This is a genomic window from Vibrio sp. V33_P6A3T137 (genome assembly GCF_009904835.1).
In the GTDB taxonomy this organism is placed as follows: Bacteria; Pseudomonadota; Gammaproteobacteria; order Enterobacterales; family Vibrionaceae; genus Vibrio; species Vibrio metschnikovii.
In genome coordinates this window covers 1-50,529 of record NZ_WXWK01000093.1, presented here as the reverse complement: position 1 = coordinate 50,529, position 50,529 = coordinate 1, and the positions used below count along the sequence as shown (strand labels likewise).

General features: G+C 44.9%; 46 protein-coding genes and 1 other RNA gene. 38 read left to right on the top strand and 9 right to left on the bottom strand.

The genetic code is table 11. The features are described 5' to 3' along the window. The first annotated feature begins 495 nt into the window (after nucleotides 1-495). From CAG60_RS09175 to luxS, 8 genes are all read left to right on the top strand, one after another. Entirely contained in the window at nucleotides 496-753 is a 258-nt protein-coding gene (locus CAG60_RS09175) for an oxaloacetate decarboxylase subunit gamma (RefSeq protein WP_040904689.1), read from the top strand. Nucleotides 754-775: 22 nt separating this feature from the next. Further along, the gene (gene oadA / locus CAG60_RS09170; protein ID WP_115152691.1) at nucleotides 776-2,554 is read left to right on the top strand and encodes a sodium-extruding oxaloacetate decarboxylase subunit alpha; all 1,779 of its coding nucleotides are present in this window, start codon (nucleotides 776-778) and stop codon (nucleotides 2,552-2,554) included. 10 nt (nucleotides 2,555-2,564) lie between these two features. Next, on the top strand, nucleotides 2,565-3,695 hold the full coding sequence (locus tag CAG60_RS09165; RefSeq protein WP_004395985.1) for a sodium ion-translocating decarboxylase subunit beta: 1,131 nt from the start codon (nucleotides 2,565-2,567) through the stop codon (nucleotides 3,693-3,695). A gap of 166 nt (nucleotides 3,696-3,861) precedes the next feature. Continuing rightward, a complete protein-coding gene (locus CAG60_RS09160) occupies nucleotides 3,862-4,812 on the top strand; it encodes an NADP-dependent oxidoreductase (RefSeq protein ID WP_161438783.1) in 951 nt (316 codons plus the stop codon). Further along, the gene (locus tag CAG60_RS09155; protein WP_154169141.1) at nucleotides 4,806-5,267 is read left to right on the top strand and encodes a YqaA family protein; all 462 of its coding nucleotides are present in this window, start codon (nucleotides 4,806-4,808) and stop codon (nucleotides 5,265-5,267) included. Before CAG60_RS09160 ends, CAG60_RS09155 begins: the two co-directional genes overlap by 7 nt. Nucleotides 5,268-5,276: 9 nt before the next feature. Further along, nucleotides 5,277-8,129, top strand: a complete 2,853-nt coding sequence (locus CAG60_RS09150) for a M16 family metallopeptidase (protein ID WP_161438782.1) — start codon at nucleotides 5,277-5,279, stop codon at nucleotides 8,127-8,129. A 270-nt stretch (nucleotides 8,130-8,399) separates the two neighbouring features. After that, nucleotides 8,400-9,968 carry a glutamate--cysteine ligase gene (gene gshA / locus CAG60_RS09145; RefSeq protein ID WP_161425089.1) on the top strand — a complete coding sequence of 523 codons (1,569 nt, stop codon included), beginning with the start codon at nucleotides 8,400-8,402 and terminating at the stop codon, nucleotides 9,966-9,968. A 116-nt stretch (nucleotides 9,969-10,084) separates the two neighbouring features. Next, nucleotides 10,085-10,603, top strand: coding sequence for an S-ribosylhomocysteine lyase (luxS, locus tag CAG60_RS09140; RefSeq protein WP_154169135.1), 519 nt, complete (start codon nucleotides 10,085-10,087; stop codon nucleotides 10,601-10,603). Nucleotides 10,604-10,695: 92 nt separating this feature from the next. On the opposite strand, the gene CAG60_RS09135 is transcribed toward luxS, so the two are convergent. Further along, a complete protein-coding gene (locus tag CAG60_RS09135; protein WP_154169133.1) occupies nucleotides 10,696-11,970 on the bottom strand; it encodes an HlyC/CorC family transporter in 1,275 nt (424 codons plus the stop codon). A gap of 305 nt (nucleotides 11,971-12,275) precedes the next feature. Beyond that, nucleotides 12,276-13,070 carry a cytochrome C assembly family protein gene (locus CAG60_RS09130; protein WP_154169131.1) on the bottom strand — a complete coding sequence of 265 codons (795 nt, stop codon included), beginning with the start codon at nucleotides 13,068-13,070 and terminating at the stop codon, nucleotides 12,276-12,278. A gap of 212 nt (nucleotides 13,071-13,282) precedes the next feature. On the opposite strand from CAG60_RS09130, the gene ffh reads away from it, so the two are divergent. The 5 genes from ffh to rplS all read left to right on the top strand — a co-directional run bounded on the left by ffh (nucleotide 13,283) and on the right by rplS (nucleotide 16,877). Further along, on the top strand, nucleotides 13,283-14,653 hold the full coding sequence (gene ffh / locus CAG60_RS09125; protein ID WP_004395978.1) for a signal recognition particle protein: 1,371 nt from the start codon (nucleotides 13,283-13,285) through the stop codon (nucleotides 14,651-14,653). Between the two features lie 237 nt (nucleotides 14,654-14,890). After that, on the top strand, nucleotides 14,891-15,139 hold the full coding sequence (rpsP, locus tag CAG60_RS09120) for a 30S ribosomal protein S16 (protein WP_004395977.1): 249 nt from the start codon (nucleotides 14,891-14,893) through the stop codon (nucleotides 15,137-15,139). Nucleotides 15,140-15,159: 20 nt separating this feature from the next. Then, entirely contained in the window at nucleotides 15,160-15,714 is a 555-nt protein-coding gene (gene rimM, locus CAG60_RS09115; protein ID WP_040904685.1) for a ribosome maturation factor RimM, read from the top strand. 26 nt (nucleotides 15,715-15,740) lie between these two features. Next, nucleotides 15,741-16,481: a tRNA (guanosine(37)-N1)-methyltransferase TrmD gene (trmD, locus tag CAG60_RS09110; protein ID WP_161438781.1), complete on the top strand. Its 741-nt coding sequence runs from the start codon at nucleotides 15,741-15,743 to the stop codon at nucleotides 16,479-16,481. Nucleotides 16,482-16,523: 42 nt separating this feature from the next. After that, nucleotides 16,524-16,877: a 50S ribosomal protein L19 gene (gene rplS / locus CAG60_RS09105; RefSeq protein ID WP_004395974.1), complete on the top strand. Its 354-nt coding sequence runs from the start codon at nucleotides 16,524-16,526 to the stop codon at nucleotides 16,875-16,877. 93 nt (nucleotides 16,878-16,970) lie between these two features. Here rplS and degS read toward each other — a convergent pair whose 3' ends face one another. The 3 genes from degS to zapG all read right to left on the bottom strand — a co-directional run bounded on the left by degS (nucleotide 16,971) and on the right by zapG (nucleotide 20,309). Further along, nucleotides 16,971-18,032 (bottom strand): outer membrane-stress sensor serine endopeptidase DegS, encoded by a 1,062-nt coding sequence (gene degS / locus CAG60_RS09100; protein WP_161438786.1) that lies wholly within the window; start codon nucleotides 18,030-18,032, stop codon nucleotides 16,971-16,973. A 285-nt stretch (nucleotides 18,033-18,317) separates the two neighbouring features. Further along, nucleotides 18,318-19,685 carry a DegQ family serine endoprotease gene (locus tag CAG60_RS09095; protein ID WP_004395972.1) on the bottom strand — a complete coding sequence of 456 codons (1,368 nt, stop codon included), beginning with the start codon at nucleotides 19,683-19,685 and terminating at the stop codon, nucleotides 18,318-18,320. Between the two features lie 183 nt (nucleotides 19,686-19,868). Continuing rightward, complete coding sequence (gene zapG / locus CAG60_RS09090; RefSeq protein ID WP_004395971.1) at nucleotides 19,869-20,309, bottom strand: Z-ring associated protein ZapG; 441 nt, start codon at nucleotides 20,307-20,309, stop codon at nucleotides 19,869-19,871. A 151-nt stretch (nucleotides 20,310-20,460) separates the two neighbouring features. On the opposite strand from zapG, the gene zapE reads away from it, so the two are divergent. The 5 genes from zapE (at nucleotide 20,461) to sspB (ending at nucleotide 24,079) form a co-directional block, all read left to right on the top strand. Beyond that, nucleotides 20,461-21,564, top strand: a complete 1,104-nt coding sequence (zapE, locus tag CAG60_RS09085; protein WP_161438780.1) for a cell division protein ZapE — start codon at nucleotides 20,461-20,463, stop codon at nucleotides 21,562-21,564. Nucleotides 21,565-21,896: 332 nt separating this feature from the next. Next, nucleotides 21,897-22,325 (top strand): 50S ribosomal protein L13, encoded by a 429-nt coding sequence (rplM, locus tag CAG60_RS09080; protein WP_004395969.1) that lies wholly within the window; start codon nucleotides 21,897-21,899, stop codon nucleotides 22,323-22,325. Between the two features lie 15 nt (nucleotides 22,326-22,340). Continuing rightward, nucleotides 22,341-22,733, top strand: coding sequence for a 30S ribosomal protein S9 (gene rpsI, locus CAG60_RS09075; protein ID WP_004395968.1), 393 nt, complete (start codon nucleotides 22,341-22,343; stop codon nucleotides 22,731-22,733). Between the two features lie 244 nt (nucleotides 22,734-22,977). Then, entirely contained in the window at nucleotides 22,978-23,613 is a 636-nt protein-coding gene (sspA, locus tag CAG60_RS09070) for a stringent starvation protein SspA (RefSeq protein ID WP_004395965.1), read from the top strand. Between the two features lie 10 nt (nucleotides 23,614-23,623). Next, nucleotides 23,624-24,079 carry a ClpXP protease specificity-enhancing factor gene (gene sspB, locus CAG60_RS09065; protein WP_161438779.1) on the top strand — a complete coding sequence of 152 codons (456 nt, stop codon included), beginning with the start codon at nucleotides 23,624-23,626 and terminating at the stop codon, nucleotides 24,077-24,079. An 82-nt stretch (nucleotides 24,080-24,161) separates the two neighbouring features. Here the strand turns inward: sspB and CAG60_RS09060 are convergent, their stop codons facing one another. The 4 genes from CAG60_RS09060 to CAG60_RS09045 are packed head-to-tail and all read right to left on the bottom strand — an operon-like array spanning nucleotide 24,162 to nucleotide 27,505. Then, nucleotides 24,162-24,743 carry a BON domain-containing protein gene (locus CAG60_RS09060; RefSeq protein WP_161438778.1) on the bottom strand — a complete coding sequence of 194 codons (582 nt, stop codon included), beginning with the start codon at nucleotides 24,741-24,743 and terminating at the stop codon, nucleotides 24,162-24,164. Between the two features lie 3 nt (nucleotides 24,744-24,746). After that, entirely contained in the window at nucleotides 24,747-25,337 is a 591-nt protein-coding gene (locus CAG60_RS09055) for a phosphoheptose isomerase (RefSeq protein WP_004395962.1), read from the bottom strand. Between the two features lie 7 nt (nucleotides 25,338-25,344). Continuing rightward, nucleotides 25,345-25,713 carry a YraN family protein gene (locus CAG60_RS09050; protein ID WP_040904683.1) on the bottom strand — a complete coding sequence of 123 codons (369 nt, stop codon included), beginning with the start codon at nucleotides 25,711-25,713 and terminating at the stop codon, nucleotides 25,345-25,347. Continuing rightward, on the bottom strand, nucleotides 25,700-27,505 hold the full coding sequence (locus CAG60_RS09045; protein ID WP_161438785.1) for a penicillin-binding protein activator: 1,806 nt from the start codon (nucleotides 27,503-27,505) through the stop codon (nucleotides 25,700-25,702). The genes CAG60_RS09050 and CAG60_RS09045 overlap by 14 nt, the downstream gene beginning before the upstream one ends. 69 nt (nucleotides 27,506-27,574) lie before the next feature. On the opposite strand from CAG60_RS09045, the gene rsmI reads away from it, so the two are divergent. The 20 genes from rsmI to CAG60_RS16640 all read left to right on the top strand — a co-directional run. Beyond that, a complete protein-coding gene (gene rsmI, locus CAG60_RS09040) occupies nucleotides 27,575-28,438 on the top strand; it encodes a 16S rRNA (cytidine(1402)-2'-O)-methyltransferase (RefSeq protein ID WP_161438777.1) in 864 nt (287 codons plus the stop codon). A 90-nt stretch (nucleotides 28,439-28,528) separates the two neighbouring features. Then, nucleotides 28,529-28,922, top strand: an RNA gene (gene rnpB / locus CAG60_RS09035) — RNase P RNA component class A. 185 nt (nucleotides 28,923-29,107) lie between these two features. Next, a complete protein-coding gene (gene rsmH, locus CAG60_RS09030; protein ID WP_004395957.1) occupies nucleotides 29,108-30,058 on the top strand; it encodes a 16S rRNA (cytosine(1402)-N(4))-methyltransferase RsmH in 951 nt (316 codons plus the stop codon). A 9-nt stretch (nucleotides 30,059-30,067) separates the two neighbouring features. Then, complete coding sequence (gene ftsL / locus CAG60_RS09025; protein ID WP_154169117.1) at nucleotides 30,068-30,385, top strand: cell division protein FtsL; 318 nt, start codon at nucleotides 30,068-30,070, stop codon at nucleotides 30,383-30,385. Further along, a complete protein-coding gene (locus CAG60_RS09020; protein ID WP_154169115.1) occupies nucleotides 30,382-32,115 on the top strand; it encodes a penicillin-binding transpeptidase domain-containing protein in 1,734 nt (577 codons plus the stop codon). Before ftsL ends, CAG60_RS09020 begins: the two co-directional genes overlap by 4 nt. A gap of 36 nt (nucleotides 32,116-32,151) precedes the next feature. After that, a complete protein-coding gene (gene murE / locus CAG60_RS09015; RefSeq protein WP_161438776.1) occupies nucleotides 32,152-33,639 on the top strand; it encodes a UDP-N-acetylmuramoyl-L-alanyl-D-glutamate--2,6-diaminopimelate ligase in 1,488 nt (495 codons plus the stop codon). Continuing rightward, nucleotides 33,636-34,997, top strand: coding sequence for a UDP-N-acetylmuramoyl-tripeptide--D-alanyl-D-alanine ligase (locus CAG60_RS09010; RefSeq protein ID WP_161438775.1), 1,362 nt, complete (start codon nucleotides 33,636-33,638; stop codon nucleotides 34,995-34,997). The genes murE and CAG60_RS09010 overlap by 4 nt, the downstream gene beginning before the upstream one ends. Next, a complete protein-coding gene (gene mraY / locus CAG60_RS09005) occupies nucleotides 34,994-36,076 on the top strand; it encodes a phospho-N-acetylmuramoyl-pentapeptide-transferase (protein ID WP_004395952.1) in 1,083 nt (360 codons plus the stop codon). Before CAG60_RS09010 ends, mraY begins: the two co-directional genes overlap by 4 nt. 18 nt (nucleotides 36,077-36,094) lie before the next feature. Continuing rightward, a complete protein-coding gene (gene murD / locus CAG60_RS09000; RefSeq protein ID WP_161438774.1) occupies nucleotides 36,095-37,426 on the top strand; it encodes a UDP-N-acetylmuramoyl-L-alanine--D-glutamate ligase in 1,332 nt (443 codons plus the stop codon). Nucleotides 37,427-37,431: 5 nt separating this feature from the next. Further along, nucleotides 37,432-38,619 (top strand): cell division protein FtsW, encoded by a 1,188-nt coding sequence (gene ftsW / locus CAG60_RS08995; RefSeq protein ID WP_115152693.1) that lies wholly within the window; start codon nucleotides 37,432-37,434, stop codon nucleotides 38,617-38,619. Then, nucleotides 38,606-39,682 (top strand): undecaprenyldiphospho-muramoylpentapeptide beta-N-acetylglucosaminyltransferase, encoded by a 1,077-nt coding sequence (gene murG, locus CAG60_RS08990; protein ID WP_161438773.1) that lies wholly within the window; start codon nucleotides 38,606-38,608, stop codon nucleotides 39,680-39,682. The genes ftsW and murG overlap by 14 nt, the downstream gene beginning before the upstream one ends. A 3-nt stretch (nucleotides 39,683-39,685) precedes the next feature. Then, nucleotides 39,686-41,149, top strand: coding sequence for a UDP-N-acetylmuramate--L-alanine ligase (gene murC / locus CAG60_RS08985; protein WP_004395948.1), 1,464 nt, complete (start codon nucleotides 39,686-39,688; stop codon nucleotides 41,147-41,149). A 178-nt stretch (nucleotides 41,150-41,327) separates the two neighbouring features. Continuing rightward, nucleotides 41,328-42,086, top strand: coding sequence for a cell division protein FtsQ/DivIB (locus CAG60_RS08980; protein ID WP_040904680.1), 759 nt, complete (start codon nucleotides 41,328-41,330; stop codon nucleotides 42,084-42,086). Between the two features lie 14 nt (nucleotides 42,087-42,100). Continuing rightward, nucleotides 42,101-43,363 (top strand): cell division protein FtsA, encoded by a 1,263-nt coding sequence (ftsA, locus tag CAG60_RS08975; protein WP_161425113.1) that lies wholly within the window; start codon nucleotides 42,101-42,103, stop codon nucleotides 43,361-43,363. 30 nt (nucleotides 43,364-43,393) lie between these two features. Continuing rightward, entirely contained in the window at nucleotides 43,394-44,608 is a 1,215-nt protein-coding gene (ftsZ, locus tag CAG60_RS08970) for a cell division protein FtsZ (protein ID WP_154169105.1), read from the top strand. Between the two features lie 95 nt (nucleotides 44,609-44,703). After that, nucleotides 44,704-45,621, top strand: coding sequence for a UDP-3-O-acyl-N-acetylglucosamine deacetylase (lpxC, locus tag CAG60_RS08965; RefSeq protein WP_161438772.1), 918 nt, complete (start codon nucleotides 44,704-44,706; stop codon nucleotides 45,619-45,621). Nucleotides 45,622-46,072: 451 nt separating this feature from the next. After that, entirely contained in the window at nucleotides 46,073-48,784 is a 2,712-nt protein-coding gene (gene secA / locus CAG60_RS08960) for a preprotein translocase subunit SecA (protein ID WP_154169103.1), read from the top strand. 71 nt (nucleotides 48,785-48,855) lie between these two features. Next, nucleotides 48,856-49,254, top strand: a complete 399-nt coding sequence (gene mutT, locus CAG60_RS08955) for an 8-oxo-dGTP diphosphatase MutT (protein WP_161438771.1) — start codon at nucleotides 48,856-48,858, stop codon at nucleotides 49,252-49,254. 92 nt (nucleotides 49,255-49,346) lie between these two features. After that, nucleotides 49,347-50,156 carry a 4-hydroxy-tetrahydrodipicolinate reductase gene (dapB, locus tag CAG60_RS08950; RefSeq protein ID WP_161438784.1) on the top strand — a complete coding sequence of 270 codons (810 nt, stop codon included), beginning with the start codon at nucleotides 49,347-49,349 and terminating at the stop codon, nucleotides 50,154-50,156. A gap of 107 nt (nucleotides 50,157-50,263) precedes the next feature. Further along, on the top strand, nucleotides 50,264-50,529 hold a 266-nt coding region (locus CAG60_RS16640; protein ID WP_237667768.1), incomplete at its 3' end, for a hypothetical protein.

Sequence of the window (50,529 nt, the reverse complement as noted above, 5' to 3'; positions counted from 1 at the left end):
GGTCGGAGGTTCGAATCCTCCTGAGCGCGCCATATTATGAAAACCTCGCTTAAGCGGGGTTTTTTATTGCCCCCTTTTTAACTTTTTATTAACAATTTTTATTGTTTTAATTTACAACTCTTTGTTTTCAATAAGTGCTTTATGCAATTGATGTCAATATTGCCTATTGAGCGATGAAAACTCGCCAAGTTCGCAATTTTGATCATAATCCCTGCCGTTTTTAGCGAATATTACACTCGTTTATGTGATTCATGTGACGCTTCTATGACTTGAACGTCTCGATTAGGTCAAAGATGTTTAAAGCAAATTGACAATTTTCCACCAGTCGAGATAATCCTTATTCACCTCACTTGTATCTAAGCTTTGAGTAAGTCATCTCAATCGCTGATAGGCATTTTTATCACCAATGATAATGCTCTAAGTGAGGCCAAGACGCTGTAGCCGTCAATATAATTTCTCAAGCAGATTGTCAGGATGACAGAGAAAGGAAGCAAGATGATTGATATTGGAAGCCTGCTTATCGATGCCGCAACCTTAATGGGTACAGGAATGGCGGTGGTCTTTATTTTTTTAACTATTTTAGTCTATCTGGTTCGACTGATGTCGACATGTCTTCGCGATGAAGCATTGCCAGCAACGACGCCAGTTCCCGTTAATAAAAGTGCCTCTTCAGTCACAACTCCAAGCCCTCAGGTGGTTGCGGCGATTTCTGCTGCGGTGCACCAATACCGACACTCAGCAATCCAACAGTAAGAATTAAAAGGAGTTAATCAGCATGTCTAAACCACTTGCTATTACCGATGTGGTCCTACGTGACGCGCATCAGTCATTATTTGCGACTCGTATGCGCTTGGAAGATATGCTGCCGATTGCGGCAGAGTTAGATAAGATCGGTTACTGGTCACTGGAAACATGGGGTGGTGCGACATTTGATGCGTGCATTCGTTTTCTTGGTGAGGACCCTTGGCATCGTTTACGAGCCTTAAAAAAAGCGATGCCTAATACGCCGATGCAGATGTTACTACGCGGTCAAAATCTGTTGGGGTATCGTCATTATGCCGATGATGTCGTAGCGAAATTTGTTGAGCGTGCCCATGCCAATGGTATGGACGTATTTCGTATTTTTGATGCGATGAACGATGTACGTAATTTTCAACAAGCAGTCAAAGCAACGATTGACGTCGGGGCTCATGCTCAGGGGACACTTTCTTATACTACTAGCCCAGTTCACAATACTCAGACATGGGTCGATCTTGCGAAACGTTTAGAAGATCTCGGCTGTCACTCTTTATGTATTAAAGATATGTCTGGGCTACTGAAACCTTATGAAGCGGAAGAACTGATTTCGCGGATTAAGGCGTCTTGCGCAGTGCCTCTAGCCTTGCATTGCCATGCAACCACTGGGCTGTCGACGGCAACCGCGATTAAAGCGGTTGAAGCTGGGGTAGATATTCTGGATACCGCGATTTCGTCGATGAGTCAAACCTATGGTCATACACCTACGGAAACCGTTGTTGCGATGCTGCAAGGGACAGAACGTGATACACAGCTTAATCTCGAGCAATTAGCGCCAATTGCTGCCTATTTCCGTGAAGTACGTAAAAAGTACGCTCAATTTGAGGGGCAATTAAAAGGGGTTGATTCACGGATCCTGATTGCTCAGGTTCCCGGTGGTATGTTGACCAATATGGAGAGTCAGTTAAAAGAGCAAGGGGCGGCTGATCGTCTTGATGAAGTTCTGCAAGAGATCCCAAGAGTACGCCATGATCTCGGTTATATCCCTTTGGTCACTCCTACCTCACAAATTGTCGGCACTCAAGCGGTGATTAACGTTTTAACTGGAGAGCGTTATAAAAGTATTACCAAAGAAACGGCTGGAGTGTTGAAAGGGGAATATGGCGCGACACCTGCCGAGGTCAATCATCAACTGCAGCAACAAGTACTCGCTGGTGAGCAACCGATCACTTGTCGCCCTGCGGATCTTTTACAAGCCGAGATGGTTAACTTAACGAGCGAGTTATTAGAGAAGGCGAAGGTTGAGGGGATATCTCTCGCTGAGGATACCGTTGATGATGTACTGACTTATGCCCTTTTCCCTCAGGTAGGTTTGAAGTTTTTAAAACATCGTGGCGATGCGTCAGCGTTTGAACCCGCACCAAGCGTTGAGTCTCAGCCTTCTGTATCGACAGACAATCGACCTAGTGAGGTCATGCAAAAAGGTGTCGAGACTTACAGCGTTAAAGTTGATGGTCAGATTTATCAAGTCGAAGTTGGCCCTCAGGGACAACTGACCTCCGTGGCGACTCAAGCTTCTCCTCAAGCGGCTGCTTTGGCATCAACGGCTGAGGCGGTGCCAGCGCCGCTCGCGGGTAATATTTTTAAAGTTCAAGTTCAGCCGGGAAGTGAAGTGGTTGAAGGCGATGTATTAGTCATTTTAGAAGCAATGAAAATGGAGACAGAAGTGCGTGCTGCACGTAACGGGGTTGTTCAAGTGCTGCATGTCAAAGAAGGCGATAGCGTCTCTGTTGGTACGCCAATCTTAAGTCTGGCATAAGGGTTATCACATGGACGGATTATTGACTCTATGGAATGAAACCGGGATTGCCAATTTTGAACTCAGCCAATTAATCATGATTTTGGTTGGCGTGGGATTGCTATTTTTAGCCATTCGTAAGGGGTTTGAACCGTTATTATTGCTCCCGATTGGTTTTGGGGCAATTTTAGCCAACATTCCTAACGCTGGTTTTACCGATCCTGGCGGATTACTCTATTACGTTTATAACATTGGTATTGCATCGGGGATTTTTCCTTTATTGATTTTCCTTGGTGTCGGAGCCATGACCGACTTTGGTGCCTTAATTGCAAACCCGAAAACGTTATGGCTGGGTGCTGCGGCGCAGTTTGGGATTTTTGCTACCTTATTTGGGGCCATTCTACTCAATTATGTGCCGGGGATCAGTTTTACCATGGCAGATGCCGCTTCTATCTCGATCATTGGTGGGGCTGACGGTCCAACCGCGATTTTTTTGACCAGTAAACTCTCTCCGGATTTATTAGGGGCCGTTGCCGTTGCTGCTTATAGCTATATGGCGCTGGTGCCGATCATTCAACCGCCGATCATGAGAGCGTTGACCACGGAAAAAGAGCGTCAAATTAAGATGGCACAACTGAGACACGTCAGTAAACGTGAAAAAATAGTTTTTCCGTTATTAGTGTTGTTGATGGCAATCTTATTTCTTCCTGCTGCCACGCCTTTAGTTGGCATGTTCTGCTTAGGTAACTTAATGCGTGAAGCGGGAGTGGTGGAGCGATTATCAAAAACAGCGCAAAATGAGCTGATTAATATCGTGACTATCTTCTTAGGTTTGGGGGTTGGGTCTCAACTACAAGCGGATAAATTTCTTAATGTTTCGACGCTGGGGATTTTATTGCTTGGTGCCGTTGCTTTCAGTATTGGTACTGCTGGCGGTGTATTGATGGCTAAATTGCTCAATAAATTTTCTAAAGAAGATATCAATCCCCTGATCGGTGCTGCTGGTGTTTCTGCAGTCCCCATGGCTGCTCGAGTGGTCAATAAAGTTGGTTTAGAGGCCAACCCGCAAAACTTTTTGTTGATGCATGCGATGGGGCCGAACGTGGCAGGGGTGCTAGGATCAGCCGTTGCTGCTGGAGTATTGCTTGCCTTGGTTGGATGATCTCATACCATTCACCCTAAGCATGAAGCGCTTAAGCCCTAATGTTGAGGTCATCTCTCACCAAGCCGTTCGGGGAGATATAGTTCACAATCTGTTATAAAATGATATATATTCAAAGGGATGCTTCGGCATCTCTTTTTACTTGCTAGCAATAGGAACCGAGGACATGGACAATAAGCAGATCGTCATTACCCAATTCGGTGGGCCAGAAGTGCTCGCGATTCAATCATCAAGCATTCCAGAGCCACAAGAAGGGGAGGTATTGGTCAAAGTTGTTTTTGCCAGTGTGAATCCTATTGATATCAAAACTCGCGCCGGTTTAGGTTGGGCTGCAGAGCAAAATAAAGATAAGCTACCTTGGGTACCGGGTTACGATATATCAGGACGAATTGTCAACGTTGGCCCAGGAGTTGATGAGTTGCGGCAAGGGATGAATGTAGCCGGCTTTATTGGTTTTCCACTGCGAGGCGGCGGTTATAGTCAATATGTCTGTGTTGCAGAAAAAGATCTTAGTATCGTACCTGACTCGGTGACTTTAGAAGCTGCCGCTGCATTACCATTAGCTGGACAAACCGCGGCTCAAGCCTTAAGTAAAGCCCAGATTAAAGAGAGCGATCGCGTTTTGATCCTTGCCGGTGCAGGAGGCGTTGGGCATATTGCTTTACAGATAGCGTTAGCTACGAAAGCCGAAGTTTATACCACTTGCAGTGAAGCTAATCTAGATTATCTTGCCACATTAGGTGCCCATGCGATTAACTATCAATTTGCTCCTGTTTCTCAGCGTTTGGAAGAGGTTGATGTCTTGATCGATCTTGTTGGTGGCGATGCTGCTCTCGATGCTCTTAAATGTTTGAAAGATGCCGCCAGAGTGGTCACAGTGCCGACACTTAGCGCTGAACTTATCTGTGAAAAAGCCAAATTACTGGGCTTTGACGCTTGCGGTATGTTGGTTGACCCTAATCCTGAACAGTTAGATACCATGCTATATATGGTTGGGGTTGGATTGTTGAAAATAGAAATTCAGCGTATTTATCCTCTGCAAGAAGTACAACAAGCACATGAGCAAATCGCCACTGGACACACGCGAGGTAAAATCTTGCTTAATATGCAATGCTAGAACTGTTTAATACCAGCTTTGCTTATTTGGCGGAGCTGTTTTCTACTTCTGCACTTTGGGTATTGTTTGTTGTTAGTTTTCTGAGTGCTACCTTACTGCCTGGTGGCTCTGAAGCCGTACTCATCGCAACACTTGCTCTTGGTCAATACTCTCCATGGTTGATCATTTTGATCGCAACGCTTGGTAATTCGCTCGGAGGTATGACGAATTATTGGTTAGGTTTATTGCTTCCAAACCGAACTCAACAGGAAAAACAGGGTCATAATGCGTTAAAGTGGCTAAACAAACATGGTTATTGGGCATTATTATTCAGTTGGCTACCGATTATCGGTGATCCACTTTGTTTAGCTGCAGGGTGGTTAAGAATGCGTGGTAGCGTGGTCTTTTGCATGATTCTGGTTGGGAAAATGCTTCGCTACTGCTTGTTAACTGCGATTTTCTACGGTCTTTTTTAAGGTGATGGTATGAAGAAAATTTGGCTGGGCGCACTCGCGCTGCTGGCTCTCTCTGGCTGTTCTACTCCTACTGCGTTATCTTTTTTTTCATCCTTACCTTCAGGCGTCACTTTACTGGAAGAGGTCGAAGCACAGCCTGATAAAGTGATGATTCCCTATAGTAAATATCGTTTAGATAACGGGTTAACCGTGATTTTATCACCGGATCATTCCGATCCTTTGGTGCATGTCGATATGACTTATCACGTGGGGTCTGCTCGCGAGGAGCTTGGTAAGTCAGGGTTCGCTCATTTTTTTGAACACATGATGTTCCAAGGTTCTAAGCATGTCGCTGATCAAGAACATTTTCGGTTGATTACCGAAGCAGGCGGACGTTTAAATGGCACCACCAATCGTGATCGAACCAATTATTTCCAAACCGTTCCGGCCAATCAATTAGAAAAAGTTTTATGGTTAGAAGCCGATCGAATGGGCTTTTTACTTGATGCAGTGTCGCAGCGTAAATTTGAAATACAGCGTGATACGGTGAAAAATGAACGAGCGCAAAACTATGATAATCGTCCTTATGGACTGATTTGGGAAAGAATGGCTGAGGCGCTGTATCCACAAGGCCATCCTTATTCATGGCAGACGATTGGTTATGTCGAAGATTTAGACCGAGTCGATGTAAATGATCTGAAAGCTTTTTTCTTACGCTGGTATGGACCGAATAATGCTGTATTGACCATTGGTGGAGATATTGATGTTAAACAAACTTTAGCTTGGGTTAATCGCTATTTTGGCTCCATTCCTAAAGGTCCAGAAGTTGATAAGGCTGAAAAGCAACCCGTTACATTAGCGGAAGATCGTTATATTACTCTAGAAGATCGCATTCAGCAGCCGATGGTATTAATTGGCTTCCCAACGGCTTATCGAGGTGCTGAACAACAAGCCTCACTAGATGCTCTAGCGCAAGTACTCGGTAGTGGTAGTAATAGTTTGTTGTATCAAAATCTAGTCAGAACCCAGAAAGCGGTCGATGCTGGTGCCTTTCAAGATTGCGCAGAACTGGCGTGTACTTTTTATATCTATGCCATGGCTCCCTCAGGACAACGTGCTCAACTGACACCGCTGTATCAAGAAATCATGCGAACATTGGCGCAGTTTGCGCAGCAAGGTGTTAGTGATGACCGTTTAGCACAAATCACCGGTATGGCTGAAGCGAATGCTATTTTTGCGCTACAAAGTGTCCAAGGTAAGGTAACCCAGTTGGCAAGTAATCAAACTTTCTATGATCAACCCGATCGTATTGAGGCACAGTTAGCACAGTTAAGAGCGGTTACTCCACAATCAGTGACTCAGGTTTTTCAGACTTATCTACAAGGTAAACCCAAAGTCACATTAAGTGTTGTACCACGAGGCCGTACATCACTCGCGGTTCGTCAAGCAACCTTTGTTACTCCTGAGCGTTTATTGCCCGTTTATCAAAAAATAACAGAACAACAGCTTGAGTATCGTCAAGTGGTGGATAATTTTGATCGTTCGGTGATGCCAGCCGTTGCGCAAGCTGTGCAAATTAATATGCCTGAGTTGTATGAAATCCATTTTGATAATGGCGCGGAGTTAATCGGAACGGTGAGCGGTGAGACTCCGACCGTACAAGTGGAGATCCGCTTACCCGCAGGAGAGCGGCATGTTGAAGCGGGCAAAGAAGGTTTAGCGAATTTAACGGCAGCTCTAATCAAGCAAGACTCAGCGATACGCAATGTGGAAGCGATTCAAGCTCAGCTCGATAAGCTGGGTTCGACCATCAGTCTCAATACCGGCGCTTATTCGACCAATGTGGTTATCTCAAGCTTAACCAAACATCTGCCAGAAACGTTGCAGATTGTCCAAGAGATGTTATTAACACCGGGATTTAAGCAAGAAGATTTTGAGCGTCTTCAGCAACAAATGCTACAAAGTGTCGTCTATCAGCATCAACAACCAAGTTGGTTAGCTGGCCAAGCGATGCGCCAAGTATTGTTTGGCGACTCGGTATTTGCTCGCTCGAGTGACGGTACACAAGCCTCGATTGCTGCACTGACATTGGATGAGGTTAAAGCGTTTTATCAGCAGCATTATACGCCACACGGTGCTCAAGTGATTGTCGTCGGTGATATTGAACCTCAACAGGTACGTGAACAACTGGCCTTTTTCACCGATTGGCATGGCCAACCAGCGCCAATACTCCGTCCTCAAGTGATCCCGACGCTCACTGAGCAGCGTCTGTTTTTGGTCGATAAACCCGATTCGCCGCAAAGTGTGGTGCGTTTTGTTCGTCGTGGATTGCCTTTCGATGCAACGGGAGAAATGTATCTCACTCAATTAACGAATTTTAATTTAGCGGGTAACTTTAATAGCCGTATTAATCAAAATCTACGTGAAGATAAAGGCTATACCTACGGTGCAAGTGGTTACTTATCCAGTAATCGTGAAGTCGGGGCGATAGTCTTTAATGCACAAGTGCGAGCTAATGCAACGTTACCGGCCATTCAAGAAATCATCCAAGAACTGACCCATTTTAGTCAGTATGGTTTAACTACGGATGAAATGGCCTTTTTACGTCTTGCCGTTGGTCAGCAAGAGGCGTTGAGTTACGAGACTCCCTCGCAAAAAGCGCAATTGATTGGCCAAATGTTGACTAATAATCTAGACCGAGATTATCTCCAGCAGCGTAATCGCCTGTTGAAAATGGTGAATAAGTCGACACTGAATGAATTGGCAGCTAAATGGTTTGTCCCAGAGGATTATCAAATTATTGTGGTTGGCGATGCTAAAAGCTTAAGGCCACAATTAGAAAAATTATCAATTCCGATTGAAGAACTTGAAATAATCCAGTAGAGCATGCATATATAACGCAACGTAGAAGAAAAATAAGGCTTTCGAGCCGATTCGATGAGCCATTGTGCTTAATGTCGCGTATCAAGCATCGCGTTCTACATCGTTACTTGAGCAACCAAGGCCACAAAAATATTACGTGGCCCTGGTTGCTGTGACAAAGTGATGATCAATGGATTGAGTCTGTTTCTTCTGAACAAACCCTATCGGGATTCAGTGGGCCTGCGGTAGCGATATCTAAAACATCATCTATTTTTATAAGCGAATTTTATTTTGACTAATTTTGCCGAGCGACTAGCACGAGTTGCTAATCAACCAGAAATATTTCAGCAGTTTGGCCGCGGTGTTGAACGTGAAACTTTACGTTATACCGTCGATGGCAACATTGCCCAAACACCGCATCCAGAAGCCTTGGGGTCAGCATTAACTAATGCTTGGATTACCACCGATTTTGCTGAATCATTACTGGAATTTATTACGCCAGTGTCGAACAACGTCGATACCTTAATGGCTCAATTAGCCGACATTCATCATTTTGCGCAAGCTAATATCGGTGATGAAAAGCTCTGGCCGCTTTCTATGCCTTGTTATGTTGGTAGTGAAGCAGACATTCAGCTTGCTCAATACGGTACTTCTAACACCGGACGAATGAAAACTTTATATCGAACGGGATTAAAACAGCGTTATGGCAGCTTAATGCAGATCATCTCTGGTGTGCATTTCAATTTTTCATTTCCAAGCACATTTTGGGATGCTTTATATGGTCAGCAAACGGAACAAGAGCGTCAAGCTAGCCAGTCGCAAGCCTATTTTGGCTTAATCCGTAACTATTACCGCTTTGGTTGGCTGATCCCTTACTTTTTTGGTGCCTCTCCGGCGCTGTGCTCTTCATTTATCCAAGGAAGAGAAACGCAGTTACCCTTCGAATCGATAGGTAAAACGCTCTATTTGCCTTATTCAACCTCGTTGAGATTGAGTGATTTGGGTTATACCAATGATGCGCAAAGTAGCCTCAAGATAGGTTTTAATAGCTTAGAGCAATATTTAACTGGCTTAAATCAAGCGATCAGAACGCCTTCTGAGCTTTTTGCTAATATTGGAGTCAAGGTCGATGGTGAATATCGTCAACTGAATAGCAATATTTTACAAATTGAAAATGAGCTCTATGCGCCGATTCGTCCGAAACGTGTCGCCAAAAATGGTGAAAAGCCGTCAGAAGCACTGGCGCGTGGCGGGGTTGAATACATTGAAGTGCGCTCATTGGATGTCAATCCTTTCAGTCCGATCGGGATTACTGAACAGCAAGTGCGTTTTTTAGATTTGTTCCTCACATGGACTGCTTTATCAGATTCAGAACCGATGGATAATTGTGAGTTACAGTGTTGGCGCGATAACTGGAGTAAAGTGGTCCTTGAAGGACGAAAACCAGGGCTAGAATTACAAATTGGCTGTCATGGTGAAAAATTGACCCTGACGGCGTGGGCGAAACGCGTATTTGCAGACCTAAGTTTGATTGCTGAGCAAATGGACGCCGCGTGTGGCGGTAATGCCTATCAAGAGGTATGTCGAGAGCTTGCTAGCTGGATTGATCATCCTCAGCACACTTTATCGGCTCGTTTACTGGATAAAACTCAGCAACTGGGCGGTTTAGGTAAAGTTGGAAGTTATCTTGGTGAGCGTTACCGTAATGATAACTTACAACATGCTTACCAAGTCTATTCTGAACAGAAAATGAAGCAAGAAGTGATGCGTTCACGTGAAGCTCAGTTACAGATAGAGCAGCAAGATACACAAAGTTTTGATGCGTTTTTGGCCGATTACTTCAGCTATTTACCGTCATAATCACTGGCGTGTGGATACGCAAATGTCATTCTTTTTCCTCGTTGACTGAGGTTGCTGGTTGATTTAGGGCAAGATGTGAATGAGTATTTTAAGGGTTAAACAAGGAGATAAGTTTTATGCCACTATTAGATAGCTTTACGGTTGATCATACTCGCATGCAAGCTCCCGCTGTACGGGTAGCGAAAACCATGCAAACCCCGAAAGGCGATACGATTACTGTATTTGACCTGCGTTTTACTCTGCCTAATCAAGCTATTTTGTCTGAAAAAGGAATTCATACTCTAGAGCACCTTTATGCAGGGTTCATGCGTAATCATCTTAATAGCGAACAGGTGGAAATTATTGATATTTCCCCAATGGGCTGTCGTACTGGATTTTATATGAGTTTGATTGGTGCACCTACCGAGCAGCAAGTGGCTACGGCGTGGTTAGCCGCGATGGAAGATGTCTTGAAAGTGCGGGACCAAAAGGATATTCCAGAACTCAATGAGTACCAGTGCGGTACCGCAGCGATGCACTCTTTATCGGAAGCACAAGCGATTGCTCAGCAAGTGTTAAGTAGCGGTATTGGGGTGAACAAAAATGATCAACTTGCTTTACCTGAATCGATGCTAAAAAACCTACAAGTGAATTAACCACTTAAACGGTTTAGGCAATAAAATGGGCGGTAATCAATACCGCCCATTTTTTATCGGTCTATTATCGAGATGATTAACGTTAACAGAGATTAAGCCTTTTTGATTTTTCGCGGGTAGACTCGTACCAGTTTAATGCGGTTTTCTTCTAACTGGACAATTTCCATCGGATGATTAGCAACTTTAACACTTAAGTGAGTTTCTGGGATCTCTTCCAAATGCTCTAAAATCAGTCCGTTCAGGGTTCTTGGTCCATCGGTTGGTAATTTCCATTTTAAGCTTTTATTAATATCGCGAATATTAGCACTGCCTTCGATTAAGAAGCTGCCATCACCTTGTGGCGTGATCTCTTCAGCTAAGCTTGGCGCCATTGAGGTGGTAAATTCACCGACAATCTCTTCTAGAATATCTTCCAAGGTAATCAGACCAATAATATCGCCGTACTCATCAACGATAAGACCAATTCTTTGTTTATTACGTTGGAATTTTAGTAGCTGGACATTAAGCGGTGTCCCTTCCGGAATAAAATACACTTCATCAGCGGCCCGAAAGAGCGTTTCTTTATTGAATTCGTTTTTTTCTAACATTAACCGTGCCGCTTCGCGTAAGCGCAGCATACCGACGGCTTCATCAATATTGTCTCGATACAGCACCACTCGACCGTGAGGGGAGTGGGTCAGTTGGCGAATGATCGACTTCCAATCATCATTGATATTGATACCCGTAATTTCATTACGTGGAATCATGATGTCATTCACCGTCACATGTTCTAAATCAAGAATAGATAACAGCATATCTTGGTGACGACGAGGAATAAGCCGTCCAGCATCGTTAACAATGGTGCGTAGTTCTTCAGAGCTGAGAGGGTCATCGCGTGTGTGTTTGGCATTAAGACCCAATAAGCGGATAAAACCGTTAGTAATGAAATTGATAAAAACCACTAATGGAGAAAGCACTTTCATTAGAAACGTCAGCACAACACTGCTGGTATAAGATACCCGTTCAGGATAAATCGCAGCTAACGTTTTCGGAGTCACTTCCGCGAAGACGAGAATCACCAGAGTTAATACGCCGGTTGCTATCGCGACACCAATATCACCATACAGTCGCATGCCAATGATCGTGGCAATCGCGGAGGCGAGGATATTGACTAAGTTATTGCCAATCAAGATCAGGCCGATTAAACGGTCTGGACGACTGAGTAACCGTTCAACGCGTTTAGCGCCCTTATGACCAGTACTCGCTAGATGCTTAAGACGATAGCGGTTAAGCGCCATCATGCCCGTTTCTGAGCCGGAGAAGTAGGCAGATATAACGATAAGACACGCGAGTAGCGCAAATAAGATACCCGTTGATATGTCGTCCAAAACGCTTTGTTTCCTTATAGAGGTTCAATAATAAAAAAAGATAGTCTCCGCTTCCTACTGGCAGTTATATCGGTGCTAGCCGTGTTGGCTTAACCCCATTCACATTGTTATCTCTGTTTGTGAGGGCAGCTTACTCACTGGCTGTCTACCTGTTACTCCAAGTGGTTTGAGGATGAACTTTTATCTCGCAATACAATACTCTGAGTTTATATGGGGATTAAGTCCACCGTTTTCACCCATCGTTAGATCTAAATAGGCGTTATTTACCATAATGATAGGTTGAGGAAGTCATGAATAAACAGACCTTAGCGCAGAATAATCTCTCTGACAAATCGACTGCCAAAGTAAGCCAAGGTAAGTAATGTCGCCCCAGCAACGGCAAACCAAGTCACTTTACGTCCTCGCCATCCTTTTTGATAATGACCCCATAATAAAATCGAGTAAACGATCCAAGCGATGAACGATAAAATGCCTTTATGTGCTTTACCTTGAGCAAACATATCTTGCACAAAAAGAGCGCCGGTTAATAATGTCCCTGTCAGCAGAACGTTGCCGATTAAAATAATTTTAAACAGTTGGCGCTCGACCATCATCAATGGCGGTAAATTAGGGTTGATGGATAAGCCTTTCTTTTTTTTCAATTTGTAATCAAGCCAAGCGAGCTGTAAAGCGTATAATGCGCCAATGGATAAGGTTGAATAAGAAAAAAGGGCTAAGGCGATATGGACCATGAGCTCTGGCTCACGCTCTAAATGAGTGATAAAGGTACTCGGCAGAAAAGTCGCCAAGAATAAATTGATCGCTGAGAAGCTGTATACCACCGGCAGTAAAAACCATAAGCGTACCTTGAACATCGCTAAGCTCATCACCAAAGCAATGATAAAGCTGATCAGTGACGCGACATTAAGAATACTGAGGTTTTGTCCACTGCTGTGAAAAATTAAGCCACTGAGTAACCAGGCATGAAAAAAAAGCCCCAATGTGGCGCTAATAAAAACAGTCTTTGCCTTAATACCCGTTTGGTTAAGCAATCCAGGGATAATCGTGGCAATCGATAAAAAATAAAGCGTAGCGGCAACAATAGCGATTAGGTTATCCATGCTGGTCACAAATTTGGTGGCTGAGTTGGCGAATTATACCTTGCCAAACCTTAATGAGCTACGTTGGATCGCAATCGTTTTTGAGAGTTGAGATATCGACAGATAACCCAATCTAATAAAGAAACTCGACAGCTAGCTTGCAATGGGTATGCCTAAGCAGTTGGCTAAGGTATACTCAGGCGCATTGGTCGCCTAATCGCGAAGAGAAAAACATGTTTGAAAATTTAACCGATCGTTTATCTAAAACCCTAAAGAATATTAGTGGTAAAGGTCGTCTCACTGAAGACAATATAAAAGATACCCTGCGCGAAGTACGTATGGCGCTACTCGAGGCTGATGTTGCTTTGCCGGTGGTGCGTGACTTCGTTAGTCGAGTAAAAGAGAGTGCAGTGGGGGTTGAGGTTTCCAAGTCTTTAACGCCTGGGCAAGAGTTTATTAAAATTGTTCGTCATGAGCTTGAGACCGTTATGGGAGCCGCGAATGAAGCGTTGAATCTCGCGGCTCAGCCTCCAGCGATCATTTTAATGGCGGGTTTACAAGGTGCAGGTAAAACGACCAGTGTCGGTAAACTCTCTAAGTTACTTAAAGAGCGTGATAAGAAAAAGGTATTAGTGGTTTCTGCGGACGTTTACCGTCCTGCTGCGATCAAACAGTTAGAAACGTTAGCCAATGACTTAGGCGTCGATTTTTTCCCTTCATCAGCGGATCAAAAGCCGATTGATATTGCTAACGCGGCAGTCGATCACGCTAAGAAGAAATTTTACGATGTTTTGATTGTCGATACGGCGGGGCGATTAGCGGTTGATGAAGTGATGATGGCTGAGATCAAAGCCCTTCATTCCGCCATTAATCCGGTAGAAACGTTGTTCGTCGTTGACGCAATGACAGGACAAGATGCCGCGAATACCGCCAAAGCGTTTGGTGATACTCTACCACTCACCGGGGTGATTTTAACCAAGGTTGATGGTGATGCACGTGGCGGTGCGGCTTTGTCGGTACGTCATGTGACCGGAAAACCGATTAAGTTTTTAGGGGTCGGAGAAAAAACCGATGCTCTTGAAGCTTTCCATCCGGATCGCGTTGCCTCGCGTATTCTTGGGATGGGCGATGTCTTATCATTAATTGAAGATTTGCAGCGTAATGTTGATCAAGACAAAGCTGAGAAGTTGGCCAAAAAATTCAAAGAGAAAAAAGGCTTTGATTTAGAAGATTTCCGCGAACAATTAGGTCAAATGAAAAATATGGGTGGCATGATGGGAATGCTGGATAAGCTTCCCGGAATGTCACAGCTTCCTGCGGGGGTAAAAGATAAAGTCGATGACCGCATGTTCAAACAAATGGAAGCCATCATCAATTCGATGACCATGAAAGAGAGACAAAATCCCGATTTAATCAAAGGCTCTCGTAAAAAGCGCATTGCGGCAGGCTCAGGAACACAAGTACAAGATATTAACCGGTTGCTAAAACAGTTTACCCAAATGCAAAAAATGATGAAAAAAATGCAAAAAGGTGGCATGAAAGGCATGATGCGTAATATGCAAGGCATGATGGGCGGCGGTGGTTTTAACCCGTTTGGTCGCTAAAAAAGCGAGGCTTGAGTTTTCTGTAAGCCGGTTTGTTTTTTTGTCTCTTTTTAAAGCTGTTACCTAAATCACAAAGTTAAAATGCAATTTATGCTGGTGAAAAAGTAGCTAAACCCCTTGCAAAGCCTCGGAATAAGAGTAAAATTCCGAGGCTTTATTTTGGCACGAGACCCCAAACTGTTTTAAGTAAATAGTTTCTGGGGTTAATTTTATTTTTGAGAAAGCAAAGAGGACGACATGGTAACCATTCGTTTGGCACGTCACGGCGCTAAAAAGCGTCCATTTTATCAAATCGTTGTAGCTGATAGCCGCAACTCAGCAACTGGCCGTTTCATTGAGAAAGTTGGCTTCTTCAACCCAACAGCAGCGGGCAAAGAAGAAGGCCTACGTGTTGATCTAGATCGCGTGAACCATTGGGTATCACAAGGCGCATCTCTATCTGATCGCGTAGCTAAACTAGTTAAAGACGCTCAAAAAGCGGCTTAATGACCAGTAGCAACTAGTTTATGTCGATGAAAGGCAAACAGACAATGAGCGAGCAAGGCGAGAAAATTGTTGTAGGCAAGTTTGGTGCTTCTTATGGCATTCGTGGCTGGCTTAAAGTTTTGTCCTACACAGACAATGCTGAAAGCATTTTCGATTATAGCCCTTGGTTGGTAAACCAAAATGGCGAATGGGTTGAGTACAAAGTAGAAAGTTGGAAGCGCCATAACAAAGGTTTGGTGGCAAAACTTGAAGGTCTTGATGTGCGTGAAGATGCTCATCTATTGACTAACTTTGAAATTTCAATTGACCCAGCTTCATTACCTGAGCTGTCAGAAGATGAATTCTACTGGCGTGAATTGTTTGGAATGCGAGTGGTGACAACGCAAGGTTATGACCTTGGTGAAGTTGTCGATATGTTAGAAACTGGCTCCAACGATGTTCTCGTAGTGAAAGCGAATCTTAAAGATGCTTTTGGGCAAAAGGAACGATTAATTCCGTTTCTTGAAGAGCAAGTGATCAAACAGATTGATCGCACCGCTCAACGGATCGAAGTTGACTGGGATCCTGCGTTTTAACTCTAAATCGATAAGGCGAAGAACACATGTGGGTTGGCATTATTAGCCTATTTCCTGAAATGTTCCGTAGCGTAACGGATTTTGGAGTCACAGGCCAAGCGGTAAAAAAAGGGTTATTATCCGTACAGAGCTGGAATCCACGCGATTTCGCTCACGACAAACGTCATACGGTCGATGATAAGCCTTACGGTGGTGGTCCTGGTATGTTAATGATGGTGCAACCTTTGCGTGACGCCATACATACAGCCAAAGCAGCCGCACCGGGCAAGACGAAAGTGATTTATCTCTCTCCTCAAGGTCGTAAACTCGATCAGCAAGGGGTAGAAGAGCTGGCGAAGAATGAGAATTTATTGCTCATTTGTGGCCGCTACGAAGGGATAGATGAGCGCGTTATACAATCAGAGGTTGATGAAGAATGGTCAATCGGTGATTTTGTAATGACTGGGGGTGAAATTCCAGCCATGACGTTGATTGATACCGTCTCCCGTTTTATTCCGGGTGTATTAGGTGATTTCGCGTCAGCAGAAGAAGATTCTTTTGCTAATGGCTTATTAGATTGCCCACACTACACGCGCCCTGAAGTATTGGATGGAAAAACCGTACCTGCGGTATTGATGTCTGGTAATCATCAGGAAATTCGTCGCTGGCGATTGAAACAGTCGTTAGGCCGCACTTGGCTAAGAAGACCAGAGCTCCTGGAAAACCTAGCTCTGACTGACGAACAGGAACAATTACTGGCTGAGTACATTAAAGAGACTCAACAGTAACCTATTAAATTTAGTATCAGTTTATTCTAGGAATTTAAAAACATGAGTAATATCATCAAGGCTCTAGAACAAGAGCAAATGAAACAAGACCTACCTAAATTCGCACCAGGTGACACTGTTGTGGTTCAAGTTAAGGTAAAAGAAGGTGATCGTGAGCGTCTACAGGCTTATGAAGGCATTGTAATCGCTATCCGTAACCGTGGTCTACACTCAGCTTTCACTGTACGTAAGATTTCTAACGGTGAAGGTGTTGAGCGTACGTTCCAAACTCACTCTCCAATCATCGCTAGCATTGAAGTGAAGCGCCGTGGTGCAGTACGTCGTGCCAAATTGTACTACCTACGCGATCTATCTGGTAAAGCAGCTCGTATTAAAGAGAAGCTTACTAAGAAATAATGCTAGAACTCGCGTTCTCATTGAAAAAACGGAGCCTAACGGCTCCGTTTTTTTATCTGTTTTTGCTGTAGGAGAATCAATCAAACAGTGAGTTTATTCTCGGCTATCTTCGGCAATTGTCACTGGCACAATCATCTCTTGCCCTTTACGTAGCAAGGTAAACTCAATCACACTGCCAGGGCGCAGATCGGTAACCATATCCATAACGCTCTGCCGACCGTTAATTTTTTGCTCGTCGATTTTTAAAATAATGTCACGAACCATAAATCCGGCTTGGGCGGCAGGCCCATTGGGATCAACCCCGAGAACCACAATACCACCGATATGATCACTACCCAGTAGACGGGAAGTCACGGCATTAATATCTTGTCCATCAACGCCGATATAGCCCCGAATTACTCGCCCATCGGCGATGATTTTTTCCATGATTTTATTAGCCAGAACAAACGGAATCGCAAAAGAAATTCCATAGGTCTCTAATTCAGTCGCCTGTTGAAAAGAGGCGGTATTAATGCCGACTAACTCACCTTGCGTGTTGACTAAAGCCCCTCCCGAATTACCTTCATTAATTGCCGCATCGGTCTGAATAAAGGCTTGTCGACCATCAGCACTGATCGATGATCGACCAGTTGCAGAGATAATGCCGAAGGTGGTGGTTTGGCCTAAGTTATAGGGATTGCCAATGGCGAGTACCACATCTCCCACTTTGGCATGATAGTTAGGATTTTGAGGAATGACGGGTAAGTTATTGCCTTCAATTTGTAAAATAGCGATATCGGTGCGTCGATCTTGGCCCACCAATTGTGCCGCCGCCACTCGACCATCTTGCAAGGCGACAATGATTTGATCGGCCTGAGCGATCACATGGTAATTGGTGATGATATAACCTTTTTCACTGACAATAACGCCGGAGCCGAGACCTTGTGTTGATAATTTGCTACGATCGTTTTCTGAATATTTTCGACTGTAGATATTGACTACGGCTGGAGCTGCTCGGCGTACCGCATCATTAAATGAAATTTGTAACGAGGCAATATGAGCGGGTTGAGCGCTCGGTTTAACGACCAGATGAGCTCGTAATGAAGGCGTGACTACAATCACCGCGAGTGCGATAACCAACCCAAGCCCAATAGAGCGAATCAGATAAATCAGCATGTTTTCCCCAAATATATTCATGCCACTGAACTTAACATGGATACGATGTCGCTAACTAAGAAACCTGACAATGCGGCATTAATGATGCACTATCTTGATTAACTTCATCAGACCTAATGAGATAGTCTCAGGAGGCTGACAGTATTTGCCGCTGATTGGTACCTTCCAGTAATGTGGGTTGAGGTGTAATGAGAGGCGTGTTTCAAGGATACCATCACCAGCCGAAATAACAAAAGGCAGCGTAGTGATCGCTGCCTTTGAAAGAGAGATACTCGTTGTGAGTGATTAACGTATAACAAGATAGAGTGTTCTATCACCGCGCTGTATATTCAGCGCCAGTATCGCTGGTGATTGCTCTAATACTGCTCTGAACTCGGCGATATTTCTGACTCGCTTACGGTTAACCCCAATGATGATGTCATCTTGTTGTAGTTGATAAGCTTCAGCGGTCGAGCCTTTTTCTACCTGAGTGATTTTAACCCCTTGAATGCTATCACTTGCGGTTGTGTTGGACAGCTCTGCACCGGTCAATCCTTGATGCAGATTATCCGCTTTGGTTTTATTAACCACTTGCTCTTCTAAGGTCACGGTGAAGGTTTTGTCTTTACCATCACGAACCACACCTAGCTTCACTTTTTTACCCGGTCCCAGTGTGGCGACATTGGCTCGCAATTCGGAGAAAGTATCGATTTTCCGGCCATTGATTGAGACGATGATATCACCAGCTTTAATTCCGGCTTTATCCGCTGCGCTGTCTGCGACGACTTGACTCACAAACGCCCCTTTGCTTGAGGTATAGCCTAAAGCTTCCGCCAGTTCAGAAGAAATCTCTCCCCCTTGTACACCAAGCATGCCGCGTTTGACTTCTCCAAACTCAATGATTTGATCGGTGAGGTTTTTCATCATATTGGATGGGATCGCAAAGCCAATCCCTACATTACCCCCATTAGGACCTAAAATAGCGGTATTAATACCGATCAATTCGCCATTGAGATTCACTAATGCACCACCAGAATTACCACTGTTGATCGCTGCATCGGTTTGAATAAAGTTTTCAAAATTTTCTAAATTTAAGCCGCTACGGCCCAGCGCCGAGATAATGCCAGAAGTCACCGTTTGTCCAAGACCGAAGGGATTACCAATCGCGACCGCAAAGTCACCGACGCGTAATTGATCGGAATCGGCGATTGGCATCTCAGTAAGATTTGTGGTGGTGTTGATTTTCAGTAAAGCCACATCAGACATCTGATCACCGCCAACCAATTCTGCATTAAATTCTCTGCCGTCATACAACTTGACGCGAATTTTTTCTGCATCATTAATTACGTGATAGTTGGTAACAATATAACCTTTACTGGCATTAATAATGACCCCAGAACCGAGCCCTCGAAAAGGGCGTTCTTGAAACTGTTCCGTTGGGAAATTAGGACCAAAAAAGAAACGAAATTGATCAGGGATACGCTGGCGAGCAACTTGAGTCCCCTCTACCGCGATACTGACTACGGCGGGTGTCACCGTTTCTAGCATCGGAGCCAGGCTAGGCAGTGTTTGGCCTTGTATTGCAATGGGTAATGCCGCATTAACCTGCAATGGTGTGATGAGGGAACTTAAGCTTAAAGAGAGAGCCGTTAAAACAAGCAAAGGTTTTTTCATCGTAACAATCCTCGTAAATAAATGCTTCATGAAAGTAATATTTGCCTTGAACAAAAAAACTTCAATAGGCTGAGTGAAAGTTATGACTTAAAAACCTTTACAAAGTTCATCATTGTGTTGCGAATTGAGTCTTCAGTACCCATTGCATGCTCCCTGATCAATCTATTGGAGGGAGCAAAAGGTTTAATTCACTTTACTGTGAATAACATCTGAAGAACGTAGGATGGTTTTCGGTTCATTTTTTAATAACCCGGTCGCCCCTTGTGCATAATCTTTAGGCGGCTGCTCAACGAGTTCTTGTTTTGGCTCGTTGTCTTTATGTTGAGCCATTTTTTTCATAAACGGATTATCTTGTTCTGGAAGATTAGGCTGTAGCTCTGTGGCTGTTTTCGCCATATGTTGATAGAGCTTGGTATAATCTTTGCCGAGTGTATCAAGCATTTCTGCGGTTTGAGCAAAATGATCAGCCAGCTCTTGGCGCTGTTGGTCCATGGCAAATTTTGCGTTATCCAGCTCTTTTTGCAGAGACTTTTGGTTTTTGTAGTTGTCAGCGGTCAAGCGTGCAATAACGACTCCGACAACCATCCCCACTATTAGGCCTACAACGGCATAAATCCAAGGCATAACGACTCCTTATTGTTGTTATTTAACATGTTTTTTACGGGTTGGTTACACATGCTGTAGTGACATGTTACTATGAGAGTGATATTCGATAAAGCAAAATGCATGTGCGCCTGATGGCAGTTTTTATTCCTTAGAGATACAGTAAGTAATCATGACACCGAAACAGCGATACGAACAAGATTTAAAACGCTCAGGATTTCAACACGATGCCGCGCAAGCTCTCGCCGTCGAGGCGTTGGATGCGCTCCATCATCAGTTATGTGAATTTATTAATCAACCGGTGGTTCGACCTTCGCGTTGGAAAAAATGGCTGGGTATTACATCACCGACGATGACCGTACCTCAGGGGCTGTATTTTTGGGGAGGCGTCGGGCGAGGGAAAACCTATCTTATGGATACCTTTTTTGATGCTTTACCGACCGAGAAGAAAATGCGCGTCCATTTCCATCGTTTTATGTATCGTGTGCATGATGAATTAAAGCAATTGGGCGAAATCAGCGATCCTCTTGAATCGGTCGCTGAAAAATTTAGCCAAGAAGCCGTCGTGATCTGCTTTGATGAATTTTTTGTCTCAGACATTACCGATGCGATGATCTTAGCCACTTTATTGCAAGGACTATTCGCTCGCGGTGTGGTTTTGGTTGCAACCTCGAATATTCCGCCAGCAGAGCTCTATCGTAATGGTTTGCAGCGGGCTCGTTTTTTACCCGCTATTGCACTGATTGAGCAGCATTGCCACATTTTGAATGTTGATAGTGGTGTAGATTATCGCTTGCGAACGCTACAGCAAGCCGAAATTTATCATTCGCCATTAGATGAACAAGCGCAGCATAATCTAGACAAGTATTACACTCAGCTAGTGAGTAGTGATAAAGAGTTCCAGACGCAAATTGCCATCAATCATCGCCAATTAACAGTGGTCAAAGCCAGTGATGGCGTATTGTATGCGACGTTTGCTCAATTGTGCCAAACGGCTCGTAGTCAAAATGACTATATTGAACTGTCTCGTGTTTATCATACCGTCTTACTGGCTGAGGTAATTCAGATGGGGCCACTCACTGAGGATGCTGCTCGTCGATTTATCGCTTTAGTGGATGAGTTTTATGAGCGTCATGTCAAACTGATTATTTCGGCGCAGGTGAAGTTAGAAGAGCTCTATGCTGGAGAGCGGTTAAGTTTTGAGTTTAAACGCTGTCAGTCAAGATTGATTGAAATGCAAAGCCATGAGTATTTGGCGAAAGCACATTTACCTTAAAAAGAGCCCAAAACGCTGCGCGACTATGTTGATTGAAATTGATGGTGACTATTCTCGATGCGGATGAACCTTCATTAATTCACTTTATGTAATGCTATTTGTTGTTTATTGACTGATTTTCGAAGCGAGATAGTGATTGGCAGAGTTTTTTGTGATTTTAAGCAAAAAAAGGTGATTTTTTCCGCTCTCTTCTCTATAATCCTGCAACCCACCGTTACTGCGGCCTTTTAGGCCAGAGTGCCATCCACTCGAAGGGGTGATGTCTGGGCTCTTAGACAGTGGGAGCAAATGCTCCTTTAAGTGTAAATTTTAATTAACGGGTTATTGTTAGCATGAAAACTTTCGTTGCTAAACCAGAAACTGTAAAACGCGACTGGTACGTTGTAGACGCTGAAGGTAAAACTCTTGGCCGTCTTGCAAGTGAAATTGCATCTCGCCTACGTGGCAAACATAAAGCTGAATATACTCCACACGTTGACACTGGTGATTACATCATCGTTGTAAACGCGGAGAAAGTTACTGTAACTGGTAACAAGGCTAAAGGTAAAATCTACCACCGTCACACTGAGTTCCCTGGCGGCCTGAAATCAATCAGCTTTGAAAAGCTGATCGATCGTAAGCCAGAAATGGTTCTTGAACTAGCGGTTAAAGGTATGCTTCCACGTGGTCCTCTAGGCCGTGCTATGTACCGTAAGCTGAAAGTTTACGCTGGCGCTGAGCACAACCATGCTGCTCAACAACCAAAAGTACTAGACATCTAATTGGGGATTTCGGAAATGGCAGAGAATCAATACTACGGCACTGGCCGTCGCAAAAGCTCAGCTGCACGTGTTTTTATTAAACCAGGCAGCGGCAACATCGTAATCAACAAGCGCAGTCTTGATGAATACTTCGGTCGTCCAACTTCGCGCATGGTGGTTAAACAGCCACTTGAGCTTGTTGAAATGACAGAGAAATTTGACCTATACATCACTGTTAAAGGTGGTGGTATTTCTGGTCAAGCTGGTGCTATCCGTCACGGTATCACTCGCGCTCTTATGGAGTACGATGAATCACTACGTCCTGCACTACGTGCTGCTGGCTACGTTACTCGCGACGCTCGTTGCGTTGAACGTAAGAAAGTTGGTCTACGTAAAGCACGTCGTAAACCTCAATTCTCTAAGCGTTAATCTTTTTCAAAGATTATCCTTCAGCTTCGGCTGGATTGTGGTTCGAAAAGCTCAGCATTTGCTGGGCTTTTTTGTATTGGTAATAACGGATTACATGGCGAGTGTTATTACGCTTAAGAAAGAACATTAGCGTGATGAGCACGAAATATGCTATTATGCCATGCTAATTTTTGATTATTCGAATCATCAATGGAGGCTAAGCCTCCATTGTTTTTATACTTGTAAGTGTGTGCTGGAGGGCTCCATGGCTGTCGCTGCCAATAAACGTTCTGTGATGACTCTATTTTCGAGTGCGTCTGATATGTATAGCCATCAGGTACGTATTGTGCTGGCTGAAAAAGGTGTCAGTGTTGAAGTTGAACTGGTTGATGAAGATAATCTGCCTGCTGAACTTATCGAACTGAATCCCTATAAGTCGGTCCCAACGCTGATTGATCGTGAGCTTGCGCTGTACGATTCAAAAATCATTATGGAATACCTAGATGAGCGTTTTCCTCATCCACCTTTGATGCCAGTTTATCCGGTCGCTCGTGGTAATAGTCGTTTAATGATCTATCGTATCGAAAGAAACTGGTATTCATTAGCGGATAAAGTGATTCGTGGTAATGCTAGCGAAGCGGAAGCGGCTCGTAATAAACTGCGTAACGACTTATTAACGCTTGCGCCGGTATTTGCCGAATACGAATACTTCATGAGCGAAGAGTTCAGCTTAATTGACTGCTATCTCGCGCCATTACTATGGCGTTTACCAGTCTTAGGTATTGAATTAATTGGTCCTGGTTCTAAAGAATTAAAAGTCTACATGAATCGTGTATTTGAGCGTGATTCATTCTTAGCCTCTTTGACAGAAGCTGAGCGTGAGATGCGCCTGTCGCGTTAATCGGTGTGTTATGGATATTGAAAAAATGACACCTCGTCGACCTTTCATGCTACGTGCGTTTTATGATTGGTTGTTAGACAATGAATTAACACCACACCTTGTGATTGATGCAACTCTGCAAGGGGTACGAGTACCGATGGAGTTCGTCCAAGATGGACAGATCATCCTCAATATCGCTCCTCGCGCGGTGGGTAATTTAGAGTTAGGTGATGATGAGGTCACGTTCAGTGCTCGCTTTGGTGGACGCCCTCACTTAGTGATTGTTCCTCTTTATGCGGTGCAAGCCATTTATGCCCGTGAGAACGGGGCAGGCACCATGTTTGAACCAGAGCCGGCTTATCAGCAAACGCTGACTCAGGTGACTGAGAGTGCTATTGCTGCTCAAGACAGTGGTGCTGATGAGCAACCTACCGATACTGAACCATCAAAACCTCAAGGTAGACCAAGCCTTCGAGTGGTTAAATAACCTTCGATGATAAAATACGATAATAAAAAAAGCAGCGATGACGCTGCTTTTTTTATTGGCGCGATTTATTATTTGATTAAGCTTAATCGGCGTATTCAAACGCTTTGATGACTTGCTTAACTCCTGATACATGACGTGCAACATCAGTCGCTATTTCTGCATGTTCTTGAGTAACGTAACCGAGCAAAAATACTTCTCTATTTTCAGTGATCACTGAGACTTTCACGCCGCGCAGCTCTGATTTAGCCAACAAGGCTGATTTGACCTTGGTGGTGAGCCAACTGTCATTACTGACTTGACCGACGGTTAACGGCGCTTGTATTTTGACTTGATTGTGTAAGTGGTTCACCCCTTTAAGTTGCTCGATTTGGCCAATAAATTGCTCGAGTAACTCATTGGTTTGCGATTGACCAATCAAGACTACCGTGCCTCGAAATGAGCTGGCCGTGATACGCATTTGACTACGGAAAGGCGGTTTATTACTTAACCCTGTGATTTCTAATTCAAGGTTTTTATCTTGCCATTGTTCAGTCGTTGAACGAGGATCTGTCGCAATGTTAACCGTTGCTGCCGCTCCTGCGACTAAAAAACCAGCACAGCCAGACAGCGGTAAGATAAACAGTAGGGCAAGTAGAGCGAATAAGTTGAACCGGGCGTTTTTCATGGGTTACTCTTCGTGAGCTGGAAACAACACTTGGTCAATTAAGTCACATAAACAGTGTAAAGTGACCATGTGCACTTCGTGAATACGGGCGGTGCGATGGGAAGGAATACGAATCTCGACATCATTCTCCCCAAGTAACCCTGCCATTTCTCCACCATCTTTACCCGTTAAGGCAATAATGGTCATATCGCGTGTCACCGCGGCCTCCATCGCTTTGATGATGTTTTTACTATTACCACTGGTAGATATGGCTAGCAGTACATCACCCGCTTGACCAAATGCTCGGACTTGTTTAGAGAAAATCTCTTGGTAATGGTAGTCATTGGCGACAGCGGTCAAAGTCGTATTGTCGGCGGTGAGTGCCATCGCGGGTAAGCTGGGACGCTCAGTTTCAAAACGATTCAGTAAACAAGAGACAAACTGCTGAGCATTGGCGGCCGATCCTCCATTACCACAGCAGAGGATTTTCTGACCATTGAGTAGCGTGACGACCATCGCTTGCGCGGCATGCATAATCGCATCTGGTAAGGCCTCGGCGGCGGCGATTTGAATTTGAATACTTTCAGTAAAGCTATCTTTAATGCTATCGAGCATTGATTGATTATCCTTGGGTTATTGCGTTTTTTATCCACTCAATGTGCTGACCGTTGTCATGAATGGCCACGACATCGAAACGAAAATCGGTATTATCGACACTGAGTCCGTGCTTGAGCATCCACCAATTCGCAGCTTTGATCAAGCGAGTTTTTTTATGCGAAGTGACCATCTCGGCGGCATGGCCGTAAGATTGATTTTTACGATATTTTACTTCAACAAAGACTAAGCAAGAGCCATCGCGCATCACCAGATCAATTTCGCCAACGCGAGTGGTAAAGTTTTTTTCCAGTAAACGTAGTGCGTGGCGGCTGAGGTAATCTGCCGCCACTTGTTCATAATGCAGTCCCGTATTTCGGCGACTAAAGAGCCCCATGCTCCGCCCAACTAATTTCACGCTGTACTATACAGTTTTGATCAATACCAAGCACACCAGTTTGGCCAGAAATGGTATATCCTTTGACGGCTTTCATCTGTGGGAGTTCCAACATCAGTTGATAGGCATCCATCCCGAGCGCTTGCAAACGACGATCGGCATTGGACGTTCGTGGCCAAAGTTCAGCCGCTTGAGTGGCAACTGCGTTACCAGACTCGATCAACAGTGGAATATCGCTATAAGTGATCCCGGTGAGATCTTCAAATTGACGACCTCCGCTGTTGCTGTTTGAATTAGAAAACAGCTTAGGAGGACGGGTATCTGGATTAATGGCGACCTCAATAAAAGGTTTGATCAACGTGAGGTCAGCAATACCCGCTGCAATGTATACCGCATCAATATCGCGTCGGCTACGAGGCTGGCTCTCTAAGCTGATACCCAATAATGAGTTCATTTGGGCAATATTCTGTTGGCTTGCTTGAAGAGCGAAAACGTTGTTGATATTGCGTTGTAACTGTCGTTTGTCACCAAATAAGTTCACCGCGACCTTATTGGTACTGTATTGACGCCATTCTTGATTGAAGGCTTCAACCACACGATCGCCGTAGCTACCCTGTGGTGCTAAAATTAATGGGTATCGGTAGCCTTGACTGAACAAATACTTGGCGGCTTGAGCAACTTCTTGCTCAGGAGAGAGTGTGAGATAGCAAGTTGTACTGGACGGCTCAATCTTGTCCGGAATATTCAGCGCTAAGGTTGGGATCGCTTGGCCGCGTTTTTTCTGAAAAGCTTGTAACTTTTCGATATCGCTTTTAATCAGTGGGCCAACGACAAAATCGACCTGTTTTTCTGCCAAAATCGCATCAACATTTTCTAAGCTTTCAGTATTGGTGTCCAAAATGGTCAGGGTGGCGTTAGGATCGCGCTGAGGATCGTTCATCATTGCCATGATAAAGCCGTCACGAATCAGCTCTGCTTGCTTAGCAAAGCGACCACTGAGTGGCAGTAGTAAGGCGGTGTGAGTAGGTTGAACGAGATCTAACGCTAAAATATCACTGATCGTTTGAGGGGTGTAACGAGCCGCAGGATGTGAGGCGTTTTCTTTTAGCCATTTTTCTAAAGTATTTTTTAATTGCGGTAAATCGCTACCGAGCGTTTTGACATAGATAGCCAGTTGTAACCAACCATCGAGAATCTCTTCATCCGCTCCAGTACTTAGCGTTGTAATGGTTGAGCTAGAGTACCCATCAAAATTCTGCCAAATTTGTTGTGCAATCATCGATTGCTGGTCAGGCGTCGAATGTTCATACAACCCAACGAGTTCTCGATTCGCGTCAAAGGCACGTTCCAGCGCGAGCAAACTGTCAGCCCTCAGCTGATAGTACTTCTGCCATTGTCGCGGGTCTAACCGCCAATCCGTAGGGAAACTGAGCCGCGATAAGACCGTTTGGTATTGCTGTTGATTAAAAGATAACTGAGCGCGAGCAAGTTGCCACTCTGCCTGTTGAGTCTCACTCAAGGTTTGTTTTGAGATACGGCGAATCAATAATTCTGCCTGTGCGGAATCATTGTCGGCAACGGCAGCTTTGAGTGCCATAATGAGCCAATCATTTTGTAAGTTGCCTTGGCTGCTATCTGCACGCATTAAATAGGTTTGTGCCGATAGCTGTGGTTTATCGGTGATCTGTACAGACGTTGGTACTGACGGTGTGGTTGAACAAGCCGCTAGCATGATTGCCAATGCAACGGGAGTGAGTAAGCGTGTTACACTGCATCTCTGATGGTTTTTCATAGCCATGGGTTCTTTCATTATTCCGTGTAAAATTGTCTCTATATTAATCGTTGAAGTGATGGTAAACAAATGACAGATAACAAAACCGTGTCCGCAGAGGGAGCAACCCTCTATATTGTCCCGACGCCAATTGGCAATCTAGGTGATATCACCCAACGTGCCCTTGATGTGCTTGCTCAGGTCGATGTTATCGCCGCTGAAGATACACGCCACACAGGTAAACTGCTTGCTCACTTCAATATCCAAACTAAAACGTTCGCTTTGCATGATCACAATGAACAGCACAAAGCTCAAGCATTAGTTGATAAATTATTATCGGGTCAGTCGATAGCGCTCGTTTCAGATGCGGGCACACCGCTGATCAGCGATCCAGGTTACCATTTAGTCAATCAATGTCGTCAAGCGGGTGTTAAAGTTGTCCCTCTTCCTGGTGCTTGTGCGGTTATTACGGCACTGAGTGCTTCTGGTTTACCTTCAGATCGGTTTAGTTTTGAAGGTTTTTTACCGGCGAAAAGCAAAGGGCGTAAAGATAAATTTTTAGAAATAGCCAAAGTTGAGCGAACGTGTATTTTTTATGAATCACCGCATCGAATCAACGAATCGTTGCAGGACATGCTGGAAATTTTAGGTCCGGATCGCCAGGTGGTTTTGGCTCGTGAGCTGACCAAAACCTTTGAAACCATCCAAGGGTTACCACTTGGTGAGTTAATTGAATGGATTAATCAAGATGAAAACCGCAAACGCGGAGAGATGGTTCTATTGATTCATGGTGTGAGGGAAACATCGAATCAAGCGTTACCGGAAGAGGCATTAAGAAGCTTAGCTATTTTAAGTAAAGAGTTACCCTTAAAGAAAGCGGCGGCCTTGGCGGCTGAAATCTATAACGTCAAGAAAAATGCCTTGTACAAATGGGGCCTTGAAAACTTAAATTAATGCTGGCTTTTTGAGCGGTTGCGTCGAATTATAGACGGGTTAGAGATTGTTGCTAGACAGCCTCTACGCTTATCTATAGAATCCGTGACCGGAGTTGACTGGGTAGCCGCTGCCTTATTGACGTCCCTTAACCTTGTGTTAGGGAGACTGATAAGGGGGAGGAAAGTCCGGGCTCCATAGAGCAGGGTGCCAGGTAATGCCTGGGGGGCGCAAGCCTACGACAAGTGCAACAGAGAGAAGACCGCCGATGGCCCTTTGGGGATCAGGTAAGGGTGAAAGGGTGCGGTAAGAGCGCACCGTGCGTCTGGCAACAGTTCGTAGCAAGGTAAACTCCACCCGGAGCAAGACCAAATAGGCTTCCACATAACGTTGCTCGCGTTAGGAGGCGGGTAGGTTGCTTGAGCCAGTGAGCGATTGCTGGCCTAGAGGAATGGCTACCGCCGCGCAAGCGGAACAGAACCCGGCTTATATGTCGACTCCACCTTTTCAGGCCCATCATAGCTTCGCGGTTATGATGGGTTTTTTGCTTTTTATTGACTTAGCTGATAGCAAAACCATTAAACTTAGCGCAATGTCACGTCCTGTCTATGCTTATGGGTAGCGGTCGAGTGTGAAAACGGTACACTAACTAAGCATCAATCGCGCTTTGTTCAGCGAAACGAGAATATTATGACTGAATCTTTCCAACACGTATCTGTACTGCTTCATGAATCCATCGATGGGTTAGCGATCAAACCGGATGGTATTTATATCGATGGGACTTTTGGCCGAGGTGGTCATAGCCGCACTATATTAGCTCAATTAGGTCCAGAAGGGCGCTTATACAGTATTGATCGTGATCCTCAGGCCATCGCTGAGGCGAGTAAAATTGATGATCCACGGTTTACGATTATTCATGGCCCTTTTTCTGGTATTGCAGAATACGCACAGCGTTATAACCTGCAGGGTCAGGTTGATGGCGTGTTATTTGATTTAGGGGTGTCATCACCACAACTCGATGATGCTGAACGCGGATTCAGTTTTATGAAAGATGGTCCGTTGGATATGCGTATGGACCCCAATTCAGGAGTTTCGGTCGCGCAGTGGCTATTAACCGCAGAATTGGATGATATTACTTGGGTGATTCGTGAATTTGGCGAAGATAAGCATGCAAGACGGATTGCTAAAGCGATCGTTGCTCATCGTGACAATCCAGACAACGAGCCACTGACTCGAACCAGTCAGTTAGCGAAGTTAATTTCGGAAGCGGCACCAAAAAGTTTTAAAGAAAAAAAACACCCCGCGACCCGGACTTTTCAAGCTTTCCGTATTTACATTAACAGTGAATTAGAAGAAATTGATATTGCTTTGCAAGGAGCCGCTTCGATTTTAGCACCGCAAGGACGTTTATCGGTGATCAGTTTCCATTCATTAGAAGATCGTATGGTTAAGCGCTTTATCCGCAAAGAGAGTAAAGGGCCCGATGTCCCACATGGTTTACCACTCACGCAAGATCAAATTAAAGCCTTAGGTAGTGCGAAGTTAAAAGCGATCGGTAAAGCGATTAAGCCAAGCGATCACGAAGTGGCGCTTAATCCGCGTTCTCGTAGCTCAGTGCTACGGATTGCAGAAAAGTTGTAATTATTCACTATGTCTGTCTCTAAGCCAAACCTTGCCAAGTTAATTGTGATTGACCTGTTTACCGTCGGTCGATGGCCTCTGTGTTTGTTATTAATGATTTTTGCCACTGCGATGGGCGTGGTATTTACCACTCATCATACTCGTCAAGCGATTGCCGAAAAAAATGAGGCCATGCAGCAACGTGACTATCTGGATAATGAGTGGCGTAATTTGATTTTAGAAGAGACAGCGCTGTCTGAGCATAGTCGAGTGCAAGATGTCGCCAGCCGTGAATTAGAGATGAAGCGTCCAGATGCTGATAAAGAAGTAGTGATTAAGCTTAAATGAGTAAACAGCCGACCAAAAAAGCGCTAGCCGCTAGCTCACCGACCAAGTCAACTCCGCCAGTTTTGATCCACTGGCGTTTATATTTATTACTCTCGTTTGTGGTGCTGATATTTGGTTTATTGATTGCTCGGCTCGCATTTATTCAAGTGATTGAACCGGACAATTTGATCCGACAAGGTGATTTACGCTCGATTCGTGCGCTGACCTTACATTCAGCACGTGGGATTATTTCTGATCGAAATGGTGAGGCGCTCGCGGTGAGCGTACCGGTCGAAGCGGTCTGGGCGGATCCGTTAGTGATTTTTAGAGAGGGTGGCTTTAACGAACTTGAACGTTGGCACGCATTAGCCGATGTGTTGGGGCTAGATAGGCAAGCGATGCTGCAAAAAATTCAAGATAACAGCACGCGACGTTTTGTTTACTTGCAGCGCCAAGTCAGTCCGGCAATGGCTAAGTACATTCGCGAGCTTAAACTGGTTGGGGTTGGCCTCAAATCAGAATCACGTCGTTATTATCCGGCAGGAGAAGTCAGTGCACATCTGATCGGCGTGACCGGAATTGATGGCCATGGTTTGGAAGGGGTTGAACGTAGCTATGATAAATGGCTGACCGGTGAGGCAGGCAAGAGCATTATCCGCAGAGATCGTTATGGTCGTGTGGTTGAAAATATAGCCCTCGAACAGCGGGAAGAAGGCAAACCCCTGCAATTGACCATTGATCAGCGTTTGCAAGCTATTGCGTTTCGTGCGGTAAAACAAGCAATGGCCGATTATCGTGCCACTTCCGCTTCCGCGGTGATGCTTGATGTAAAAACCGGAGCGGTGCTAGCGATGGTGAATGCACCCTCTTATAACCCCAATAATCGTAGCGATTGGCAAAGTTTTCAAATGCGCAATCGAGTGATAACCGATGCGTTTGAGCCAGGGTCAACCGTCAAACCGTTTGTCGTCCTTGCGGCGTTAGCGAATGGAACGGCCGATGAAAATACCATTATCGATACGGGTAATGGCATCATGCAAGTCGGTGGGAGCCGAGTGCGAGATGTTTCTCGGGTTGGAAAAGCCAGTTTGCAGGTGATTTTACAAAAGTCGAGTAATATCGGTGTGGCTAAATTGGCGCTGGATATGCCTTTAGAAGATACCTTAGATATGTATCGTGCGGTTGGGCTTGGTGAGGTTTCTGGGCTCAATCTTGTCGGAGAAAGCAGTGGTATTTTCCCTAATCGCCGCCGCTGGTCTCCTTTTGAAATTGCCACATTAGCTTATGGTTATGGTTTATCGGTGACGCCGATCCAATTAGCGCATGCCTATGCGACATTAGGCAATCTTGGTGTCTATCAGCCGATTTATCTGATTGATAGTAATCGTCAAGACTTATCTCAGCGAGTCGTAGACGAAAAATACGCCAGACAAGTATTAGAGATGCTTGAAACCGTCACTCAACCGGGAGGAACCGCGGTTCGTTCTGCCGTTCCGGGATATCGGATTGCCGCTAAATCGGGGACATCACGTAAAGCCGTCGCTGGAGGATACAGTGACGAGTATTTCGCTTACACCGCTGGGGTCGCTCCGGTCAGTAACCCTCGTATTGCTCTAGTGGTCATGGTTAATGAGCCGCAAGGGGATACTTACTATGGTGGCGCTGTTGCTGGTCCAGTGTTTGCTGAAATAATCAAAGGGGCGTTACAAATCTTAAATGTCGCACCTGATGAGAATCGTTTTCAACGCTAATGTTTATTCAAATCAAAATGAAAAAATGAAATCGACATGAAGATAACTCAAGGTTTACCCACATTGCTTGCACCATGGATGAAGATTGATGATCCGCAACTCAATTCGTTAACCATTCAGCACTTGCAGCTCGATAGTCGGAAAATACAACCAGGCGATACGTTTGTGGCGGTTGCCGGGCATGCTGTTGATGGGCGACAGTTCATCGCCGATGCGTTGGCTCGTGGCGCTAATCTCGTATTAGCCCAAGCCGATGCACACCATCCTCATGGTACGGTGAGCGATATCGATAGCAAACCGATCATCTATTTAGCGTCGTTGGATGAGCATTTATCGGCATTAGCGGGTCGTTTCTATGCCGATCATGCTAACCGAGTGATCGCCGTAACCGGAACCAATGGTAAGACGACCATCAGTCAATTAATCACTCAATGGCTCGAATTGATGGGAGAGCGTGCCGCCGTGATGGGCACCACAGGCAATGGTTTTTTAAATCAATTACAGCCAGCGCTCAATACCACTGGCAATGCATTGGAAGTACAGGCTACGTTACGTCAACTGGCGGAGCAAGGGGCCCAGTATACCGCCATGGAAGTCTCTTCTCATGGTTTGGTTCAAGGAAGAGTCAAAGCTCTCCCCTTTATCGCAGGGGTTTTTTCAAACCTAAGTCGCGACCATCTTGATTACCACGGTACGATGCAAGAGTACGCCAACGCGAAGCAATCATTATTTACTGAACATGATTGTCAGCAAGCGATCTTGAATGTTGATGATCCGGTCGGTGCACAATGGGCGACTCATCAATGGCCGGGGCTAGTTGGGGTATCATTGTATCAACAGCCGGAGACAGAACGTTGCTTATGGGCGACGTCGGTCAGCTATTCCGAGCAAGGTATTCACTTAGCCTTTGATGGCAGTTGGGGAGTAGGCCACTTACACGCCCCTTTAATCGGTGAGTTTAATGCTAGTAATCTGCTACTTTCGTTGGCCACGTTATTAAGTTTAGGGTTTAGCAAGCCAGCTTTGCTGGATACTGCGCCGCAGTTAACGCCTGTCTTAGGACGGATGGAGCTATTTAGCGCACCGGGCAAAGCGAAAGTGGTTGTCGATTATGCACATACGCCTGATGCGTTAGAGAAAGCGCTTTGCGCTTTGCGTGTTCATTGTTTGGGGCAACTGTGGGTTATTTTTGGTTGTGGTGGTGATCGTGATACCGGTAAGCGCCCAATGATGGCCGCGATCGCCGAACAATTTGCCGATGAAATCATTTTTACTGACGATAATCCGCGCAGTGAGTCTGCGCACGCTATCGTACAGGATATGCTCGCAGGATTAAGCCATGCTCAAGCGCACATTGAGCATAATCGTTATCAGGCTCTGCAGTATGCTCTGACTCATGCCAATGCCGATGATATTATTTTGTTAGCGGGCAAAGGGCATGAGGATTACCAAGTACTGGCCGATCAAACCGTTCATTATTCTGACAGAGAGTCAGCTCAACAACTTTTAGGGTTAACCGTATGATCAGCACTCAATTATCGACGATCAGCCACGTAGTACAAGGTCAATTACTGGGCGCGGATAGCATTATTTCGTCTGTTTCAACCGACACGCGTCGGATTGAGCCTGAAGGGCTTTTCATCGCTTTAGTCGGTGAACGTTTTGATGCTCATCAGTTTGCGCAGCAAGCGATAGATGCGGGCGCTAAAGCATTGCTGGTTGAGCGTGCTCTCGCGGTGGACGTTGCGCAAATTGTCGTCAGCAATACCAAACAAGCGTTAGGTCAACTGGGGTGTTGGGTTCATCAACAGTGCCAAACGCCAACCATCGCGATTACTGGAAGCTGTGGAAAAACCACAGTCAAAGAGATGGTCGCTAGTATTTTAAGTGCTAAAGGTCAGGTGTTGTATACCGTCGGTAATTTTAACAATGATATCGGTGTGCCACTCACCTTACTTCGTTCGAGCCGAGAAGATGATTTTGCAGTGATTGAATTGGGTGCCAATCATATTGGTGAAATTGCCTATACGACCCAGTTGGTTAAGCCAGATGTCGCGTTAGTTAATAATGTTGCTGCAGCTCATTTGGAAGGTTTTGGCTCGATTGATGGCGTGAAACAAGCCAAAGGAGAGATTTATCAAGGTCTCGCTCCAGGGAAAACGGCACTGGTTAACTTGGATAGCCATGGCGGTGAGCTATGGAGTAAGGTACTAGCCGATAAACAAGTCAAAACCTTTTCCGTTAACCAGCAGAACGCTGACTTTTTTGCCTCGCAAATAGCGTTAAATCAAGCGGGAGAAGCCAGTTTCACCTTGCATACTCCGCAAGGTGAACAGCCCGTAACATTAGGCATTATAGGTCAACATAATGTTAGTAATGCGCTAGCTGCTAGCGCATTAGCGATGGAGATGGGCGCGAGTATACAAGAGGTAGCCGTTGGACTTGCCCAGTTATCTGCTGTGAAGGGGCGAGTTGACGTTAGCCTGTTAACACCGATGATTCGCCTGATTGACGACAGTTATAACGCAAGCGTTCCGGCCATGAAAGCGGCGATTGAACTGCTGGCCTCTTTCTCCGGTTGCCGTTGGTTAATTTTAGGTAATATGGCGGAATTAGGCACAGAAAGTCTTGCACTTCACCAACAAGTCGGTGAACATGCTGCCCCATTCCAATTTGACTATGTTTTGACGTATGGAGAGGATGCGCGAGTGATCAGCCAACAGTGTCAGGGACAGCACTTCTCAACGCATCAAGACATGCTGACGTTTATTGAGCAGCAACTCGAAGTTCGCGCCTCTCAATCTCATGTGTTGTTAGTGAAAGGAGCGAACAGTTCAGGTATGAGTAAGATTGTTGCTGCACTTAAGGAGAAATTCTCATGATTATTTGGCTTGCGGAGTTACTCCAGCCCTATTTTTCATTCTTTCGTTTGTTTGAATATTTATCCTTTCGGGCCATTGTAAGTATTTTGACCGCATTGAGTTTATCTCTTTGGATGGGACCAAGATTAATTAAGCGTCTTCAGGTGCTGCAAATTGGCCAAGTGGTTCGTAATGATGGTCCTGAGTCGCATTTTAGCAAACGTGGTACGCCAACCATGGGCGGAGTGATGATTCTAGCCTCGATCAGTATCACGGTGTTACTGTGGGCCAATTTAAGTAATCCTTATGTCTGGGCCGTATTGGCGGTACTGTTAGGTTTTGGAGTCATTGGCTTTATTGATGATTATCGTAAGGTGGTACGTAAAAATAGCGATGGTTTGATTGCGCGTTGGAAGTATTTTTGGCAATCGGTTATTGCTCTCGTGGTCGCTTTTGCTCTTTATGCCCATGGTCACGATACCGCAGCCACTCAGTTAGTTGTGCCTTTCTTCAAAGATGTGATGCCACAGCTTGGCTTACTGTATATCGTATTAACTTACTTTGTGATTGTTGGTACCAGTAACGCGGTAAATTTAACGGATGGATTAGATGGATTAGCGATTATGCCGACCATCTTAGTCGCTGCTGCTTTTGCGGTCATTGCTTGGGCAACCGGTAATGTCAATTTTGCCAATTATTTGCATATCCCCCATATTCCTTATACCTCAGAGCTGGTTGTCGTTTGTACCGCCATTGTTGGCGCAGGCCTTGGCTTTTTATGGTTTAACACTTATCCAGCGCAAGTTTTTATGGGCGATGTCGGCTCATTAGCTTTGGGTGGGGCCCTCGGTATTATCGCAGTTTTGGTCAGACAAGAGCTGTTATTGGTGATCATGGGCGGGGTATTTGTGATGGAAACCATCTCGGTTATCTTGCAGGTCGGTTCCTATAAATTGCGTGGTCAGCGTATTTTTAGAATGGCACCCATTCACCATCACTATGAATTGAAAGGCTGGCCAGAGCCGCGAGTGATTGTGCGTTTTTGGATTATTTCTATTGTGCTAGTTTTGATTGGTCTAGCGACCTTAAAAGTACGCTAATCCGTAGAGGCAAGAGTCATGGATCGTTGGCAAGACATTCAGCAAGTTGTGGTGGTTGGGCTAGGCATTACTGGCCTTTCAGTGGTCAATTATTTACGTCGCTATCACCCCGCGCTTCAGGTTAAGGTTATTGACACTCGACTCTCGCCTCCAGGTCAAGAGTCTTTGCAACCGGACGTCGCTTTGCACTGTGGTGGCTGGCATATGGACTGGCTACTCGACGCGGATTTGATTGTCACCAATCCGGGTATTGCATTGGCGACGCCTGAAATACAGCAAGCGCTTGCTGCTGGTATTCCTGTTGTTGGTGATATTGAGCTATTTGCTTGGCATGTTGATAAGCCAGTGATTGCCATTACTGGATCGAACGGTAAAAGTACGGTGACCGACTTAACTGGAGTAATGGCGAAAGCGGCGGGCGTGAAAACGGCGGTAGGGGGCAACATTGGTGTGCCCGCGCTCGATCTATTAGCGGAAGCGGCTGATCTCTATGTTTTAGAGTTATCGAGCTTTCAGTTGGAAACGACGGATCATTTATCAATAGCTGCGGCGGCATTTTTAAATTTGTCCGAAGATCATATGGATCGCTACTCTGGAATGGCAGAGTATCGCCAAGCCAAGCTACGTATTTTTAATCATGCCAAAACCGCGGTGATTAATGCTGATGATCGACAAACGCCACCGGATGACTTTTCAGGGCCAATACTCAGTGTTGGTTTAGCGAATTCTGCCGATTACTCGCTAGAGATACATCAGGGTGAGGAATATTTATCGGTTAAAGGTACGCCTGTGCTGGCGGTTTCTCAACTGAGCCTTGTTGGGCGACATAATATCGCTAATGCCTTAACGGCTCTCGCACTCTTAGACGCCCTAAATATAGAGTATACCCACGCATTAGAGGCGTTAAAGTCTTACACTGGATTGACACACCGTTGCCAACTGGTTGTAGAGTATGATGGCATTCGCTGGGTCAATGATTCTAAAGCGACTAATTTAGCCAGTACCTTGGCCGCCTTATCGGGCCTTGCGGTAGACGGTGATCTTTATTTGCTGGTTGGTGGCGTAGGAAAAGGTGCTGACTTCACTCCTTTGAAGCCTGTTTTGGCGACGTTACCCGTTAAATTATGCTGTTTTGGTGTTGATGGGCAACAATTTATGCCATTACACCCTTCAGCGCGGTACTACCCAAGTTTATCCGCGATCCTTGAAGAGATTCATCCGCAATTGAAAGCGGGGGATATGGTTTTACTCTCTCCGGCTTGTGCCAGCTTTGATCAGTTTAACAACTTTATGGCTAGGGGAGACGCTTTCGCGGCGCTAGCTAAACACTACGCCTATACAAAAAGGTAATCTCTGTGTCCATCTCAAGCACGCTAAGCGCTTTCGTTCATTGGCTAAAAACACCGTCACCGACAGCGCTGTTTGATCGGCAGTTAGTTTGGCTTGCGTTAGGATTGATGTTGATTGGCCTTGTCATGGTAACGTCGGCTTCTTTTCCGATCAGCTCTCGTTTAACCGATCAACCCTTTCACTTTATGTTTCGGCATGGGATTTTTTTGATTTTAGCTCTGGGGACATCGGCGATTATTTTGCAGATCCCGGTTGAGCGTTGGATGCGTTATAGCTCGGTGTTTCTTGCCCTCGCCTTTGTATTGCTGATTGTGGTTTTGGTCGCGGGTAAATCGGTTAATGGGGCCTCACGCTGGATCCCACTTGGTTTGTTTAATCTCCAGCCTGCAGAGGTGGCTAAGCTAGCGCTATTTATTTTTATGTCTAGCTATTTGGTTCGCAAACAAGATGAAGTGCGCGCCACTTTTTTTGGTGGCTTCATGAAACCGATCATGGTCTTTGCCGCGTTAGCGGTGCTGCTGCTGTTGCAACCAGATTTAGGTACAGTGATTGTCATGCTAGTTACGTTATTTGGCATGTTGTTTATTGCTGGCGCTAAATTATCTCAATTTTTGGCATTAGTCGTCGCAGGCGTGTTAGTCGTGGTTGGTTTGATTGCGGCAGAGCCTTATCGTATTCGTCGTGTTACCTCGTTTCTTGACCCGTGGGAAGACCCTTTTGGCAGTGGCTATCAGCTCACTCAATCCTTAATGGCCTTTGGTCGTGGCGAATGGTGGGGCCAAGGTCTGGGTAACTCGATTCAAAAATTAGAATATTTACCGGAAGCCCATACCGACTTTGTTTTTGCGGTAATGGGCGAAGAGTTAGGATTTATTGGCGTTAGCTTAGTACTGATGTTGATTTTTAGTTTGGTACTTAAGGCGATGTTGATTGGTCGAAAAGCCTTTGAACATGATCAGCAATTTGGTGGTTATTTGGCGTTTGGGATTGGTATTTGGTTTGCTTTTCAAACCTTAGTTAACGTCGGCGCCGCTTCAGGCATGGTGCCTACCAAAGGGCTAACGCTACCATTGATCAGTTACGGCGGTTCAAGCTTGATTGTTATGTCCGTCGCGGTATCGATTTTATTAAGAATTGATCACGAATGTCGTTTGCAAGATAGAAGAAAAGATAGACATCATGAAGAAAAATAAACGTTTAATGGTCATGGCTGGTGGCACTGGGGGACATGTGTTCCCCGGCTTGGCGGTGGCAAAACAGCTCCAACAACAAGGTTGGGAGATTCGTTGGTTAGGTACTGCTGATCGCATGGAAGCTGAACTGGTTCCCAAGCATGGCATTGCGATTGACTTTATTCGCGTTAAAGGGTTACGCGGCCAAGGTGTATTGCGTTTACTAAAAGCGCCATGGCAAATCTTAAATGCTGTTTGCCAAGCGCGCCGTCATTTGCAAGCGTGGCAGCCTGATGCGGTATTGGGAATGGGAGGCTACGTCAGTGGACCTGGTGGGATTGCTGCTTGGTTGCAGGGGATTCCGGTGATTCTCCATGAACAAAATGCTGTCGCAGGCTTAACCAATCAATGGCTAGCGAAAATAGCCACTAAGGTATTCCAAGCTTTTCCTGGTGCGTTCAGTGATGCTTCGGTAGTGGGTAACCCTGTGCGAACGGATGTCACTCAAATTGCTGAACCAACAGAGCGCTTAGCGGAACGACAAGGTCCGATTCGGATTTTGGTCATGGGTGGAAGTCAAGGTGCACAGGTCTTAAATCAAACCCTGCCAGAGGTCATGGCAATCTTGGGTGACGGTTACCACATACGCCATCAAGCGGGTAAACATCATCATTCTGAAGTCGAGCAAGCTTACACAGATTTAGGTTGTACTCAGTTTGAGGTGACGGAATTTATTGATGATGTCGCAGATGCTTATCAATGGGCTGATTTAGTCGTTTGTCGTTCTGGTGCGTTAACCGTTTCCGAAGTGTCAGCCGCGGGAGTGGCGGCTATTTTTATTCCTTTTATGCATAAAGATCGTCAGCAAGCGCTTAATGCGGATCATCTTGTTTCAAGTGGCGCGGCGTTAATGATCGAACAACCTGAACTGACCAGCGAACGATTAGCGAGTACCATCGCCAATCTCGATCGATCACAATTGTTGACGATGGCTAAGCAAGCCAGACAAGCGGCTAAGCTGAATGCGGATAAAGTGGTTGCCGAGGCGATTATCGCCATCACTGCAGATAAACATGAGAAATAATCAATGACAATTAAACATACTCAAGACTTGGCGCAAATTCGTGCCCTTGTTCCAGAAATGCGTCGAGTAAAGTGTATTCATTTTATTGGCATTGGCGGCGCGGGAATGAGTGGCATCGCAGAAGTGCTACTCAATGAAGGCTATCATATAACTGGTTCTGATTTATCGAGTAATGCGGTGACTGAGCGTTTAGCTAACAAAGGGGCAACGATTTATCTTGGTCACCAAGCACAACATGTATCGCAAGCAAGTGTGGTTGTCGTGTCAACGGCAATTAATGAGCAAAACCCTGAAATCATTGCCGCTCGAGAAAAACGAATTCCTGTCGTACGACGCGCAGAAATGCTCGCTGAATTAATGCGTTTTCGACACGGTATTGCTGTGGCTGGAACGCATGGTAAAACCACGACGACGGCTTTAGTCACGCAAATCTACTCTGAAGCGGGTCTGGACCCGACTTTTGTCAACGGTGGATTGGTAAAAAGTGCAGGAACTAATGCACGTTTGGGGTCGAGTCGGATATTAATTGCTGAAGCGGATGAAAGTGATGCTTCGTTTTTACATCTGCAACCGATGGTGACGATTGTTACTAATATTGAAGCTGACCATATGGATACCTATGGTGGTGATTTTGAAACCCTTAAGCAGACGTTTGTCGATTTTTTACATAATCTGCCCTTTTATGGGCAAGCGGTATTATGCATTGACGATCCGGTAGTCAGAGAGCTTATCCCTCGTATCAGTCGCCATGTGATTACTTATGGATTTTCGGAGGATGCCGATGTGCGGATTGCCGATTACCACCAACAAGGTCAGCAAGGTCATTTTACCGTGCTGCGCCAAGATAAGGCGGATCTGGCGATTACCTTAAATATTCCTGGTCGACATAATGCATTAAATGCGGCTGCCGCGATCGCCGTTGCCAGTGAAGATGATATTGACGATGATGCGATTTTACGTGCGATGGCGAGTACTCAAGGCACTGGGCGTCGTTTTGACCACTTAGGTGAGTTTGCCACAGGTAATGGCCATGTTATGTTAGTGGATGATTATGGTCATCACCCTACTGAAGTTGATGTAACCATTAAGGCTGCTCGTAATGGTTGGACAGAAAAACGTTTAGTGATGATTTTCCAACCTCATCGTTACACCCGTACGCGTGATCTGTACGATGACTTTGCTCATGTACTTGAGCAGGTCGATGTTTTACTGATGTTGGATGTCTATTCTGCAGGAGAGAAGCCGATCGCTGGAGCTGATGGACGCTCATTGTGCCGAACGATTCGCCGCCGTGGAAAAATAGATCCGATCTTTATTCCAGATAGTGCAGCATTACCTGCAGTTTTAGCCAATATTCTGCAAGATGGTGACTTAGTATTGACGCAAGGTGCGGGTGATATTGGTAAAATAGCCAAACAACTTGCTGCACTGAAATTGGATATTGAGCAGATGCAACAGTGTCTATAAGTTGCATAACTGAGCACTTATGGCAAATAAATGACCATTAAGCACCGATTTCTTTACTTGAGTATTTGATACTTTTCATCGGCTCAGTATAATTCGAGGGTTAACGTCAGTGCTTTTACCTTTATTGAGCAACGATATAGGGAATCACATTGCTAGTCGACATCAGGATCATCGGACTTTGATTAACCATGTGTTAACCGAAAGTCGTCGCTTATCCACTTCATCTCAAGTGAAACAGCATACCGCTTCAGGGTGCTTTTTCCTGATGGTGCTGCTGTTGATAGGCGCTTTGTTGTACTCAACGATCAGTTGGATGTGGGATGAGCATCGTCTGCCCCTTTCCCAATTAGTCTTGCAGGGCGATTTACATTATGTTTCGACACTCGATGTCCAGCGCGCCTTTGCTGAGTTAGACCATATTGGCACATTTATGTCGCAAGATATTGATGTTTTACAGAGCCGAGCACAAGCGATCCCTTGGGTTGCGCATGCTTCTATTCGTAAACAATGGCCAGACACCATTAAGGTTTTTTTAACCGAACATCAAGTGGCTGCGATTTGGAATGGTAATGCACTGCTCAACGATAAAGGTAAGGTTTTCAATGGCGATATCGCCGCGGTAAAACAAGAGTATGTTAAATTGTATGGCCCCGATGACAGTGGCCCGCAAGTACTCGCTGTGTGGCGACAATATAATCCACAGTTTCAAGCGTTAGGGTTAAATATTTCTTCCCTACTATTGAATGAGCGCCGTGCTTGGCAAATTATTTTGGATAATGGTATCCGCTTAGAATTAGGTAAAGAGTCATTAGATGAGCGTATTGCCCGTTTTTTCCTACTTTATAAGCGATTAGGGCAAGATGCTGAGCGAGTCAGTTATATCGATCTCAGATACGATACAGGTGCCGCAGTAGGTTGGTTCTCAGAGCAAGAGTGACAAAGAGAGTTTAAATGACGAAATCGGCCAATGATAGCATTGTAGTTGGATTAGATATTGGTACCGCAACGGTGTCCGCGTTGGTCGGTGAGATCCTACCTGACGGTCAAATTAATATCATCGGTGCGGGCAGTAGCCCATCACGAGGTATGGATAAAGGCGGCGTTAACGATCTGGAATCCGTCGTCAAATCGGTACAACGCGCCGTCGATCAAGCTGAATTAATGGCAGAATGCCAAATAAGTCACGTTTTTTTATCTATATCTGGCCGACATATTGCAAGCCGTATAGAGAAAGGCATGGGAACCATCTCTGATGAAGAAGTCTCCCAAGACGATATGGATCGAGCAATCCATACTGCCAAATCGATTAAAATTGGCGAAGAACAACGGATTTTACATGTTATTCCTCAAGAATTTACCATTGATTATCAAGAAGGGATTAAAAATCCACTAGGATTATCAGGGGTTCGTATGGAAGTGAGCGTCCACCTGATCACCTGCCACAACGATATGGCTCGAAACATTATTAAAGCCGTGGAACGTTGTGGGCTAAAAGTTGAACAGTTAGTGTATTCAGGATTAGCCGCTAGTCATGCGGTGATCACCGAAGATGAGCGTGAACTTGGTGTCTGTGTGATCGATATTGGCGCCGGTACCATGGATATTGCTATCTGGACGGGTGGGGCGTTACGACATACTGAAGTGCTCTCTTATGCTGGTAATGCGGTGACGAGTGACATTGCGTTTGCTTTTGGTACGCCGGTGAGCGATGCTGAAGAGATCAAAGTAAAATATGGTTGCGCATTAAGTGAACTGGTGAGCAAGGATGATACGGTTAACGTTCCGAGTGTTGGTGGACGTCCCTCACGAAGTTTACAAAGACAAACCTTGTCGGAAGTGATAGAGCCTCGCTACACTGAGTTAATGGGGTTAGTGAATCAGATCATCGACACGGTGCAAGATAAGTTGCGCAAAGATGGTATTAAACACCATCTCGCTGCCGGAGTGGTATTGACTGGCGGTGCCGCGCAAATTGAAGGATTAGTCGACTGTGCAGAGCGAGTATTCCGTAATCAAGTTAGGGTGGGGAAACCGCTCGAAGTGAGTGGTCTAACCGATTATGTAAAAGAGCCGTATCATTCTACGGCGGTGGGTTTACTTCATTACGCAAGAGATAGCCAAATAAATGATGACACTGATTATCAAGAGCCTAAGCGCCAATCAGTATCGAGTTTATTCAGCCGCTTGCGTAATTGGATACAAAAAGAGTTTTAACCTGATAAGCAGGAAAAACGGAGATAACACATGTTTGAACCGATGATGGAAATGTCTGACGATGCGGTAATCAAAGTCGTTGGAGTGGGTGGTGGTGGCGGTAACGCTGTAGAACACATGGTGCGTGAGTCCATCGAAGGCGTGGAATTCATCAGTATCAATACAGATGCGCAAGCACTTCGTAAAAGCAATGTCAGTACGGTTATCCAAATTGGTGGTGACATTACTAAAGGACTCGGCGCGGGTGCTAACCCGCAGGTGGGTCGTGATGCTGCTCTTGAAGATCGAGAAAGAATTAAAGAAATTCTCTCTGGCGCCGATATGGTATTTGTCGCCGCTGGTATGGGTGGTGGTACTGGAACTGGTGCTGCTCCGGTGATTGCAGAAGTGGCAAAAGAACTCGGCATTCTAACGGTTGCTGTAGTGACCAAGCCATTTAGCTTTGAAGGTAAAAAGCGCCTCGCGTTTGCGGAGCAAGGGATTGAAGAACTATCGAAACATGTTGATTCTTTAATTACCATCCCTAACGAGAAGCTGCTCAAAGTATTGGGTCGTGGTATTACTCTACTTGAAGCCTTTGCCAGCGCGAACGACGTACTTAAAAATGCCGTACAAGGCATCGCTGAGTTAATTACTCGTCCAGGTATGATTAACGTCGACTTTGCTGATGTAAGAACAGTAATGTCTGAAATGGGTCATGCCATGATGGGTAGCGGTGTGGCTAGAGGTGAAGATAGAGCAGAAGAGGCGGCAGAAATGGCCATCTCAAGTCCGCTTCTAGAAGACATCGATCTAGCAGGAGCTCGTGGCGTACTGGTTAATATTACGGCTGGCTTGGATATGCGTCTTGATGAGTTTGAAACGGTGGGTAACACGGTTAAAGCTTTTGCATCAGACAATGCGACAGTCGTAATTGGTACTTCACTTGATCCAGACATGGCCGATGAAATTCGTGTAACAGTCGTAGCAACCGGTATTGGTAACGAGAGAAAGCCAGATATCACATTAGTTGCTGGTGGTAGCAAACCGAAAACCACCGCCATTGCTCAACCACAGAACGTTGCTTCGGCGGCTAAAGTGGAAGAGAGAATGGCACAGCCTTTGCAGGAAAAGGTAGAAGTGAAAACTCAGTCAGCATCAACGACGAGTAGTGCTTCTTCTGCAGGCCAAAGTACGGCACCTAAGCCAGAAAAAGAGAGCGGTTATTTGGATATTCCGGCTTTTTTACGTCGTCAGGCTGATTAAAATAGCGCCACAATTTGACACCGTTCAAAATTTTGGTAAGATGTCGGTCGGTTTTTATCGGTCGAGCTTTGTGGCATCGAAATAGAGGCAAGTAGATGATCAGACAACGTACTCTGAAAGAAATAGTGAAAACAACTGGAGTGGGCCTTCACTCTGGTCGTAAAGTCACGCTTACTCTTCGCCCTGCTGCTGCAAACACGGGTATTATTTATCGCCGTACTGATATTAATCCACCTGTTGATTTTCCTGCTGATCCAGCATCAGTCCGAGATACTATGCTATGTACAGCATTAGTGAATGACGATGGTATTCGTATCTCAACCGTTGAGCATCTCAATGCGGCTTTGGCTGGCATGGGAATCGACAATGTTATTGTTGAAGTAGATGCTCCGGAAATTCCTATTATGGACGGCAGTGCTAGCCCGTTTGTATATTTATTGCAGCAGGCTGGTATTGAAAAACTGAACGCGCCTAAGCGTTTCATTCGTATCAAAAAGCCAATACGTTTCCAAGATGAAGACAAATGGGCAGAGTTACGTCCCCACAATGGCTTTAAAATGGATTTTGAGATCGAGTTTAATCATCCAGCGATTGATGGTGACGAGCAACATCTCGTGTTTGATTTCTCTTCGCAAGGTTTTGTAAAAGAGATTTCTCGCGCTCGAACGTTTGGTTTTATGCGTGACATCGAATATTTACAATCTCAAAACCTCTGCCTCGGTGGGAGTTTTGATTGTGCTATCGTGCTTGATGATTACCGTATTCTGAACGAAGAAGGTTTGCGTTTTGCTAACGAATTTGTCACACATAAAGTGTTGGATGCCATTGGTGATCTTTACATGTGTAGCCATGCGATTGTCGGTGAGTTCAGAGCTTACAAATCAGGACATGGTCTAAATAACCAGTTACTTCGTGCGCTATTGGCTGACCAAGAAGCGTGGGAATGGGCAACATTCGAAGAAGAAGCAGGATCTCCGGTTGCTTTCGCTGAGCCGAATATGGTTATCGCATAAACGACGAATAAATAAAAAAGCCAGACTCAGTCTGGCTTTTTTATTTATTACTCATCTTGAACAGCATCCTACCTATTTTATGGTTATCTAAAGCGGCAATCTATTAGAAGAACGGCGGTAATAAGTTGCCTCTTAGGGTACTTAATCACATTTTGCCGCTTGAGATTGGAATCGCGATGACTATGTTAATGGCGTTTAGTTGCCATAACAGACTTCGTTCTGATTAAGTAAAATGGTATCTTACGCCTTTGGTGCTATGACCATTGATGATTATCGAGAAAAATCCTTACACTGAGCATGACTTAATTGGCTTAGTGTCTTGAAAATAAACATCTTCAGCACAATATCCAAGGGACATGATTTATCTCAGTATCCTTAGTTGAAGATAGAGAGAGACTGGAAATATTTAAAGCAGATCGGGACGATCCAAGTAAAGAGAGATACATAAAAAATGATAACTAAGCTACTGACAAAGGTGGTTGGCAGTCGCAACGACCGAACCTTGCGCCGTTTAAGAAAAATTGTTAAAGAGATCAATAACTTTGAACCTGCATTTACGGCGCTTTCTGATGATGAGCTAAAAGCGAAAACTATCGAGTTTCGTCAGCGTATTGAGCAGGGAGAATCGTTAGATCAACTGTTACCCGAAGCCTTTGCTACGGTACGTGAAGCCTCTAAGCGTGTGTTTGGCATGCGTCATTTCGATGTGCAATTAATTGGTGGTATGGTACTCAATGCTGGGCAAATCGCCGAAATGCGTACTGGTGAAGGTAAAACACTCACCGCAACATTACCCGCTTATCTTAATGCGTTAGCGGGTAAGGGCGTACATATCGTTACCGTCAATGACTACTTAGCTAAACGTGATGCGGAAACCAACCGTGCTTTATTTGAGTTTTTGGGCATGACCGTTGGGATTAACGTTCCGAATATGCCACCTCATGAGAAAAAACAAGCCTATCTTGCCGATATTCTTTACGGCACCAACAATGAATTCGGTTTTGACTACTTGCGCGATAACATGGCTTTCCGTATGGAAGACCGAGTTCAACGTGAACGCTTTTTTGCGGTAGTGGATGAGGTGGACTCGATCTTAATCGATGAAGCGCGTACGCCATTGATCATCTCTGGCCCTGCTGAAGATAGCTCTGAATTATATACACGAATTAATACACTGATTCCTAATCTCCAACAGCAAGATAAAGAAGACTCTGAAGATTATCGTGGTGATGGTCACTATACCGTGGATGAAAAATCCAAGCAGGTTTATCTGACCGAAACTGGACAGGAGTTTGTTGAGGAGTTGTTAATTCGTAATGGCTTAATGGAAGAAGGGGATACCTTATATTCTCCGACCAATATTAGCTTATTGCATCATGTGAATGCGGCACTGCGCGCACATGTCTTATTTGAGAAAAACGTCGATTATATTGTTACCGATGATGGTGAAGTGGTTATTGTTGATGAGCATACCGGACGAACGATGCCAGGACGTCGTTGGTCTGATGGCTTACATCAAGCCGTTGAAGCGAAAGAAGGGGTCAAAATTCAAAATGAGAACCAAACCTTAGCCTCGATTACTTTCCAGAACTACTTCCGTCTCTATGAAAAATTATCTGGTATGACGGGAACTGCTGACACAGAAGCTTTCGAGTTTCAGTCGATTTATGGTTTGGAAACGGTGGTTATTCCAACCAATAAACCAATGGTTCGTGACGATATGCCGGATGTAGTGTATCGCACCGAAGCAGAAAAGTTTGCCGCTATCATTGAAGATATTAAATATCGAGTAGAAAAGGGTCAGCCAGTACTGGTTGGTACGGTCTCGATTGAAAAATCAGAGCTACTTTCTAATGCACTGAAAAAAGCCAAGATCAAGCACAACGTGCTGAATGCGAAGTTTCATGAGAAAGAAGCAGAAATTGTTGCCGATGCAGGTAAACCTGGCGCGGTCACCATTGCAACTAACATGGCGGGTCGAGGTACGGATATTGTCCTCGGTGGGAGTTGGCAAGCACACGTTGAGATGTTAGATAACCCAACTCAAGAGCAGATTGATCAAATCAAGGCTGAGTGGAAAAAAGTGCATGATCAAGTCTTAGCCTCCGGTGGTTTGCATATTATTGGTACCGAGCGTCATGAATCTCGTCGTATTGATAACCAGTTGCGTGGTCGTTCTGGGCGTCAAGGTGATGCGGGTTCTTCGCGTTTCTATCTCTCAATGGAAGACAGTTTGCTGCGCATCTTTACTTCAGATCGTATGGCGAGCTTAATTCAGAGTGGCATGGATGAAGGCGAAGCGATTGAAAGTAAAATGCTCTCTCGCTCAATTGAAAAGGCGCAACGTAAAGTTGAAGGTCGTAACTTTGATATACGTAAACAGCTACTGGAATACGATGACGTAGCCAATGATCAGCGTAAAGTGGTTTATGAGCTTCGTGATGAGCTAATGAAAGTCGATGATATCAGTGACATGATTGAGCACAATCGTGTTGATGTGTTTAACTCGGTGATTGATACCTACATCCCACCACAATCGTTAGAAGAAATGTGGGATATCGAAGGTTTGCAAGAGCGCTTGAAAAATGACTTTGATCTTTCTCTACCGATTCAAACTTGGTTAGATGAAGATGATAAGCTTTATGAAGAAGCGTTGCGTGAACGGATTCTGGAACAAGCAGCTACCGTGTACAAAGAGAAAGAGCAAGCGGTTGGCGTTTCAGTCATGCGTAACTTTGAAAAATCAGTCATGTTACAAACACTGGACACGTTATGGAAAGAGCATCTCGCAGCTATGGACCATCTACGTCAAGGGATCCATTTACGTGGTTATGCGCAGAAAAACCCAAAACAGGAATATAAGCGTGAATCGTTTGAACTGTTTGAAGGTTTGCTTGATTCGCTAAAATCCGATGTGATTGCTATTTTGTCGAAAGTTCGCGTGCAACAGCAAGATGAAGTGGAACGTATGGAAGCTCAACGTATTGCTCAAGCAGAAGAAGTTGCTCGTCGTGCTCAAGCTCAACATGCAAGTAGCGATAACCAAAACAAAGACGATGGACATCATCCGATGGTGCGTGAAGAGCGCAAAGTGGGACGTAACGAACCTTGTCCTTGTGGCAGTGGTAAAAAATACAAACAGTGCCATGGTAAAATTGATTAATTTTATTTAATCCAGTAAAAAGAGTCGCTTAGGCGACTCTTTTTTTAAATCTATATCGTATGGGAAAACGCATGAAACGCATTCATATCGTTGCTGGGATTATTGTTAATTCTGAAGGCTCACAGATTTATATAACGAAACGTCCTGATGATAAACATCAAGGTGGTTTATGGGAGTTTCCCGGAGGAAAGGTTGAAGCCGGTGAAAGTATCGAGCAAGCCTTAGGTCGTGAATTGCATGAAGAGATTGGTATCACAGTTACCGAGCAGACCTTGTTTGAACACCTTGAATTTGATTACCCTGATAAAGCTTTAATGTTCGATTTTATGCTAGTGACCCATTTTGAGGGACAGCCTTTTGGTAAAGAAGGTCAACAAGGTAAATGGGTAGCGATCAGTGAATTAGCTCGCCATTCCTTCCCTGAAGCTAATGTGGGGATTGTTGAGCGAGTGATGAAAGAGTTACTCTAAGTGCTAGCCAGCATCGAGGATAGTTGTTAGTTTAAGAGCAATGGATAAATCGTCTATCGCGAACCATGGAATGAGAAATGGAGAAAGAAGCAATGATAAGAATTGCGATTGCAGGTGCAGCTGGTCGTATGGGACGCAATCTCGTCAAGGCAAGTTATTATAACCCCAATACTATCGTCGGTGCAGGTTCTGAGCGTCCAGAATCTTCACTCGTCGGTGTTGATATTGGAGAGTTGTGTGGAGAAGGACGCTTTGATGTTGCTTTAGTTGATAACTTAGAGCAAGCCGTGAATGATTTCGATGTGATCATTGATTTTACTGCTCCCTCTAGTACGTTAGCCAATATTGAACTGTGCGAAAAACACCATAAAAAATTAGTCATTGGTACAACTGGATTTGATGAGTCTCAGTTAGCGCAAATTAAGCTTGCCGCGCAACAGATCTCAATAGTCATGGCTCCGAACTACAGCGTTGGGGTTAACTTGGTGTTTAAGTTATTGGAAAAAGCGGCCCAAGTGATGGGGGATTATTGCGATATCGAGATCATTGAAGCTCATCATCGCTATAAAGTGGATGCTCCCTCTGGAACGGCGATTGGTATGGGAGAAGCGATTGCTCACGCGATGGGAAATAATCTCAGTGATGTTGCGGTTTATGCACGTGAAGGGATCACTGGCGAGAGGGCTCGTCATGAAATCGGTTTTGCCACAATTCGTGCCGGAGATATTGTCGGTGAACATATAGCAATGTTTGCCGATATCGGTGAGCGAGTAGAAATCACTCATAAAGCGACCGATCGCATGACCTTTGCTAATGGGGCCGTCAAAGCGGCTATCTGGTTAGCCGATAAGCCCGCTGGACTTTATTCGATGACCGATGTGCTCAATTTGAATGAGCTTTAATTACATAATTATGCGCTGACTTAGGTTGGCGCATTTTTTTTACCCAAGTTAAACGCCCGTGTTTCCCTTTTTCTAAAAGCCTTTTTATTGATTGTTAGTGTCTAAAAATGAAGGTTTTGATTGGTTTTTGTTTTGTAGGCTCAATTTTTGTTTGTTTTATCCCTTGTTTATCGTTTGCTTTTGTTTTTGGTTTTTTAGTGATTTTTTATACGGCGTATTTTCCACGGTTTTTATTTATTTCATCATTATTAGCCATAAAGTGGAGAGAAAAGTGTTGTTTTGATGGCTTTGGTGTTAGTTTTGTTGGCAAGCTGATAAATAAAAATTTAATTTATCAACGATTGTTGACAGGGATTAGTGTGAACTTTAGAAT

Coding starts and splice junctions, on each gene's coding strand:
- ftsA (WP_161425113.1), top strand. CDS start 42,101: ATGACGAAATCGGCCAATGATAGCATTGTAGTTGGATTAGATATTGGT.
- CAG60_RS09045 (WP_161438785.1), bottom strand. CDS start 27,505: ATGAAAAACCATCAGAGATGCAGTGTAACACGCTTACTCACTCCCGTT.
- murC (WP_004395948.1), top strand. CDS start 39,686: ATGACAATTAAACATACTCAAGACTTGGCGCAAATTCGTGCCCTTGTT.
- CAG60_RS09055 (WP_004395962.1), bottom strand. CDS start 25,337: ATGCTCGATAGCATTAAAGATAGCTTTACTGAAAGTATTCAAATTCAA.
- rpsP (WP_004395977.1), top strand. CDS start 14,891: ATGGTAACCATTCGTTTGGCACGTCACGGCGCTAAAAAGCGTCCATTT.
- ftsL (WP_154169117.1), top strand. CDS start 30,068: ATGTCTGTCTCTAAGCCAAACCTTGCCAAGTTAATTGTGATTGACCTG.
- sspB (WP_161438779.1), top strand. CDS start 23,624: ATGGATATTGAAAAAATGACACCTCGTCGACCTTTCATGCTACGTGCG.
- CAG60_RS09020 (WP_154169115.1), top strand. CDS start 30,382: ATGAGTAAACAGCCGACCAAAAAAGCGCTAGCCGCTAGCTCACCGACC.
- CAG60_RS09155 (WP_154169141.1), top strand. CDS start 4,806: ATGCTAGAACTGTTTAATACCAGCTTTGCTTATTTGGCGGAGCTGTTT.
- rplM (WP_004395969.1), top strand. CDS start 21,897: ATGAAAACTTTCGTTGCTAAACCAGAAACTGTAAAACGCGACTGGTAC.
- CAG60_RS09050 (WP_040904683.1), bottom strand. CDS start 25,713: ATGGGGCTCTTTAGTCGCCGAAATACGGGACTGCATTATGAACAAGTG.
- murG (WP_161438773.1), top strand. CDS start 38,606: ATGAAGAAAAATAAACGTTTAATGGTCATGGCTGGTGGCACTGGGGGA.
- ftsZ (WP_154169105.1), top strand. CDS start 43,394: ATGTTTGAACCGATGATGGAAATGTCTGACGATGCGGTAATCAAAGTC.
- lpxC (WP_161438772.1), top strand. CDS start 44,704: ATGATCAGACAACGTACTCTGAAAGAAATAGTGAAAACAACTGGAGTG.
- luxS (WP_154169135.1), top strand. CDS start 10,085: ATGCCACTATTAGATAGCTTTACGGTTGATCATACTCGCATGCAAGCT.
- rimM (WP_040904685.1), top strand. CDS start 15,160: ATGTCGATGAAAGGCAAACAGACAATGAGCGAGCAAGGCGAGAAAATT.
- mraY (WP_004395952.1), top strand. CDS start 34,994: ATGATTATTTGGCTTGCGGAGTTACTCCAGCCCTATTTTTCATTCTTT.
- murD (WP_161438774.1), top strand. CDS start 36,095: ATGGATCGTTGGCAAGACATTCAGCAAGTTGTGGTGGTTGGGCTAGGC.
- mutT (WP_161438771.1), top strand. CDS start 48,856: ATGAAACGCATTCATATCGTTGCTGGGATTATTGTTAATTCTGAAGGC.
- rsmI (WP_161438777.1), top strand. CDS start 27,575: ATGACAGATAACAAAACCGTGTCCGCAGAGGGAGCAACCCTCTATATT.
- rplS (WP_004395974.1), top strand. CDS start 16,524: ATGAGTAATATCATCAAGGCTCTAGAACAAGAGCAAATGAAACAAGAC.
- murE (WP_161438776.1), top strand. CDS start 32,152: ATGAAGATAACTCAAGGTTTACCCACATTGCTTGCACCATGGATGAAG.
- CAG60_RS09060 (WP_161438778.1), bottom strand. CDS start 24,743: ATGAAAAACGCCCGGTTCAACTTATTCGCTCTACTTGCCCTACTGTTT.
- sspA (WP_004395965.1), top strand. CDS start 22,978: ATGGCTGTCGCTGCCAATAAACGTTCTGTGATGACTCTATTTTCGAGT.
- CAG60_RS09165 (WP_004395985.1), top strand. CDS start 2,565: ATGGACGGATTATTGACTCTATGGAATGAAACCGGGATTGCCAATTTT.
- ffh (WP_004395978.1), top strand. CDS start 13,283: ATGTTTGAAAATTTAACCGATCGTTTATCTAAAACCCTAAAGAATATT.
- trmD (WP_161438781.1), top strand. CDS start 15,741: ATGTGGGTTGGCATTATTAGCCTATTTCCTGAAATGTTCCGTAGCGTA.
- rpsI (WP_004395968.1), top strand. CDS start 22,341: ATGGCAGAGAATCAATACTACGGCACTGGCCGTCGCAAAAGCTCAGCT.
- oadA (WP_115152691.1), top strand. CDS start 776: ATGTCTAAACCACTTGCTATTACCGATGTGGTCCTACGTGACGCGCAT.
- CAG60_RS09150 (WP_161438782.1), top strand. CDS start 5,277: ATGAAGAAAATTTGGCTGGGCGCACTCGCGCTGCTGGCTCTCTCTGGC.
- CAG60_RS09130 (WP_154169131.1), bottom strand. CDS start 13,070: ATGGATAACCTAATCGCTATTGTTGCCGCTACGCTTTATTTTTTATCG.
- CAG60_RS09175 (WP_040904689.1), top strand. CDS start 496: ATGATTGATATTGGAAGCCTGCTTATCGATGCCGCAACCTTAATGGGT.
- CAG60_RS09010 (WP_161438775.1), top strand. CDS start 33,636: ATGATCAGCACTCAATTATCGACGATCAGCCACGTAGTACAAGGTCAA.
- degS (WP_161438786.1), bottom strand. CDS start 18,032: ATGCTGATTTATCTGATTCGCTCTATTGGGCTTGGGTTGGTTATCGCA.
- CAG60_RS09160 (WP_161438783.1), top strand. CDS start 3,862: ATGGACAATAAGCAGATCGTCATTACCCAATTCGGTGGGCCAGAAGTG.
- zapE (WP_161438780.1), top strand. CDS start 20,461: ATGACACCGAAACAGCGATACGAACAAGATTTAAAACGCTCAGGATTT.
- secA (WP_154169103.1), top strand. CDS start 46,073: ATGATAACTAAGCTACTGACAAAGGTGGTTGGCAGTCGCAACGACCGA.
- dapB (WP_161438784.1), top strand. CDS start 49,347: ATGATAAGAATTGCGATTGCAGGTGCAGCTGGTCGTATGGGACGCAAT.
- zapG (WP_004395971.1), bottom strand. CDS start 20,309: ATGCCTTGGATTTATGCCGTTGTAGGCCTAATAGTGGGGATGGTTGTC.
- CAG60_RS09095 (WP_004395972.1), bottom strand. CDS start 19,685: ATGAAAAAACCTTTGCTTGTTTTAACGGCTCTCTCTTTAAGCTTAAGT.
- rsmH (WP_004395957.1), top strand. CDS start 29,108: ATGACTGAATCTTTCCAACACGTATCTGTACTGCTTCATGAATCCATC.